General features: G+C 47.7%; 52 protein-coding genes and 2 tRNA genes (1 of these 54 running past the window's edge). 9 read left to right on the forward strand and 45 right to left on the reverse strand.

What is annotated here, in order from left to right:
* The 10 genes from A3GK_RS0101045 to A3GK_RS0101090 all read right to left on the reverse strand — a co-directional run.
* Positions 1-308: helix-turn-helix domain-containing protein (locus tag A3GK_RS0101045; protein WP_018027675.1), on the reverse strand; the 308-nt coding region annotated here is incomplete at its 3' end.
* 298 nt (positions 309-606) lie between these two features.
* The gene (locus tag A3GK_RS0101050) at positions 607-2,100 is read right to left on the reverse strand and encodes a Do family serine endopeptidase (RefSeq protein ID WP_026161629.1); all 1,494 of its coding nucleotides are present in this window, start codon (positions 2,098-2,100) and stop codon (positions 607-609) included.
* A gap of 184 nt (positions 2,101-2,284) precedes the next feature.
* Positions 2,285-4,156 carry a YgiQ family radical SAM protein gene (locus A3GK_RS0101055; protein ID WP_018027677.1) on the reverse strand — a complete coding sequence of 624 codons (1,872 nt, stop codon included), beginning with the start codon at positions 4,154-4,156 and terminating at the stop codon, positions 2,285-2,287.
* Between the two features lie 187 nt (positions 4,157-4,343).
* Complete coding sequence (locus A3GK_RS11125) at positions 4,344-4,496, reverse strand: DUF4295 domain-containing protein (RefSeq protein ID WP_021903514.1); 153 nt, start codon at positions 4,494-4,496, stop codon at positions 4,344-4,346.
* A gap of 49 nt (positions 4,497-4,545) precedes the next feature.
* Complete coding sequence (gene rpmG, locus A3GK_RS0101065) at positions 4,546-4,734, reverse strand: 50S ribosomal protein L33 (RefSeq protein ID WP_018027679.1); 189 nt, start codon at positions 4,732-4,734, stop codon at positions 4,546-4,548.
* Between the two features lie 32 nt (positions 4,735-4,766).
* On the reverse strand, positions 4,767-5,024 hold the full coding sequence (rpmB, locus tag A3GK_RS0101070) for a 50S ribosomal protein L28 (protein WP_018027680.1): 258 nt from the start codon (positions 5,022-5,024) through the stop codon (positions 4,767-4,769).
* Between the two features lie 124 nt (positions 5,025-5,148).
* Positions 5,149-5,523, reverse strand: coding sequence for a preprotein translocase subunit SecG (secG, locus tag A3GK_RS0101075; RefSeq protein ID WP_018027681.1), 375 nt, complete (start codon positions 5,521-5,523; stop codon positions 5,149-5,151).
* Positions 5,524-5,613: 90 nt separating this feature from the next.
* Positions 5,614-6,336 (reverse strand): hypothetical protein, encoded by a 723-nt coding sequence (locus A3GK_RS0101080; RefSeq protein ID WP_018027682.1) that lies wholly within the window; start codon positions 6,334-6,336, stop codon positions 5,614-5,616.
* 17 nt (positions 6,337-6,353) lie between these two features.
* A complete protein-coding gene (locus tag A3GK_RS0101085; protein WP_018027683.1) occupies positions 6,354-6,869 on the reverse strand; it encodes an LptE family protein in 516 nt (171 codons plus the stop codon).
* A gap of 4 nt (positions 6,870-6,873) precedes the next feature.
* Positions 6,874-8,148, reverse strand: a complete 1,275-nt coding sequence (locus A3GK_RS0101090) for a sigma-54 interaction domain-containing protein (RefSeq protein WP_018027684.1) — start codon at positions 8,146-8,148, stop codon at positions 6,874-6,876.
* Between the two features lie 539 nt (positions 8,149-8,687).
* On the opposite strand from A3GK_RS0101090, the gene A3GK_RS0101095 reads away from it, so the two are divergent.
* The 6 genes from A3GK_RS0101095 (at position 8,688) to rbr (ending at position 12,556) form a co-directional block, all read left to right on the forward strand.
* Positions 8,688-9,338, forward strand: coding sequence for a redox-sensing transcriptional repressor Rex (locus A3GK_RS0101095; protein WP_018027685.1), 651 nt, complete (start codon positions 8,688-8,690; stop codon positions 9,336-9,338).
* The gene (locus A3GK_RS0101100; RefSeq protein ID WP_018027686.1) at positions 9,335-9,910 is read left to right on the forward strand and encodes a hypothetical protein; all 576 of its coding nucleotides are present in this window, start codon (positions 9,335-9,337) and stop codon (positions 9,908-9,910) included. Before A3GK_RS0101095 ends, A3GK_RS0101100 begins: the two co-directional genes overlap by 4 nt.
* Positions 9,911-9,912: 2 nt before the next feature.
* Positions 9,913-11,070 carry a type IX secretion system outer membrane channel protein PorV gene (gene porV, locus A3GK_RS0101105; RefSeq protein ID WP_018027687.1) on the forward strand — a complete coding sequence of 386 codons (1,158 nt, stop codon included), beginning with the start codon at positions 9,913-9,915 and terminating at the stop codon, positions 11,068-11,070.
* A gap of 4 nt (positions 11,071-11,074) precedes the next feature.
* Positions 11,075-11,557, forward strand: a complete 483-nt coding sequence (gene ispF / locus A3GK_RS0101110) for a 2-C-methyl-D-erythritol 2,4-cyclodiphosphate synthase (protein ID WP_018027688.1) — start codon at positions 11,075-11,077, stop codon at positions 11,555-11,557.
* Positions 11,558-11,684: 127 nt separating this feature from the next.
* A tRNA-Gly gene (locus tag A3GK_RS0101120) sits at positions 11,685-11,757 on the forward strand.
* Between the two features lie 196 nt (positions 11,758-11,953).
* A complete protein-coding gene (gene rbr, locus A3GK_RS0101125) occupies positions 11,954-12,556 on the forward strand; it encodes a rubrerythrin (protein ID WP_018027689.1) in 603 nt (200 codons plus the stop codon).
* Between the two features lie 122 nt (positions 12,557-12,678).
* Here rbr and A3GK_RS0101130 read toward each other — a convergent pair whose 3' ends face one another.
* The 10 genes from A3GK_RS0101130 to A3GK_RS0101175 all read right to left on the reverse strand — a co-directional run bounded on the left by A3GK_RS0101130 (position 12,679) and on the right by A3GK_RS0101175 (position 23,403).
* Positions 12,679-16,485 (reverse strand): DEAD/DEAH box helicase, encoded by a 3,807-nt coding sequence (locus tag A3GK_RS0101130; RefSeq protein WP_018027690.1) that lies wholly within the window; start codon positions 16,483-16,485, stop codon positions 12,679-12,681.
* A gap of 121 nt (positions 16,486-16,606) precedes the next feature.
* On the reverse strand, positions 16,607-17,284 hold the full coding sequence (locus tag A3GK_RS0101135; RefSeq protein WP_018027691.1) for an OmpA family protein: 678 nt from the start codon (positions 17,282-17,284) through the stop codon (positions 16,607-16,609).
* A gap of 20 nt (positions 17,285-17,304) precedes the next feature.
* Positions 17,305-17,667 carry a hypothetical protein gene (locus A3GK_RS0101140; RefSeq protein WP_018027692.1) on the reverse strand — a complete coding sequence of 121 codons (363 nt, stop codon included), beginning with the start codon at positions 17,665-17,667 and terminating at the stop codon, positions 17,305-17,307.
* Positions 17,668-17,775: 108 nt separating this feature from the next.
* Positions 17,776-18,435: a YggS family pyridoxal phosphate-dependent enzyme gene (locus tag A3GK_RS0101145; RefSeq protein ID WP_018027693.1), complete on the reverse strand. Its 660-nt coding sequence runs from the start codon at positions 18,433-18,435 to the stop codon at positions 17,776-17,778.
* Entirely contained in the window at positions 18,432-18,875 is a 444-nt protein-coding gene (locus tag A3GK_RS0101150; RefSeq protein WP_018027694.1) for a DUF4494 domain-containing protein, read from the reverse strand. The genes A3GK_RS0101145 and A3GK_RS0101150 overlap by 4 nt, the downstream gene beginning before the upstream one ends.
* 1 nt (position 18,876) lies before the next feature.
* Complete coding sequence (locus tag A3GK_RS0101155) at positions 18,877-19,434, reverse strand: isochorismatase family protein (protein WP_018027695.1); 558 nt, start codon at positions 19,432-19,434, stop codon at positions 18,877-18,879.
* 4 nt (positions 19,435-19,438) lie between these two features.
* Positions 19,439-20,617: a 1-acyl-sn-glycerol-3-phosphate acyltransferase gene (locus A3GK_RS0101160; RefSeq protein ID WP_018027696.1), complete on the reverse strand. Its 1,179-nt coding sequence runs from the start codon at positions 20,615-20,617 to the stop codon at positions 19,439-19,441.
* 2 nt (positions 20,618-20,619) lie between these two features.
* Positions 20,620-21,615, reverse strand: coding sequence for a D-alanine--D-alanine ligase (locus A3GK_RS0101165; RefSeq protein ID WP_018027697.1), 996 nt, complete (start codon positions 21,613-21,615; stop codon positions 20,620-20,622).
* Positions 21,612-22,703 (reverse strand): RluA family pseudouridine synthase, encoded by a 1,092-nt coding sequence (locus A3GK_RS0101170; protein ID WP_040575743.1) that lies wholly within the window; start codon positions 22,701-22,703, stop codon positions 21,612-21,614. The genes A3GK_RS0101165 and A3GK_RS0101170 overlap by 4 nt, the downstream gene beginning before the upstream one ends.
* A gap of 16 nt (positions 22,704-22,719) precedes the next feature.
* Complete coding sequence (locus A3GK_RS0101175) at positions 22,720-23,403, reverse strand: PASTA domain-containing protein (RefSeq protein ID WP_040575733.1); 684 nt, start codon at positions 23,401-23,403, stop codon at positions 22,720-22,722.
* Positions 23,404-24,042: 639 nt separating this feature from the next.
* Between A3GK_RS0101175 and A3GK_RS0101180 the strand changes: the two genes are divergently transcribed.
* On the forward strand, positions 24,043-24,672 hold the full coding sequence (locus A3GK_RS0101180) for a peroxiredoxin (protein ID WP_018027700.1): 630 nt from the start codon (positions 24,043-24,045) through the stop codon (positions 24,670-24,672).
* Positions 24,673-24,744: 72 nt separating this feature from the next.
* On the opposite strand, the gene A3GK_RS0101185 is transcribed toward A3GK_RS0101180, so the two are convergent.
* Both A3GK_RS0101185 and A3GK_RS0101190 read right to left on the reverse strand, forming a co-directional pair.
* Positions 24,745-25,827, reverse strand: a complete 1,083-nt coding sequence (locus A3GK_RS0101185) for an acyltransferase (RefSeq protein ID WP_018027701.1) — start codon at positions 25,825-25,827, stop codon at positions 24,745-24,747.
* 36 nt (positions 25,828-25,863) lie between these two features.
* Positions 25,864-27,102: an alkaline phosphatase family protein gene (locus A3GK_RS0101190; protein WP_018027702.1), complete on the reverse strand. Its 1,239-nt coding sequence runs from the start codon at positions 27,100-27,102 to the stop codon at positions 25,864-25,866.
* Between the two features lie 107 nt (positions 27,103-27,209).
* Here A3GK_RS0101190 and ruvC point away from each other — a divergent pair, with 107 nt between their 5' ends.
* On the forward strand, positions 27,210-27,767 hold the full coding sequence (ruvC, locus tag A3GK_RS0101195) for a crossover junction endodeoxyribonuclease RuvC (RefSeq protein ID WP_018027703.1): 558 nt from the start codon (positions 27,210-27,212) through the stop codon (positions 27,765-27,767).
* Positions 27,768-27,846: 79 nt separating this feature from the next.
* Positions 27,847-27,919 (forward strand) — tRNA-Lys (locus tag A3GK_RS0101200).
* Positions 27,920-28,450: 531 nt separating this feature from the next.
* Here the strand turns inward: A3GK_RS0101200 and A3GK_RS0101205 are convergent.
* The 23 genes from A3GK_RS0101205 to A3GK_RS0101315 form a co-directional block, all read right to left on the reverse strand.
* On the reverse strand, positions 28,451-29,281 hold the full coding sequence (locus tag A3GK_RS0101205; RefSeq protein WP_026161632.1) for a fimbrillin family protein: 831 nt from the start codon (positions 29,279-29,281) through the stop codon (positions 28,451-28,453).
* Positions 29,282-29,373: 92 nt separating this feature from the next.
* Entirely contained in the window at positions 29,374-30,540 is a 1,167-nt protein-coding gene (locus A3GK_RS10225; protein WP_081605294.1) for a fimbrillin family protein, read from the reverse strand.
* Between the two features lie 38 nt (positions 30,541-30,578).
* Positions 30,579-31,523: a DUF5119 domain-containing protein gene (locus A3GK_RS0101215; protein ID WP_018027706.1), complete on the reverse strand. Its 945-nt coding sequence runs from the start codon at positions 31,521-31,523 to the stop codon at positions 30,579-30,581.
* Entirely contained in the window at positions 31,517-32,152 is a 636-nt protein-coding gene (locus A3GK_RS10230; protein ID WP_018027707.1) for a DUF3575 domain-containing protein, read from the reverse strand. The genes A3GK_RS0101215 and A3GK_RS10230 overlap by 7 nt, the downstream gene beginning before the upstream one ends.
* Before the next feature lie 6 nt (positions 32,153-32,158).
* Positions 32,159-33,130, reverse strand: coding sequence for an alpha/beta hydrolase (locus A3GK_RS0101225; protein ID WP_155799399.1), 972 nt, complete (start codon positions 33,128-33,130; stop codon positions 32,159-32,161).
* A gap of 13 nt (positions 33,131-33,143) precedes the next feature.
* Positions 33,144-35,675, reverse strand: a complete 2,532-nt coding sequence (locus A3GK_RS0101230; protein WP_018027709.1) for an SUMF1/EgtB/PvdO family nonheme iron enzyme — start codon at positions 35,673-35,675, stop codon at positions 33,144-33,146.
* A gap of 634 nt (positions 35,676-36,309) precedes the next feature.
* Positions 36,310-37,485 carry a guanylate kinase gene (gene gmk / locus A3GK_RS0101235; RefSeq protein WP_018027710.1) on the reverse strand — a complete coding sequence of 392 codons (1,176 nt, stop codon included), beginning with the start codon at positions 37,483-37,485 and terminating at the stop codon, positions 36,310-36,312.
* Between the two features lie 30 nt (positions 37,486-37,515).
* Positions 37,516-38,400: a YicC/YloC family endoribonuclease gene (locus A3GK_RS0101240; RefSeq protein ID WP_026161633.1), complete on the reverse strand. Its 885-nt coding sequence runs from the start codon at positions 38,398-38,400 to the stop codon at positions 37,516-37,518.
* A 14-nt stretch (positions 38,401-38,414) separates the two neighbouring features.
* Positions 38,415-41,747 carry a preprotein translocase subunit SecA gene (gene secA / locus A3GK_RS0101245; protein ID WP_018027712.1) on the reverse strand — a complete coding sequence of 1,111 codons (3,333 nt, stop codon included), beginning with the start codon at positions 41,745-41,747 and terminating at the stop codon, positions 38,415-38,417.
* 43 nt (positions 41,748-41,790) lie between these two features.
* Complete coding sequence (locus A3GK_RS0101250) at positions 41,791-43,347, reverse strand: alkaline phosphatase family protein (RefSeq protein ID WP_018027713.1); 1,557 nt, start codon at positions 43,345-43,347, stop codon at positions 41,791-41,793.
* Positions 43,340-44,494 carry a lipoprotein N-acyltransferase Lnb domain-containing protein gene (locus tag A3GK_RS0101255; protein ID WP_018027714.1) on the reverse strand — a complete coding sequence of 385 codons (1,155 nt, stop codon included), beginning with the start codon at positions 44,492-44,494 and terminating at the stop codon, positions 43,340-43,342. Before A3GK_RS0101255 ends, A3GK_RS0101250 begins: the two co-directional genes overlap by 8 nt.
* On the reverse strand, positions 44,491-45,840 hold the full coding sequence (locus A3GK_RS0101260; RefSeq protein WP_018027715.1) for a methyltransferase RsmF C-terminal domain-like protein: 1,350 nt from the start codon (positions 45,838-45,840) through the stop codon (positions 44,491-44,493). The genes A3GK_RS0101255 and A3GK_RS0101260 overlap by 4 nt, the downstream gene beginning before the upstream one ends.
* An 11-nt stretch (positions 45,841-45,851) precedes the next feature.
* On the reverse strand, positions 45,852-47,279 hold the full coding sequence (locus tag A3GK_RS0101265; protein WP_018027716.1) for a DUF3078 domain-containing protein: 1,428 nt from the start codon (positions 47,277-47,279) through the stop codon (positions 45,852-45,854).
* 152 nt (positions 47,280-47,431) lie between these two features.
* Positions 47,432-48,088 carry a peptidylprolyl isomerase gene (locus A3GK_RS0101270; RefSeq protein WP_018027717.1) on the reverse strand — a complete coding sequence of 219 codons (657 nt, stop codon included), beginning with the start codon at positions 48,086-48,088 and terminating at the stop codon, positions 47,432-47,434.
* Positions 48,089-48,091: 3 nt separating this feature from the next.
* Complete coding sequence (locus tag A3GK_RS0101275) at positions 48,092-48,853, reverse strand: RNA methyltransferase (protein WP_018027718.1); 762 nt, start codon at positions 48,851-48,853, stop codon at positions 48,092-48,094.
* A complete protein-coding gene (locus tag A3GK_RS0101280; RefSeq protein ID WP_018027719.1) occupies positions 48,832-49,509 on the reverse strand; it encodes an HAD family hydrolase in 678 nt (225 codons plus the stop codon). Before A3GK_RS0101280 ends, A3GK_RS0101275 begins: the two co-directional genes overlap by 22 nt.
* The gene (locus A3GK_RS0101285) at positions 49,499-50,845 is read right to left on the reverse strand and encodes an ATP-dependent DNA helicase (RefSeq protein WP_018027720.1); all 1,347 of its coding nucleotides are present in this window, start codon (positions 50,843-50,845) and stop codon (positions 49,499-49,501) included. Before A3GK_RS0101285 ends, A3GK_RS0101280 begins: the two co-directional genes overlap by 11 nt.
* Before the next feature lie 6 nt (positions 50,846-50,851).
* Positions 50,852-51,457: a C40 family peptidase gene (locus A3GK_RS0101290; RefSeq protein ID WP_244400215.1), complete on the reverse strand. Its 606-nt coding sequence runs from the start codon at positions 51,455-51,457 to the stop codon at positions 50,852-50,854.
* 18 nt (positions 51,458-51,475) lie between these two features.
* Entirely contained in the window at positions 51,476-51,727 is a 252-nt protein-coding gene (gene rpmA, locus A3GK_RS0101295; protein ID WP_018027722.1) for a 50S ribosomal protein L27, read from the reverse strand.
* Positions 51,728-51,752: 25 nt separating this feature from the next.
* Positions 51,753-52,070, reverse strand: coding sequence for a 50S ribosomal protein L21 (rplU, locus tag A3GK_RS0101300; protein WP_018027723.1), 318 nt, complete (start codon positions 52,068-52,070; stop codon positions 51,753-51,755).
* A gap of 216 nt (positions 52,071-52,286) precedes the next feature.
* Entirely contained in the window at positions 52,287-53,543 is a 1,257-nt protein-coding gene (locus A3GK_RS0101305) for a GIY-YIG nuclease family protein (protein ID WP_018027724.1), read from the reverse strand.
* Entirely contained in the window at positions 53,540-55,990 is a 2,451-nt protein-coding gene (locus A3GK_RS0101310; RefSeq protein ID WP_018027725.1) for a DEAD/DEAH box helicase, read from the reverse strand. The genes A3GK_RS0101305 and A3GK_RS0101310 overlap by 4 nt, the downstream gene beginning before the upstream one ends.
* A gap of 67 nt (positions 55,991-56,057) precedes the next feature.
* Positions 56,058-57,671, reverse strand: partial view of a class I SAM-dependent DNA methyltransferase gene (locus tag A3GK_RS0101315; RefSeq protein ID WP_018027726.1) — the 3' portion only. The gene runs 1,125 nt beyond the window's last position; only the last 1,614 of its 2,739 coding nucleotides appear in the window; its start codon lies beyond the right edge, outside the window — the gene reads right to left on this strand; its stop codon occupies positions 56,058-56,060.

Raw genomic sequence — 57,671 nt, forward strand, 5'->3', positions numbered from 1 at the left:
TTTAGCCAACCAGAAATTTGCTGTGGAGACCAATCCTCTCTTAGCTTTTCGATCACTTTCTTCCACACACCTTTCCCTATCTTCTTGTTTCGCTTAACCCTTTCCTTATCCTCATTGGCCAGCATTTGGGCGTGCATTTGGGTATATCTTCCACTCTTGTTGGCATTCCTCTTAATCTCCCTAGTAATGGTAGATGGNGAGACTCCTACAAGCTCAGCGATCTCTTTTTTCAACAAACCCTTTTTTAGACCGCTCTCAATTATGTATCTTTGATCAAGGGTTAGATGTTTGTACTTTTTTTTGTTCATAAAACAAATATACTAATCCCATGGGAGGTTTCGGCCTCCCATTTTTGTTTTATGAATCCACACTCCCTTCTTTGCCCTTTTTCACGGCTTATTTGGTGGCCGTACGGCCACCAAATAAGCCGTGAAAAAGGCAGTCCCTAGTACCTCAAAAATTGCACTTCGGTTTAGAACTTAGGTGACCCCGATTCACTCTGAAAGTTCAAAGGTGGAGATAAAATAATAAGCCTCAGTGCTTACACAGCACTGAGGCTTATTCAGAATCACAAAAACAATAAACTATTCGATCACAAGTTTTATTTTATAGCTCTACTGCAATATATCTTATCCTACCGTTGGGGAGCATCCCTTTGATGAAGAGGACTTTGTCCTCGCCTCTATTAAGGATGGATTGGGTGATGCTCTCCACCTCTTTTTCTGAGCGAATAGGTTGGTTATTGACTTCAAGGATAATAAAGCCTTTGGCGATGCCTGCTTCGGCAAACTTGCCCTGGCGGTCTACCCCTGTCACAATCACTCCATTACTGATGCCTAGTTTGCGGGCGGTCTTCTCGTCCAATGCTTTGAAGGAGGCACCGAGTGAGCTAAAGGAGCTTTGCTCTACGATGCTGGTGGTCCCTTCGCTATTCTTTAGTACTACCTTGAAGGTATGTGACGTGCCTTTACGATCAACGGTTATTTTGACCTCATCTCCAGGGTTGTACTTACTTACCTGCTCTTGAAGCTCTGCCATACTGCGTATCTTTACGCCATTAAGGGAGGTGATAACGTCGCCTACTTTCAGACCTGCTTGCTTGGCAGCACTTGTGCCAGCGAAATCGGCTATAAAGGCACCTTCGGTGACCTTAAGATCGTACTCTTTACTTAATTGACTATTGATATTACCTCCCATCACTCCTAACTGAGCTCTCTGTACTACGCCATACTTCTTGAGGTCGGTGACGATCTTGCTGGCGATGCTCATTGGTACAGCAAATGAGTAGCCTGCATAGTTGCCAGTCTGTGAGTAGATCATGGTATTAATGCCTATGAGCTCTCCCTTGGTGTTGACTAGAGCACCACCTGAATTCCCTGGGTTGACAGCTGCATCGTGCTGAATAAATGAGGAGATTCGGAGGTCGCCTTGCTGCACAGCCTCACGCCCCTTGGCACTTACTATACCTGCGGTGACGGTACTCTGTAGGTTGAATGGATTGCCGATAGCAAGTACCCACTCTCCCACTCTTACGGCTTCGCTATCACCGAATGGTATTGGGTAGAGGTTGGTGGCATCAATCTTGAGGAGCGCGAGGTCAGTAGCGGGATCGGTACCGATGATTTTTGCTTCGTACTCCTTATTGTCATTGGTGCTTACCGTGAGCTTGGAAGCACCTGCTACTACGTGGTTATTGGTAATGATATATCCGTCGGTACTGATAATTACACCCGAGCCAAATGCTACTTGGGTAGGAGCTTCACCACTTTCGCCTTGTCCTCCAGGGATGCCAAAGAAAAACTCAAATGGATCGAAAAACCTTGAGGATTGTCTCCGGCTTATGGTTGCTTCACTACGAATATTGACCACTCCATTGATACTTTTCTCAGCGGCCTCTACAAAGTCGGGGGCTCCACTGGAAGATGAAAAAAGTGCGGGGGTCATCTTGGGTTGTTTGAATACCCCACCTGCTTCTGACGTCCTCGCTTCGTACGTTGCGTCTTCACTTTTTAGGCTATTAGAGTAAACGGCCGCCCCTCCCATTGCTCCTATCAAGGAGCAACTCAGTGCTATTCCAGCAATCATTAATCCTTTTTTCATTGTATTCTATGCTATTATTTATTACTTGACTAGTTGCAAATTAAAGGAATAAATGGAACATTTGCAACCGCTCTAAGCGGTTATTTAACAATAAGAAAGCATATCCCGCGGGGTATGCTTTGACGTTTATAAATGATTAACTTGAGAGAGGTATCATTTTGCAACATATAATCATTGAGGTGCTTTATGGCCGTCGTCCTCTCTTCTTAGACTGTCCTTTTCGAGTGGATACTCTATTACCCTTGGGTATTTCTTGATCGCCAAATAGACTCTTTATGAGGTCGTTTCGCCCTATCTTCTTAAGGGAGTTGATGATAGCATTTCGCTTCTCTCTTTGATACCAAAAGAAATATTGCCTCTGGGTCTCCTTGGCTTTCTTTCCTCTTGCTACAGGGATCTCTTGGAGCGTGTAGGGGTGTATACCGCTATAGTAGATGACGGTGGCAACGGTCATTGGAGTAGGGGTGAAGTCTTGCACTTGCTCTAGATGGAAGTTGAGTGACTTGGTGATGACCGCTAACTCTGCCATATCGGCTTCAGTGCAACCTGGGTGGCTACTGATGAAGTAGGGGACAAGCTGTTGCTTTAACTGGTACTTACTATTGATTTGGTCGAAGATGTTCTTGAACTTGTAGAAGGTGTCAAAGGAGGGTTTCCTGATGATATCTAATACTTTGGTAGAGGTATGTTCAGGTGCTATTTTGAGCCTTCCCGAAACGTGATTTTGGATCAATTCTTCGGTATACTGCCTTGCCGTTTCCTTAAGGTCGGGCGACTTGTAGTCGTGCACAAGCATATCGTACCTTACACCACTTCCGATGAAGCTTTTCTTAATGCCCGGGAGGGCGTCTACTGCCTTATATACATTGAGTAGAGGTCGGTGGTCGGCATTGAGATTGGGGCATATCTTGGGGTAGAGGCAGGAGGGACGTAGGCACTTTTGGCAGACATTCATATCCTTTCCATGCATCTGATACATATTGGCGCTTGGTCCACCAAGGTCGCTAATGTATCCTTTAAAGTCAGGCATTTTCGTCACCTTCTTTGCCTCTTCTACAATAGATTCTTGGCTTCTGGAGACGATAAACTTCCCTTGGTGTGCTGAGATGGTGCAGAAAGCGCAACCTCCGAAGCAGCCGCGGTGCATATTGATAGAGTGTCGAATCATCTCGTAAGCACGTATGGTCTTGCCCCTGTATCGAGGGTGTGGAAGTCGGGTGTAAGGGAGTGCGTAATAGCTATCGACCTCTGCCGTGGTGGGGAGAGGGTAGGGTGGATTGACTACGATGACCTCCTCTCCGATCTCTTGATAAAGCCTATGAGCATTGAGCGAGTTGCTCTGCTCCTCAATGTGGCGAAAGTTCTTGGCATACGCCATCTTGCTCTTAAGGCACTCCTCGTGGCTGTGTAGCTTGATATCATCTTCCTTTGGAGTGAACTGGGCAGCAGGTATGGTGTAGGCTACTTGGGGAAGTTGTTTGATATTGTCTAGCGATGCCCCCTTATCAAGTAGTGAGGCGATCTCTAGCACCGACTTTTCTCCCAGCCCATAGAGCACTAGGTCGGCATCACTCATATAGGGCATTCCTGGCAGTAGCTTATCCTGCCAATAGTCGTAGTGGGTAAGCCTCCTAAGTGATGCTTCGATGCCGCCCAATAGGATAGGCGTATCGGGGTATAGGTCCCTCAGTATACGGGTATAAACCAAGCTAGGATAGTCGGGACGCATATCGGAGCGCTCATCGGGAGTGTAGGCATCATCCGACCTGCGTCTTTTGGCAGCGGTATAATGATTGACCATGGAGTCCATATTTCCTGGAGATACACCAAAGAATAGTCGGGGCTTACCGAGCTTCTTGAAGTCCCTAAGGTCGTCACGCCAATTGGGTTGTGGCACGATGGCCACCCTGTAGCCTGCACTTTCGAGTACCCTACCAATAACGGCATTGGCAAAAGAGGGATGATCCACGTAGGCATCACCACTCATGATGATGACGTCCAGCTCGCTCCATCCTCTTTGCTCTACTTCCTTTTTAGAAATTGGTAACCACTCCATCTACTAATTACTTGCCACTCTTGATTATTGCATAAAAGTAAAAAGCTTAAAAGGTTGCATCAAGTCCTTTTAAGCTCTTACCTATATCCAGCGAAGTGAGAAATAATTGATCTCACCAGTGTCGCTTTTTTTCCCCTTATGATTGTCAGCCCCCTCTAATGTTATTTTTGTGTCGAAAGCAGATAGATTACTTCTTCACGTACTCCTTAACCATCTCGTTAGGCACCATCTCCTCCTTGAAAATGTACGCCCCAGTCTTAGGTGACTTCACCATCTTGATAACCTTTGAGAAAGTACGTCCATCGCCTTTCTGCAGCTTCGACATCGCTTTCTTTGCCATAGCTTGCTCCTTCTATTTTATACGTTAATCTATTCCTTGCGTAGACCTATCACTTAATCTCCTTATGTATTGTCATACGTTTGAGGATAGGATTGTACTTCTTCAGCTCCAATCTACCAGTGGTATTCTTCTTGTTTTTGGTGGTAACATACCTTGAAGTCCCTGGCAAACCGCTCTCCTTATGCTCTGTGCACTCTAGTATTACTTGTACACGATCGCCTTTACCTTTCTTAGACATATCTTCCTTGCTTTATACGCTGTGTTTGTTAGTTACTTGTCCAGGACAATTATCTCCTTCAGGTGTCCTTGTGCGTTAGCCCTCTCAAGTGCTGCATTGAGGCCGATCTTATTGATAAGGCGTAGCCCTGCTGCAGACACACGGATTCTGATCCAGCAATCTTGCTCAGGCCAGTAAAAGTTTCTATCAAAAAGGTTTGGCTTAAACGTCCTCTTAGTTCTTCTTAGAGAGTGAGAAACGTTATTACCTGTAATAACCTTCTTGCCTGTGATTTGACAAATTCGTGACATCTCTTATTTATAAATGCTTATATATTATACTTACGATTGGCAAAGTAACCAAAAAAAGACGAGACTACCAAGTTTTTCAACTATTGAGTCTACAAAAACGATCTCTTTCAGCCTCTTAGCTCTGTTACTCAGTCACTGGCTCAGAGGGAGTTTGCTCTGCAGGAGCCTCGGTAGCGGCAGACGTGTCGCCAAATGGTGTTGCTGCCTCTGGTGCTACTGGCAGGGTAGCCTGGTCAACGTAGTCAGAGATTACACTCTCTGATTGGGTGCTTGTGCTACGTGGTGCCCACTTCACAGAAATAATTGCGAGTACGGCTATAGCAATTGCCAGTCCCCAAGTGATCTTCTCTATCAGGTCGGTGGTCCTCCTCACTCCCATAACGTTGTTGCTTGCTGCAAAACCAGAAGCTAGTCCACCACCTTTAGAGTTTTGGATGGTGATGACGAAGACAATCGCTATGGAAGCCAATACGATCAGTATTGAAAGAAATACATACATACGCTCTTTTTTCTATACTTTTATGCTGTTCTATATACTTCGGATATCCGAGGTGCGTGCCTATAATTGAGCATCCCTTTATGGCTTTTGCTACCTATTTTCCGAATTGTTTTCAATTAATTTCTTGAGAAAGTTTAATTGTTCGGCAAAGTAACCACTTTTTTTGGGAAATTCCAAATTTATTTGTGTTAATATGCGTTCGGCTCGTTGGTACTTTCCCTGTCGAATGTACATACGAGCTAGGGTTTCGGTGAATAGTTCTTCCTCTGTTTCGATAGGGTGGTCTGCGGAAGTACTTTTTGCTGGGAAATTAGATTGCTCGGAGGTTTGTGGAGTGTCGGGTGTTACTCCTATCACCTCTGCTTTCTCGCCCAGGTCTAGGAACTCCGATATTATTTCCTCTGTATTTTGTTGCTCAACTACTGTCTGCGTTGCTGGTGGCGTAGCAGGGGTGGCATCGAGTAGCTCCTCTATGTCCGAGCTATCTTCTGGGTGCTGCTCCAAAAAGGCATCAATGAGTCCGAAGCTGCTGTCTTTGCTTTCGCTTAAAGGGGTTTTATCGTTTTGAATAAGAGAAGTAGGGTTGGCATTGAGCTGGTTATAGAGCCTCCGAAGATTTGGTAGTGCTAGTGCTCTTTCGTGGAGCTCGCTGGCATACCTCAGGTCGTTCACCTTGTGTAGGAGCAGCAGTATCAGTGTCTGCAGTGGTGCCGAGTAGGGGTACTGCCTGCTCAGCTCCAGTAGCTCTGGTAGGTGGTGTTTATCGGCGGTATGCGGTTGCTCGATGATTGATTTAAGCTCGTCTTTGGTCATATCTATGGGGCATCAATTTACCAATTCTCTACGGTGGCATTAAAGATCTGATTGATAATATCCTTCGTGAGGTCCTCTATCAATTGGTCTTGCACGTCATTAAACATCTGCGAGCTATCAAAGACGGTAAAAGAGGTGAATTCTCGCTCAAAGCTCTCCTCCTCATTTACCGTGTTGGTATATCTGATATTCACCCTCATCGTCAGTTTGGTCTTAGCAGCATAGGCATCGGCCTGAACCGCTTCTGCCGTAAGGTCATATCCTACGATCTCCCCTTCTATGTTGAGGTCGCCTATCTGATTGGTTTGCGAAAGCCGTGTCTGCTTTTGAAACCTATCCTTAAGGTCCTCAGAAAGTTTTTGGGCCAAAGGAGGGTAGACGATGGGGGCTAGGTTTTGGAAGTCAGAAATATGGATGGTCTTTACCTTGGTGTAGTCGATACTGGCTCCATTAAGACTATATGAAACCTTGCATCCCGCCAATATGATTGCCAAGATGGTGCCTACTCCTATAAAGTGAATACTGCTCTTCATTATTTTAGCCCTCTCTATTTAGTTTACGGTATAACGTTCGCTCTGATATATCCAGATCTTCAGCTGTTTGTCGCCTAGCACCGTGATTTTTCTTCAGTACATAGTCAATGTACCTCTCCTCCATCTCCTTGAGCGTTATTACTTTGCCATCTTCTAGCAGGTCGTGGAAGTCCTCCGCATGAGTTAGCTCGCTCTCCTCCTCCTGTATCCCTAGGTCGGTAATGGGGTTGTGAGCTGGAGCGGCTAGACTTTGGATAGGCTGGGTAGCCATGTGCTGGCTTTGTAGCAGTCTGTAGAGGAGCTGAGTCAATTCCCCTACATTGCCCTGCACATCTCGCAGCATCGTATAGAGTGCTCCTAGAGTGGCATTGTTTTCAAGTGTATCCCCTCCGGATCTATTGTCGAAGTTTTGACCATTTGGCTGGTGTGGAGCGTCTCCTCCCCTATAGTAATCAGAGATGATGGCTGGGTGGCGAACAAGCGCATTGGTAGGTAGGTGTGCAAGCAGCACTTCGGAGGTTACCACTCTATCCTCCACCAAAACACTTAGTCGCTCCACAAGATTGCGCAATTCACGAATATTGCCAGGCCATGAGTAGGTCTCTAGTAGCTCCCTCCCATCCTCACTAAGGCGGATAGGTGGCATCTGGTACTTATCTCCAAAGTCGCCAGCAAACTTTCGGAAGAGTAGAGAGATGTCATCGCCCCGCTCCCTTAGCGGTGGCAACTCTATCGTGACCGTATTGAGACGATAGAGGAGGTCTTGCCTAAATCGACCACGTTTTACGGCTTCTGCTAGGTCCACATTGGTGGCAGCAACCACTCGGATGTCGGTACGCTGAACTTCCGAAGAGCCTACCTTCATAAATTCTCCCGACTCCAGCACGCGCAATAGCCTTGCCTGAGTGGCCAAAGGGAGCTCACCTACTTCGTCCAAAAAAATAGTCCCTCCATTAGCCACCTCAAAGTAGCCTCGACGCTCGGTGACGGCATCGGTAAAGGATCCCTTCTTGTGACCAAATAGCTCGGAATCAATCGTACCCTCAGGGATAGCACCGCAGTTGACCGCTACATACGGGCCATGCTTGCGAATGCTATTTTGATGTATGAGTTGCGGGAAAGCCTCCTTTCCCACGCCACTCTCTCCAGTAACCAAGACGCTTACATCGGTAGGGGCGATGAGCAAAGCCACTTCTATCGCACGAGTGAGCCCTGCCGAGTGCCCCACAATCCCAAGCCGGCGCTTGGCTTCTCCTACTTTGTCGCTGTATTTATTCATATATATATTATACCAGTCCTCTCTTATTTAGTATTCCTCAAAGGTACCTCTTTTTAGTTAATATCTAAAATGTGTGGCATCAAAAGCGAGGGTTATGCATTAGAGATGTCAATCGTGGGGATCCCCATTCACCCAGAGTTTCAAATGGCTAAATAAGGCGGAAAAACTAACTAAAAGAGGGCCGTGAAACCCCATTTTATAACTAGCTGTAATTCAATGTCATACGGAATCGTTTGCCGAGATGCAACTAAGCGATCGGCGAGATGCAACTAAGCAAAAGCTTTCTTGCAACTCGGCAAATGCTTAGTTGCAACTCGCCGATTGCTTAGATGCAAGAAGGATTTTATCTGATTATATTGAAGTAAATATCTTGTTGCAACGTTCCATTTCCCGACCTTGTATTAGGCGTAAAAATAGCACCTTTATCCTATCTATAGCCATCTTAGGATGAGCCAAGAAGGGAGCTTTTAGGTCTGCTGGGGTATTAATCTCAAAATTTATTTATAAGTTTGCAATACGTACAGAGAATATATTAGTATATGAAGAGAAAAATAAGTGGTGGTAGTATTGTGCCAGAGCCAGCATTGAGGCGACTCCCTTGGTACTTAGCGTATGTCAAACTATTAGAGGCTCAAGGTGAGAAGGTGGTTTCTTCTACTCATATTGCCAAGAGTACAGGGGTGGATTCGGCACTCGTGGCTAAAGACCTCTCCTATGTTTCGATCGTGGGAAAAACGCGTGTGGGATATGATGTGGCTGAGATGGTGGAGGTACTGGAGAGCTTCTTGGGCTTCAATCTATCGCACAAAGCTTATATATTTGGAGTGGGCAATCTAGGTGCTGCCTTGATGCACGATAGAGGGCTCTCTCAGTTTGGTATGGATATTGTTGGGGGCTTTGATATCCGAGATGAAGTGGTAGGTGAGGTGATAGGTGGGTCGCCTGTTTATCACTTATCGGAGCTTAAGGAGCGGCGAGATAAGGAGGTATCCATAGGGATATTGACCGTGCCAGTGGATGTAGCCCAGGAGGTGACCGATAAATTGGTGGAGTGTGGAATCAGTGCTATTTGGAATTTTACCCCATTTAGGATTATGGTGCCAGACCATGTGGTGGTGCAGAATACCTCTATTTACTCACACCTTGCTGTGATGTTTCATAGAATTGATGAGGCTATTAGTGGGTTATGAAACTCTTTAGCTCGTGGGTGTCTGGAGCTGCGGAGATAAGGCACTTTGTGGCACGACCCGACAATGTATTGAGTAATTCGGGTAAGGATTTTTACCAACCCGATTGGATGCACGGATTGGAAGCCAAGGCTATGTGGCTTGTCCGTATCAGCAAGGTAGCTAAGTGCATAGACCCAGCTTTTGCCAGTAGATATTACGAAAATCTGTCGGTGGGGGTCTCTCTGAGAGCCAAGGAATTGGATGGTAGCTTGCCTGAGAGCATGAAGGAGGATTTCGATTGCTCCCTCTTTCGGTGGAGTGAATGGCTAACGTATGACGAGATGAGCCGGCACTCTATGAAAGGTGTGAAGATGCTAACTACTGATCACCTCGAGGAGGCGCGTCAATTGATGCTCCCTGAGAGGACTTTGATAGAGGCCGTCATCACTGAACTCAGTCGGTACTACCTCCTCAAGATAGGCGATCTAGTGGCTATACCAGCTATGGAGCAGGTATGGGAGATGGAGCGAGAGCAGGGCCTATTTATTTGTAATGAGCAAAATGAAGAATTGGTATTCTTAAGGATTAAGTGAGTATGAGACAATTACTGATTTGGGGCAAAAGTCTACTGGTGAGTACCGCCCTACTATTATGGGTGTGGGGAAATAATGCCAGTGCTCAAGAAACTGGAAGTGCCAAGACCTATAGCCCTGTGCTAACTGGAGCACCTATCTTATCGATTACTCCCGATGCCAGGAGTGCCGGAATGGGAGAGGTGGGGCTGACGACAACAGCCGATGCGCACTCTATATATCACAATATCTCTAAGCTTGCCTATATAGATAAGGAGTGGGGCGTCTCATTTGTCTATACCCCTTGGCTCTCTGAGGTGGCTAAGGATATCAATCTCTCCACCCTCACTGGGTATTACTCTTGGGGTAATACAGGCGAGATCAATCATGCGGTGTCGGCCTCTCTCAGATATTTCCATATCGGAGAGGCGATGGCTTTTCAGCGTGAATTGATGATCCCGACGACTATTGTCCCATACGAATTGGCTGTGGATCTGGGTTACTCGATTGCCCTTAATCAGCACTGGGCATTAGGGGCTTCTATGCGTTATTTGAGGAGTGACTATAACTACTCAGTGGGCGAGGTCAAAGGGTTGATCAATAACTTCCTCGTAGATATTTCGGCCACCTATCAGACAGGTCTTACGTTCTCAAATGATATGAAGGGGGCACTTAGAGCTGCTGTGGCCCTCAATAATGTGGGTGGTAAGATGAGCTATGATGGTGGTCGCTCTTCTCTTTTCGCTCCCGCCAAGATGAGAGTGGGGGTTGGGCTCGATCTCGATGTCGCACCACAGCATCAGGTAGGGCTACATCTGGAGGCCAATAAATTATTAGCTCCTACCTTCAATCCTAGTGATCGGAAAGCTCCTGACGCCTACAATAAGATGAATATGTGGCGAGCTATGGGGAGCTCATTTGGTGATGCTACTGGTGGCGCCTCGGAGGAGTTCAATGAGGTAATGTGGTTGGTGGGTGCAGAATATACCTATGACAGCCGCTTCTTTGTTCGCTCTGGCTATCATTACCAGCACCCTACCAAGGGAACTAATAGTGGTTTTACTTTGGGGTTAGGATTTATTTATGAGTGGGCAAAGGTGGACCTTTCCTATTTCCTAGCTACTCAGACCAATTCACCTCTTAATAATACATTCAGACTAGGTGTAGGAGTTAATTTTTAGTTCTATGGTACCATTTAGAGTAGGCCAAGGGTATGATGTCCATCGTTTTGAGTCGGGACGAGAGCTATGGCTTGGAGGGGTGAAGATCGAATACCCTTTGGGACTGAAGGGGCACTCCGATGCCGACGTGCTACTGCATGCGATTAGTGATGCATTGCTTGGAGCATTGGCACTGAGGGATATCGGCTATCACTTTCCCGATAATGACCCTAAGTATAAGGGAGCTGATTCGAAGCAGCTGCTGAAGGAGGTGGCGAGGCTTGTGCTCCAAAAAGGTTATAAGGTGGGGAATATTGATGCCACGATTGTGGCCGAGCAGCCCAAGATAAATCCGTATGTGCCCGCAATGCAGGAGGTAATTGCACAGCTGCTCTCAGTAGACGTTGATCAGGTATCTATCAAAGCAACGACTAATGAGCAGATGGGGTTTACAGGACGTCAGGAGGGGATCTTGGCACTTGCTACCGCTTTAGTCTATAGGGATTGAAGCGCTTGAGCCCATACTGGATGAGCAAAACTATTTTTTTCTTGGCTAGATATTTGGTGGTTTGAAATAATTGTCGTACCTTTGCAAAGCAAAAGAGGAGAAATGCTCCTAACATTGCAAAACATCTGCGGAAATAGCTCAGTTGGTAGAGCACAACCTTGCCAAGGTTGGGGTCGCGGGTTCGAGTCCCGTTTTCCGCTCTTTTGTCTAAAAGCTTCTTTGTAGTTTTACAAGGAAGCTTTTCTTCTTTTGGAGAGCTTCTTACGAGCATATACCTACTTGTAGGTACTTTTATGCTTTTATTGCTTGTTTATTTCCCTAATTATGATTAGCTTTGTAACGAATGAGGGGCTAAGTGCTCCAAAGGAATAACTAATCATAAATAAAAGGTAAAGTATGGCAACAAAAAGTTTGAAGGGTACACAGACCGAGAAGAACCTAATCTTTTCTTTTGCTAATGAGAGCCAAGCACACGCTCGTTACAGCTTCTTTGCAAGCCAGGCGAAGAAAGATGGTTTCGTAGAGGTGCAAGCTTTCTTTGAGCAAACTGCAGACCAAGAGAAGGCACACGCTAAGAGATTCTTTAAGTTCCTTGAGGGTGGAATGGTCAATGTAAATGCAGAGTTCCCAGCAGGTACTATTGGTACTACTCTTGAAAATCTAGAGACTTCTGCTAAGCTAGAGCATGAGGAGATGGAGAGCGTATATCCTGGATTTGCTGAGACTGCAGAGAAGGAGGGCTTCCCAGTTATTGCTGCTGCTTATAGAGCTATTGCTGTTGCAGAGGGCGAGCACTCTAGAGTGTACAGTGAGTTTGCTAAGCGTATCCGCGAGGATAAGATGTTTGAGAGCGATAAGGAAGTGGTATGGCAGTGCCGTAAGTGTGGTTTCCTTATGAAGGGACTTAAAGCACCAGCTAAGTGCCCTGCATGTGAGCATCCAAGGGATCACTTCCAGAGACATAGCGATGCACCTATTGCACCTATCTCAACCCTTTAATTGGGTGGTTCAATAGATTGCTATTGACATGAATAAAGGCGGGTAACCTATGGGTTATCCGCCTTTATTCGTAGTTAGTCGAAAGTCGCAACTCTCTCTTCGTGGGTCTGTACTTATTCAGATTACTTGAAGAGGTCGGCGATGTCGTCGCGGGAGAAGCTCTTTTGGATCTTATCGGTTTGGATAATATCTTCGGAGAGGGAGCGTTTGCTCTCTTGTAGCTGTAGGATCTTTTCCTCGATGGTCTCTTTGCAGACAAGGCGATAGGCATTGACGTGCTTCTCCTGCCCGATGCGGTAGCTTCGGTCGATGGCTTGGTTTTCTACTGCAGGGTTCCACCAAGGGTCGATGAGAAAGACGTAGTCGGCAGCGGTGAGGTTGAGCCCTGTGCCACCGGCCTTAAGGGAGATGAGGAAGACCCGTATCTCATCATCCTCTTGAAATTGCTGGACCACCGCCTCACGATTGGTAGTGGATCCATCGAGGTAGACGTAGGGGATGTCCTCTAGCTCTAGTCGCTTCTTGACGAGGGCGAGCATGGAGGTGAATTGTGAAAAGACGAGGGCTTTGTGCTCCGACTCGATTTCACGGAGGTTGCGCATCAATATATCTAGTTTGATGGACTGTGTACCGTAGTCCTCGCTCTCTGTGGAGATAAGGGCTGGGGAGTTGCAGATCTGTCGTAGCTTGGTGAGGGCTTGAAGTACCATCATCTGTGCCTCTCCTTCGCTAGATTTCTCCATTTCGCTAAGCAGTTGCTCGCGGAAGTGCTCCTTGTGACTATCGTAAACCTTTCGCTGCTCCTCTTTCATCTCGCAATAGAGGACTGTCTCTGTCTTATCGGGCAGTTCGGTGGCTACTTGCTTCTTTGTCCTACGAAGGAGGAAGGGCTGTGTCATATCCCGAAGTAGATGAGTGCTTCGCTCGTCGCGTTGCTTATCAATCGCATTGGCAAAGTTTTGGCGGAAATGGTCCATGCTGCCAAAGATACCTGGATTGAGAAAGTTCATCTGGGCGTAGAGGTCGAAGGTATTGTTTTCAATCGGAGTACCTGTGAGGGCAAGGCGGTGGTTCGCTTGAAGAAGACGCGCTGCCTTGTATCGCTTGGAGAGTGGATTCTTAATCGCTTGGCTTTCGTCGAGTATAGCATATTCAAAGGTGATTTGAGAGAGCTCCTCAATGTCGTTGGAGACCACTCCATAGGTGGAGAGGATGATGTCGTACTGTGAGAATAGCTCTCTTAGGGAGGCTCTATCGCCTCCTCGGTAGACTAGATAGGTGAGGGAGGGGGCAAACTTATCTAGCTCTTTTTGCCAATTGAATAGCAGTGAGGTGGGTAGCACGATGAGGTGTGGGGGTAGGGGCTTTTTGCCACTTTGCTCCTTGAGGTGCTGTAGTAGGGTGATCACTTGTAGGGTTTTTCCTAGTCCCATATCGTCGGCAAGGCAGCCTCCTAGTTGGTTTTGGTTGAGGAATAGTAGCCAATCAAAGCCACTCTGCTGATAGCTTCTCAGCTCTGCATTGATCCCTTTGGGGATCGGGTGGGGAGTGAGCTTGGTGAGGTTTTGAAGTCGGCGACGGAGCTCCATCATCTCCTCTATGTATTTGGGTCGCTTGGGGAGGTCGTCGTAGAGCTGATCAATAATATTGAATTGGTAATTTGAGATCTCTATCTTGTCTTTGCGTAGTCGGCCAACTTGGAAGTATCGAGCATACCGTTCTAGCCACTCCTCGGGAAGGATTCCGACGGTACCATCGGAGAGCTGTATGTATTGGCTCTTATTCATCACACTCTTCCGTACCTCTTGTAGCGAAGCTGTCTGTTTGCCAAACTTGATATTGATCTTGAGGTCAAACCAATCTATCCCACTCGAGGTGGAGATAGAGATGGTGGGGGTGTGGAGGTTGTAACGGAAGTTCTTTAGGCTCTCAGAGCCATAAATCTGTACCCCTTTATTGCGTAGCTTTTCGCTAGAATTGAGGAGCCAGTTATCCTCCATCAGTTGCTCTCCTGTAAGGGTGAATTCGATAGCTGCGTCATCGAAAGAGGGATGCAGACTGCGGAGGTACTCTAGGTACTGGTTCTCGAAGTCGGCATCACGCTCTAGTAGTGTATTGGTCTCACGGTCGTAAAGAGGGGCTCTATCAGTTAGAGGTATAGAGTCTTCGCCGTACTGTATTGCTGGGGTGAGGCGGATAGTCCCCTCATCAGTATCGGTGAGGAAGAGTTGGGCTGTGGCTTGCTCTGCTTGCAGTTGTTGCTTATTATGTACTTCTGAATTGATTTCAAAGAGCTTGCCGAGGGGTTTGATGACCGTATCGTAGAGCTTTGGTAGATCCTTTGGTTGGTAGAGGATCATCGGCTTTTCTCTATTGAGTACCTGTAGGTGGTAGTTGAGCATCTGATAGTCTGCTGCCGACCTGAAGATGTAGACCTCCTTGTAGTCAACGATCACAAAAGCTTGATGGATCATCATAGTGTCAGGGTTGATCTCTATCTCTTGGTCGCCTGCATGTAGGGTGGGGCGAAGCTTTATCAATTGCTGATTAAAGTCGGTCTGGATAAGGTCAAGGCGAACCTCTGCCAGTTCGTCGTGAAGCTCCAGCTGAGTCAGTCGCTCAAGCCCCTTTTGTTCGAATTTCTGAATATCGAACTTGTCAATGTATAGATAGAGGGGGTGTTGTTTTAGGATACCTCTGAGTTGATGTATGGTAGCCACAGACTCTACGGAGGGCTTGTATTCCCACGAGCGCTCGTCTATCGTATTGCTAAGCTGTAGGTAAGAAGTGGCGTGAAGAGCCTCCTCGTCGGTGAGGTTGGAGAGCTGGAGGGTGAGCTTCTCAATATTTTGGAGGGTGACGAAATTGAGATTGAGCCTACCCGATGCAGCTAGTTTGCCACGAGCTGGTAGGGGTAGCCAGCACCGATTGATATTGCTATTAAAGCGATATGAGATAGGAGAGATATAGAAGAATAGTTGAAACCTATTCTGTGCCAACTTTCGAGAGAGCTCGGGGTCTGCTTTGGGTGTGGTACTCTTAAAGTTGAGACCCAGTGCCTTTAGGGTATCTGCGGGGTCTGAGATGCAAAGGTCATCGGGTTGCATCAGCATATAATGCCCATCCTGGTCGTAGGCAAGTTGTCCCTCAGTGCGGAGTGGATCCTCCTCAGGAAGCTTGGCTTGTAGGTCGGCAATGAGTTGGTCTCTTCCGTAGTCTGGATTGAAGAAGAGCTCGGGAAGGGTCTCCTTGATGCTGGTCAATGCTACTTCAATATGCCTGCAGGGGGACCACTCCTCATAAGATTTACATTCCGTGCAGGTGCAGGTGGCTGTAATGAAGTGGGCTGGGATATCGACCTCAAAGTCCTGCTGATATAGTTGAATAGAGTCGTGGACAGTAGTCTTTACTTTGCCGTTATCTATATCTATCTTTTTGTAGCTTATTGTATCCGATCTTTTATGGGTGCAGACTAGATCCATCGTCAGTTCATCGATTTGGTAGCTCTCTGTTAGTGGAATGTGCAGACCTTGAGATACGGGTGACTTCTTGTTCTTAAGCAATGGAGAGTCGTGATAGGTGCCATGCTCTGAAGGGATCATAAAATAGAGAGCCCGTAGGATAGACATTATTATTGTCTTTTGGTCGAATCCAAATAGGTTCTTAGGAAGGTCCTCAAATTGGATGGTTTTATTGGTGAAATTGACGGTGGCGGCTACCATTCTTTCACCCAGCTCAGCACTAGAATAACCAGTCAGTGTAATTGAAAGAATAAAAGACACTACGGATTTATCATTGGGCAAAGGAATTGCATAGCTAGGGAGAGCTGTAAGGTTGAAACTCCTGGAGATAGTCTTTTCTCCAATCTTATTATCTGCAATGTACTTGGTAATTATTTCTTGAAGTGGGTGAATTGCTCTATCTGCCATACGAACTCATTAAACCTATTCTTATATATTCTGTAAAGGTACCCAATTCTACCGTAATAGATGCAAAAAGGGGTAGACGACACTTCGTCTACCCCTCGGGACATATTGTCTTTACGACTACTTACTTACCGGCTGCCTCTTTTGCCTCCTTGATCATCTTGGCATTAGGCAGAATGAATATCTCTACTCGGCGATTCTTAGCTCTATTCTCTGGGGTTGAGTTGTCCACTACAGGTTGGTCTGGTCCTACCCCTTCGCTAGTCATACGAGCGACATCTACATTGTATCCACGTAGGAAGTTGCGAACACTCATCGCACGCTCCTCAGAGAGTTTCATATTGTACTCATACCTACCGGTAGCATCAGTGTGGCCAATAATCTTGATATCGGTATCAGGATTGGCATTCATATTCTCTGCAAACTTGCGGAGAGCGTCACGCGATGCTTGGTTGAGGGTGCTAGAGCTAGTAGCGAATAGGATGCCACTATCAAAGGTAACACGGATTGCTTCACCGTTATTCACTGTCTCTACAGTGGCCTCTGGTATCTGTTGCTCTAGCTCCTTGGCTTGCTTATCCATCTGATTGCCGATGATACCACCCGCGGCACCACCAAGAGCAGTACCTATTGCGGCACCCATAGCTGTATTGCCAGCTACCTTGCCGATACCTGCTCCGATAGCTGCACCAGCGGCAGCACCAATGCCGAGACCCTTTACTGAATTAGAAGCCCCGCATCCGCTCAGTAGCAGACCTAATGATACTGTAGTTACTCCTAAAATAGATTGAAACTTTGTCATAATTCTCTTCTGTTAAATGGTTAATCCTCTTCCCCCAATGATTCATCAAATTCTTGCTGTAGCTGTAGCAGCAGTACCAAGTCCTCCTGACTGATATCTATGTCTTGCTCATCTTCAGCAGCTGTCTTTTGTACGAATTGATAGAGGTCGTCAATATCTATCTCCACCTCATCTTCATCACCCTCAATGCCCTCGGTGTACTCATCCCATAGCTCAAAGAGATATAGGAGGTCTTGGTCTAGGAGGTCATTGATACGCTCCATATCCTTAGTCTCTTCTCGAACGTAGTCCAGTAGCTCTTCATCGTACCAATCGAGCTCGTCATCATCCTCGTAGTCCTCTAAGTCGAGGTCTTTCTCTGAGTCATAATCTTGCTCCTTCATAGCCCTTTATCTCTATAGAATTAGTCATTACCTAGCGGGGTGCTTCCCCTTTACATTCTTACACAAAAGTAGGTAAATAAATGATACAAGACACTTATTTCCTTTGATTTAACTAAAAATACCACTTCCTACTCTGATGAAGGTAGCTCCGTGCTTCAGTGCCAAAGGGTAGTCGTGAGTCATCCCCATAGAGAGCTCAGAGAAGTGTGGACTCCCCTTAAATGCTCCCTCCTTGAGGGATTGGAATAACTCCTGTAGGTGTGCGAACTGCCCCTCCACCACACTCATATTATCGGTGAGGGCGGCCATACCCATCAGCCCACAAATCTGGGCATGCTGCAACCCCTCTATCTCGCCACTCTGGAGGAACTCTTGAAGCTCATCCTCGGTAAAGCCGTGCTTAGTCTCTTCGCCTGAGATGTGTATCTGTAGAAGTACTGGCAACGTCTCACGCCCTAGTCTCACACACTGCTTCTCCACCTCCTGTAGTAGTCGAAGGCTATCGATGCTGTGTATCATAGAGACAAAGGGCACCACGTACTTGACCTTATTCCTCTGTAGCGTACCGATGAGGTGCCACTCTATATCCTTGGGTAAGTGCTCTTCCTTAGGGAGTATCTCCTGAACACGGTTCTCACCAAAAAGTCGTTGACCCGCATCGTATGCTTCCATCACCTCTGCCTCGGTGTGGTACTTAGATACCGCAATGAGCTTTGTACCCTCTGGGAGCTCTTGTCGGAGTGCCTCTAGCCGCTCTTTGATACTCACTTTGCTTCCTCCCCAGTATTTATTTGGTACTTAAATACGTCCATGTAGGTGGTCTCTGTGATACTTGCCACCTCGTAGTCTCCGAGCGTATCCTTCATCCCTTTGTGGAGGTTCTCAAGTGCCTCATCAAGGTCATCGGCTTGTACGATTATCTGCACAAACTTCCGCTTCTCCACCCCTGCCTTTTCGTCGAGGGTGATGAAGCCAACCTTGCTCTTGTAATATCGCTCGCTCTTATCATCAAGGAAAAGCTCGTATAGGCGTACCTTACGGACGCTGTCTACAATGTAGCTTCCTCGGCTGTGCATCTCCTCAGAGATACGGGTCTCTGCCTCTGTAAAGGACTCTGCATCTACCAGGTAAGACTCACTTACCTTACGCATCTTTCCCGATTGATTAATCTCCTTTTCGTATGTTATTTTGCAGTCAAACCAACTCATATTATTTATCTAGATTCTCTAATGTTACAGATTTTACTTTGGTCTCTCTTATGATTCCATTGAGGGCTGTGCCATCGTCAAGGCTAGGGGAGGCATCCGTGAGCACTGTGATCTTACTCGCCAGTCTGTGGCGGACTAGATCCTTTAAACTATTAAGCACACAGACATTCCCCGCTAGACCGCAGAGTAGAATCTCCTCGGCACTCTCTAGCTCCTTAGGGTAGCTATCCTCAAAAGCGCTGTACTGATCGCGGTCTAGATCGCACCCTTTCTCTATAAAATTGATTGGGCAGGGAAGTGCAATGAGTGCCTCCATTAGAGGCTCCCAAATGGCAGCTCCCGTGCTATACTTTACGCAGTGGGTAGGCCAGATGCCACCATTGGGCTCAAAGCTACAATGCTTGATAGGGTGGGCGTCCATGGTCACAAAGACTTGGTCGGCTGCGATCTTTGGCAGTGCTGTAGCCAAACGATCCATTGCTTCCGAGGCACCTCCTACTGGGAGGGTACCTGTGATGAAGTCCAATTGAGGGTCTACTATAATTAAAGCTCTTTTCATAATGCTATCTATATTGCTTGGTGGTAATCAAGTGATTCTTTAGTGGTGTAGCGTACATCTCCAGTATCTTCTCTTTCAAAAACTGGTGATGCTCCGGCGCTGCCTCTACCTTAGCTATCTGCTGGGCTAGGTACTTCTCAAAGGTTGCCTTCTCCTTCTCGCTATACATTTTGGCAAACTGCTCACCGCCATGGAGTGCATCAAAAGCAACGTAATTATTGGGGTAGAAGCGGTAAAGGGTGAATATCTGTCGGTCAATCTCCTCGGCTACTAGCTTCAGAACCTCCTGCTTCGTCTCAGCTGCTTGTGTGATAGTAGAAAGGTCGTAGAGGGTCTCGCCGATGGCAAAGTGTACTCTCCCCTTCTGCCCTTCTAGCCCAGTCTGCATATTGATGAGGTCGTCTAGTGGCGCCTTTTTCCACGAAGGATCCAGCTTCTTAGCCAGCATCTCCTTGGCTTTGAGATAGTCACAAGGATCGTACTCGTAAGTGATCGCCACAGGCGTAATGTGCAGTTTGCTGAGGAGCTCTGCTTCACTCTCTCCTCGCTCGGCACTGAGGGTAAGCATCTTGAGTACCGCTGTCTGCGTACGGTCATCGGAGTTTTTGCGTCGCCCTTCACTCTGTGCCAGCCATACAGAAGCCTCACCGCCAGCCACTGAGCTTAGGATATAATTGGAGAGTCGCTTGCTCTCTATCAGCATCTCACGCATGGAGGGGCTTCGCTTTACGATAAAGGCATCGGCCAATCGTACCACTACCCTTATCCATTCGCTAATGAGTAGATTGTCCCCAATAGCGATGCGTGGAAAGCCTAGCCCCGAGCTGTAGAGTAGGTAGTTGAGAAAGGCAGAGTCGAGAATGATATCTCTATGATTCGAGATAAAGAGTTGCTTCTCCTCACCACGCTTTACCAACTTGCTCTTGCCTGAGATAGTAAGCGAAAAGGTAGAGTCCTTGAGGATTGCTTCAATCACTGGCTTGAGGAAAGTCTCCTTGAAGTTGTAGATGGAGGTCGATCTCTCCACCATCTTATCTAATTGCTCCCTACTGATATCCCCATAGAAGTGATGGAGGATACCCTGAACCTCCTCTTGCTGGACTAGGTGTGCTACCACCTCCTGTACCTCGCTATCAATATAAGGGCGAATGCTCTCAAAATATATGTCGTCGGTCTTCATCATGGCTATTTATCTCTCTTATGGTTTTCTAAATGATACTGGATAATACTCATCAATACGTCGCCCACCTTCTTGCCATCGGCATGTACCTGCTGAGGGATAAAGCTGGTGGCTGTCATGCCGGGAGTGGTATTGACCTCGAGGAGCACTGGTACCCCCTCCTCAATGATAAAGTCTACTCTAATAATTCCCGACGCCCCGAGATATCCATAGATCTCACGTGTGAGTTGCTGAATCTCAGCCGTCATCTCGGGTGAAATGCGGGCGGGAGTAATCTCCTCCACTGCACCATTGTACTTCGCATCGTAGTCGAAGAATTGATTCTTCGGCACCACCTCAGTCACGGGAAGGATATGCAGTCCCTCACCATCTTTGTAGGCGCCACAGGTAACCTCTGTACCGGTAATCAAACCCTCGATCAGCACCTCATCGGCTTCGCTAAAGGCTAGTTCCACCGCCGGTAGTAGCTCATTCACTTCGTCCACTCGGGTAGTAGCTACGCTGCTCCCTCCAGCATTAGGCTTTACAAAGGCGGGCAAGCCGGGCTCTACCGCAAGGATAATAGGACGAATAGGATCGCCCTTCTGCAACCTTACACTTGGTGCAATCTTGATGCCGAAGCTATGGAGAAAGTGCTTACAGAGGTACTTATTAAAGGTGAGTGCACCGATGGCTGTGGGGCAACAGCTATAGGGTATCCGCAGCATATCTAGGTAGCCGGTGAAGAGCCCATCCTCCCCAGGTGTGCCGTGGATGGTAATATAGGCGTAGTCAAAGGTTACCTTGGTGCCATCAATCTGAACGGAGAAGTCGTTGCGGTCAATGGGGTACTCCTTTCCCTCTAGCTGTACCACCCATTTTTCGTGAGTGATGAGCACGGGGTAAATCTCCAGTGGTGCCCCTTCCAAAAAGTGGAGGATGCCCTCTCTACTCTTGAGGGAGACCTCATATTCATTGCTGTAGCCACCTGCTACAAGAGCTATCTTAGGGTGTTGATTCATACCTCTATAGGTTCAATGGAGCCAGCCTCTACATATCGTCTCCACTTCTCTAGGAGTGCCGACATATCCTCTGGCAAAGGTGAAGTAAAATCCATCTGCTCCTTCCTCACAGGGTGATAAAAGCCAAGTGTCTGGGCATGTAGTGCCTGTCGGGGGCAGAGAGCAAAACAATTCTCAATGTATTTCTTGTAATTGGCAAAGCGATTGCCTCTAAGTATTTCATTTCCGCCATACCGCTCGTCATTGAAGATCGGGTGCCCAATACTCTTCATATGGGCACGGATCTGATGAGTTCGACCAGTCTCTAGCTGGCACCTAATGAGTGAGACATATCCCAGCTCTTCCTCCACCTTGTAGTGGGTGACGGCTGTTTTTCCGACCTCTCCCTCGTAGGGAAAGGTGGTCATAATCATCCTATCCCGAGGATCACGTGCTAGGTTGGTGCGGATCGTCCCCTCCCGCTCCTTTGGACGCCCCCAAATGATTGCTTGGTACTCCCTACGAGTACTCTTCTCAAAGAATTGCCGTGCAAGAGCTGTCCGAACCGTAGGCTCCTTGGCGATTAGTAGCAGACCACTCGTGTCCTTATCAATGCGATGGACGAGGCCCACATTGGGGTCGTTGGGGTCGTACTTAGGGTCGTCCTTTAGATAATAGGCAAGGGCATTGAGGAGGGTGCCCGTATAATTGCCGTGACCTGGGTGAACCACCAAACCTGCTGGCTTATTGACCACCATCAGGTAAGGGTCTTCGTAGAGAATGTTGAGAGGGATATCCTCGGGGATAATCTCTAGTTCGTAGGGAGGTCGCTTTAACCGCAGTGAGACCACTTCGCCAGGGCGTACCTTGTAATTGGATTTTACAGCCCTATCATCCACAAAGAGGGCACCCGCCTCAGCGGCTTGCTGAATGCGATTGCGACTAACCTTGGGCATACGATCTACCAAGAAGCGGTCAATGCGTAGGGGCGTCTGCCCTTTATCTACCACGCAAGAGAAGTGCTCGTAGAGCTGCTCCTCTAGGGTCGGCTCCTCCTCTTCTAGAAGGTCCTCCTCTTCCGTTGCTTCGTAGTCTATGTACTTATCTATCGCCATGGGGCTTTACTCAAAACCAGTTTTCTCCAGAGGGTTCCTCAATTGGGGTGTCAAGCGGAAGGTCTAGCGAACTATTCTGAAGGCTATCCATCATCGCTGTCTCGTACTCTTCGGCCGAGGAGACCTCCATAATCAAGTGGGTGTTGTAGGGGATACGCTCGCCTGCACTGAGGTACCTGCCAGTGCTATCCTTGAGATGCAACACCAGTAGATGGTGTGGCCCTGGTACATATTCTATCGTGACATTCTTAAAACCAGCACCCTTTAGCATCATCTCCACTGAGCGCTCCGATAGCTCTTCAAACTCAGGGATCTTGATGCTCTTGACGTTCATCGTATTGACCGTCACAAAGATCGTGCGGTGGGGCTTGATGCGTGAGCCCGCCTTGGGAGTAGTATCTAGTATGATGCCAGGGGTCTGACCCTCTACATAGACGGAGTCAACCACCTCCATATTTAGGTGCGACCGCCCCAGCATCTCAGAGGCTTCGACTTGCGAAAGCCCAATGATATCGGGTGTCTCTATGGCTTTGCCGTGACGGGTGTATATTTTGAGGAAAAACATTGACCCCCAAAGAAGCAATAATCCAGCTAATACAATCAGTCCTATATGTATCAAAAGCCTAAGCCACCATGGTTGTTTATTGCTCCATGGTAGTTTTAGCTCTTTTTCGTCGGTTTCTTTGTTACTCATTTGCTATGTGATAAGGTAGTATTATTGGCACTTCCATACGTAAGGTATGGTGCCGCCACGTTGTCAATTACCATTCAAAATTACCACAATTCCACGATAGTAGCAAAGATGTACCCTTAGCCCTGTGTATTGAGGAGTCTGTTATTTAGTTTTTATTCAACCACAATTGCTGAGTGTTTCGTGCGGGGTAATAGGCTTATTGTACTTCTTTTGACTTGGAGATTGGGGTGTTTTTTTGCCTCATTTTAGGGCGGTGAAAGTGATTTTATAACCCATTGTTTTTCAGATTGATATGAGGGCGTCAATTGAGTTGCAACTAAGCAACCGGTTAGTTGCATCTCGGCAATTGCTTAGTTGCAACTCGCCGATCGCTTAGTTGCAACTCAACTTTTGGCTACTTGCACTATGGGGTAATAGTCAATGGAAAAAATGGTATAGGAGTGTCGTGGCGAGTGTTTTTTTGCAGGCGATAATAATTTTCCGATGTCAAGATTTGTTTTCTAAACATTTCGGGGGTGATGAATGTTATTGGTAATAGAGGAGGAGAAGATTTTCCTTCTTTAGAAAGTTGTTTTTTTATTCACCCCGTCACAAAGCTCTTTCTGTAGGTGCGTGATGGATTAAGATTTACAAATAGATATGTTTACATTAGTAGGAAAGAAAGCACCTGATTTTAGTGCAACGGCTGTGAAAGGTAGTCAGTTTATTGAGAACTTTACCCTATCGCAATTTGAGGGAAAGAAGTATGTAGTCCTTTTCTTCTACCCTATGGACTTTACCTTTGTGTGTCCTACGGAGCTACACGCATTCCAGGCAAAGCTCGCGGAGTTTGAGAAGCGTGATGTGCAGCTGATTGGTTGCTCAGTGGATAGCCAATTCTCGCACTTTGCTTGGCTTTCTCAGGATCGTAAGGAGGGTGGTATCAAGGGAGTAGAGTATCCAATTGTTGCCGACTTCTCAAAGGTGATCTCTCAGAACTTCGGCGTTTTGGCTGGTGAGGAGGATTATGATGAGGAGGGTAACCTGATCTTTGAGGGTAATCCTGTAGCTTACCGTGGTCTATTCCTGATTGATAAGGAGGGTATTGTACGCCATATGCTGGTGAATGACCTGCCACTCGGACGTAATGTGGATGAGGTGCTTCGTATGGTAGATGCCCTGAAGCACTATGAGGAGTATGGTGAGGTGTGCCCTGCCAACTGGAATGATGGCCAGGAGGCGATCAAGGAGAGCCACGATAGCGTAGCTAACTATCTATCTCACCACTAATCGTTAATAATTTAGTAGGTAAAAGTAGGCGGCTAGTGATTAGTGTTGGACACTGTTCACTAGCCACTTTTTTTATACTCTCCTTGAAATATAATTCCAAGCAACGATACGAATCTGATCAATCAGAGTGGAAGCAAGGTATATGCCAAGAATCATCAGTCCAGTGTATAATATAGCCACTGGAAGGCTGTAGGTGGCATAGAAGTAAAGAACAGCGGTGGTATAGTAGGGAGTGATATTGGGGTTTGCGTGAGTTAAGTAGGCAGAGAAGGAGGAGGCTGCACTCCAATTAATCAGCTTGGATTGAATATTTAGTTTTGAAAAGAATAGCAGTAAAGCAACTGATGAGATAATGACAGTTGGAGCTAAGTAGTCAAAAAGGTAGTGGTGTCTATTATAGATGGCTTTAGCAACCCTTGCTAAATTGCCCCATCCCTCCCCAATAATGGGCAAAGAGACGATAAGGGTGGTGACGATGAGTGAAATGCCAATGTAAGTAAGGAGGTCTATGCTTTTGGGTAACTGAGAAAATCGAGGCTTATAGATACGAATGTACCTAGCGAGTAGGTAGAGACCTATAAATGAGTGTGTTGAATAACCTTCATTAAAGAAGTAAGCATTGCCTAACCAACCATAAGTGGATTGGAATATGAAGAATACGATCAGTACTATTTCATAAACCCGTTTAGAGCTATGCTCAATAAAGAGATTAAGAACTGGAGATAAGATATAGAGCCCAATATAGGCTTTAATAAACCAACCAAGTTTGGTGGCATATAATACCTGTGCAATTCCTTTGAAAGTAAGATCGGAAAACCCACATAAGAGAGCCGTTATATAGATGGCTGTGGAGTAAAAGAGGCACTGAAAGATAAAGTTGAAGAACCCTTTTAGCCTGGGTTTGATCCCAAACCATCCAGATATAAGTACAAAGAGATTGACGCATACAATGGATAGGCTTTGACAGAGCACCATCCAAATGGAATAATAGGTGTTCTGTGTGAAGCATTCCCACTGTGGGGACCCCTGACTAAAGTAATTAGCGTGGACTACGAGGATCAATAGGGTAGCTACAATACGTAGTAGCTCCATATTGGAATCTCGGGTGGTGATTCTTTCCTTTATGGTGTGACTGCTGTGTTGGGTATTATCCATTTCTTTCTTTTGTGGTGCAAATAGTTGATGAGATACTTAGTGGCCTAGGAGCTTCTGCACATCCGCTTCGGTGCCATCGTTGGAGGCTGGTGTTAGCTGGAGTAGGTGGCAGAGGAGTGGGTAGATGGCTACGTTGGGGACTTGACTCACCTTTTTGCCTTTGGCAAATGAGGGACCTACACCAAAGAATATGGCTTGCATCTCGGGCACTGAATTATCAAACCCGTGACCGGCAGCAAGCTTGAGCTCTGGCTCTTCTCTGAAGAAGATATAGCCACCGAGTTCGGGCATTACGACGATGTCTCCGAGTCGCTCTCCTTCGCTAAAGTGGAAGCGTGCAGGTACATCGGCCCTTCGATAGGCGGTGATATTTGGAATCTTTTCAAGCACCGACATGGCCTCGTCAATATACTCTGGGCGCTTGGTGTAGAGGAGGGTGGGGGTGCCATCAACGATATAGCTGAAGCTATCTGCTGGTAGGTAGTCCCATAGGTTGACGAGTTTTTCGGGCTCATAATCTTTCATCCCGTGGTCGGAGACTATAATAAAATCAACTTGTGAAGCGATGGGAAGCTTGGCTAGCTCACTCCTAAAATAGCCTACCACACTATCCACCTTGGCAACCATCGCCTTGAGTTCGTCGCTCTCGGTACCACAAGTGTGACCAGTGTGATCGGGCTCTTGGAGATACCAGGTGATAAGGCGAGGACGCTCTTCAATCGGCTTTTGTAACCACGCGATCACGGAGTCGGCACGAGCTGTAAAGGAGGTGTCGGCATCATACTTTTTCCAATAGCTAGGGTGCATATTTTGCACAGCTGTCTCAGAGCCTACCCAGAAGTAGGAGCCTGCTTTTATCCCTTGTTTCTCGGTGGTATTCCAGATGGGTTCACCCCCATAAAAGGCAGGATTATATACTCGAGTGCTATCACCGAGACGGTAATAGTCATTGAGCTCATTGACCCAAAAACGGTTGTTGACAATGCCGTGGTTTTGGGGATAAAGTCCTGTGGCCATGCTATAGTGGTTGGGGAAGGTATTGCTGGGGTAGGAGGGTTGTAGAGAGCCTGATACCCCTTCTGCTGCCATGGCGTCAAGGAAGGGGGTGGGTATCTCGTTGAGGTACATATACCTAAAGCCGTCGAGCGAGAGGATCACTGCGTATCTCTCTTGTGTCTTTGCTTTTGAAGACTGTTGGTACAGCTTTATCCCTACAAAGATGGCGGAGAGAGTGAGGATTAGAAGTGCCCAAAATGTTGTTTTGCGTCGCGTCATATCTTTTATTAATCTAATAGGTGTCAATTAAATATGGGCAAAGTTACTAAAACCCTTTGAGGTAGATTGCTCATTTATACTTAACTTTGTAGGAGAACAATTAGATAATGGATCAACAAGTAATCATAGGCATCGACCCTGGTACGATCGTGATGGGCTACGGGGTGCTAAGAGTGTCGGGCAATAAGCCAGCGCTAGAGGCGATGGGAATCCTTCGGCTTGACCGATATAAGTCGCACTACTCTCGTCTCCTGAAGATACAAGAGGCAGTAGAAGCACTGATCACGAGGTATGCTCCCTCGGCGATGGCATTAGAGGCCCCTTTTTATGGGGTTAATATACAGACAACCTTGAAGCTAGGACGTGCACAAGGAGCGGCGATGGTGGCTGCCCTTAAGGCGGGTATCCCGGTTACGGAGTATGCACCAAGTACTATTAAGCGTATGGTTACGGGTAAAGGAAATGCAAGCAAGGAGCAGGTGGCGGCTCTGCTACAGTATATGCTGAAGATACCGGAGGAGGCGATGATGGAGAAAAATGATGCTACAGATGCGGTGGCGGTGGCATTGACCCATCATCTGCAGCAACTGCGTCCGCATAAAAGCTCTGGAAGTAGCTCTTGGAGCGAATATATTAAGCGAAATCCGGATAAAGTGAAAAAATAAGTCCAATATTTTGGTCAAATAAATATTTTGTGTTACCTTTGCAATCGCAAACGAGAGGTAACGACCTCCCAAAGCAAATGACTTCGTAGCTCAGTTGGTAGAGCAATTGACTCTTAATCAATGGGTCGAGGGTTCGAGCCCCTCCGAGGTCACAGGCGTGGTGAAGTGCTAGCACTTCACCACGCTTTCTTTTCCTTGTATACCTCTAGTATTAATACTGTTGTGCGAAGGGTTAGATGTGGCTATTATGAATAATGGAGAGGCGTTTTGACTCCTCATTTTTACAACATTATATTAGTTAAACTACTGATAGATTGGCAAGACCTCTACCTCTGCCGAGGTTCATATTAAATAAAATAGTCACAGGTCTAGGTCCATAGTGCCGAACCTTAACACAAGTTTGACCTCTGGATTAACCCTACCAAAACGAGCGTGTTAGGAGAGTTACCCTCCGTTATCTGACACTAAGTCACCTCCTTATCTTAGAGCAGATTTTACTCTATTCTCATTTGGCTTGCCACTGTAGAAGAGGGGAGTAGGGGGTGTGGGTGATGAAAAAAAGGATGCCCACCGCAAGGAGTTGCAGGGGGGCATCTCTTGGAATTACTTAGTTAACTGAGTTATTGGATTGGTTCGCCAAAGCGATTGGCAGTAGTATAAAAATCCATGATGAGATGCTTCTTTTATTCAGTAAGCTGGAGACGGAGGACATAATGCTCTCCTATCTCAAGGTGCTGATTAGTGAGAGGGAGTTCTTTTAGTTCCGTGTCGTTGCTGCCTGGTCGCTTGAGTTTAACGATTATCTTGGTTTCGTCCGATAGTGTTTGTGGGATTAGAAAGAAAGGGGTGATGGTGATGGGGGTATCTACCGAAGTGCTAGCCGTATGATCCACCTCACCCGTCCAGGTATAGGTCCGAGGATCGGAGTAGTGGGCCCACTGCTGTTGCTTAATAGAGTAGGTCGCTGTGGAGAGGATGCCACGTAGCTCTACCGAGGTGATGATCATATTGGGGGTCTCCTCATGAACGACAAAGCTCACCCCTGAGAGTAGGTGCTGGAAATGAAGTGGCACGGGCTTGCCATAGTGGGCTGGCACTACCTTTTGAGCCGCTACAATATCTACCTCCCCACTATTACCTGTGAGGGTGTAGCTCCCTTGTTGCCACGCTGGTATGAGTGCACCATACGGAGCAAAGGCAAAGAAGCTGAGCTGTCGACCCGCCTCACTCCCGAGCCACGGATAGCTGGTACGCCAGCCTGATGCCTTAGTAGCTCGAAGGTCTTGAAAGAGAGTGCCGAGGGGGTTTCCCGCTTGGGTTTGTAGAAAAGCAGTCACCTGCATATCGTCGTGGAAGTTATCTTGATCTTCCACCACTCCGCTCCTCATCTCTAGCCAGTTGGTCTCAAAAGTAATCATCTGGCGCTCATCGGGACGATCGCCCCTAGCACAGCTGCCTAGGAGTGGCAAGAGTGCCACGAGAGACCAGCCTAAGTACCTCTTTATTCTCTCCACTTTTTTACTTGTGATTAAATGGGAGCTGGCAGTGCCAAGCCTTCAGATAATGGAGGCTGGCACAGCCCAATCCCTAATTATTCTATGTGTTGTTATGCGTTGGGCATATTAATAGTATTCGCATCACTATCTTGCCAATCCTCTATCTGTACTGTGAACTTAATGTGTTGATTAGTGAGGATAGGGGTGCCTGGCTTTGGCATTGCAGGCTTCACTGGGTCGCTAGAAATCTCCACTCCAGTCGCTGTGGTAAAGCCTGCCGGCTTATTGGTCTCTGGATCTTGGTAGCCTGCACCATCCTTAAAGTCAAGTGTGATCACATACTTTTTCCCTGCTTCAAGACCTCCTGCGATCTCCAAAGGAGTAGCTGCCCAAGCATACTTGCCATCGGTTGGGTAGATAGCTACGCCCTCTTTATTCGTAATGTTGAGGAGTACTGAGAGATAGACGCCATTATTATCGGTGCCACTCCCTTGGTGCGTTGTGGCATCCCACTTGGTCATCGTTTGTGGAATCAGCATAAAGTTACCATCCTTACCCATCAGAGAAACTGCGGTAGCAGATAATTCCTTAGCTTCTGTCATGGCATCGGCAAAGGTCTCTTTTTCGGTGCCAAGGGTATAGCCACTTAGTGTGGTTGAGCTCTTGGTATCTGCAGGATAGGCAAAGGTGGCTTTCTTCACGATGCGACCAATCTTCACTCCAGCCACCTTGATCTTGTAGTCTGAATTGGCATTACTATTCACCGCCTTTACCTCTATTTGTGAGAGCACGTGCTTGAAATTGAGTGGCACGCCAGTCGTTGCGTGATCGGCACCATTGCCTTTGGCACGAGCCACGATGACGTCCACCTGCTTTGCGACCTCCGTTGGGGTGGTCAATTCTAGCTTCGAGCCAGTCTGGGCGATGGTTGCTGTTGCGTACTCACCAAGGTTGGCATAAGCGATAAAATCGAGTTCAAAGCTTGGCCAAGGGATATCTCCTCCTTGGGGTGCCCAAAGGTCGCCAGTGATCTCAGGCTTCACCGTCTTTCCTTCGAAATAAGCTGCTCCATTACCAAAAGCCGATACGGTAAAACCTGTACCCTTGAGAGTAGCTATATCCATCTCCGCAGCACGGAGACTATTCGCGATAAAGGGAGTAAACCCAATCTGCCCCTGCTCTCTTGCTGGCTCTGCGATGTCTGTTACTTTGCTACAGGAAGCCAAAGCCATCGCTGAGGCTATTGCCAGTGCTGCCCATGTCGTTACTTTTTTCATCTTTTCTTTCTCCTTATGTAGTTATTATTTTATTGCCTTTACATCTTGATATTCAGGTAGACTTTCCTCCAACTTTCCACAGTAATGCTTAGACCGCTGCGGGCCGATTCGTCTATGCGAGGTAGTACTAACTCCTTGTCTATCTTTATATCAACCAATGCCTTCCCCTTTTGCTTCTCCACTTGCTCGGTGACATCAAAGGTATAAGTATAGCCCTTGCCATCAGCCATCACCACATAGAGAATGAGCTCTTGTCGCCCGCCCTTTGCTTTTGGGAGCAATCCATAGGTGATCATATTGCCTTCTACCTCCTGCCCCTTCCACTTCATAGCTATTGGGTGGTAGGCACTTCCTTCGTGCCACTTATCCAAACCAATGAAGTAGCTTGGTGCCACGCCTCCAAAGCCTGCCGAGATACCCTGAACCGCCTGCAAGCCCTGTACATTGGTGAGCCGAATCTGCACCTCTCGATAGCATGGCTCCATCACTATCGTCACCACTTGCCTTAAGGTGGCATCGGCTTGTGGTACAATCTTTGTCTCCTTTACTCGTCCTGCATAGAAAGGCTCAGGCTGTAATCGGAAGTCCTTCCCCGCATCCCACGATGGTGCCCTCAGGGAGAGAAGGGCACCCGAAAGTGGGCTACAATTACGAGTGAAGCTCTCTATCGTCTCATAGTGATCTTCGCCTCTATGCTGTAGGATGCTAGAGGTGTTGTTGAAACCGACCACTCTATAGCGCCCGTCACGCAAGGTAGCGGTTCCTCCCGCCTTATCTTTAAAGTCTCGTCGCACTGGTGCACTCCCATTATCCAGAGGATAGAAATAGGTGGTCATACCTGCCACATGTGGCTCGGGTACTTGTGACCAATCGAAGCGGACTTCTACCTCAACCGCCTGGGAGTAGCAGAGCTCCTTGTGCTGGCATTGGACAAAGAGAAGTGGTAGTAAGAGCAAGAAGATATATTTTAGTCCTTTTACCATAACCTGTAGACGATTGAGAGTGAAAGCTTAGTAGGGCCTACGAAGTCCAGCTGCTTCGTTGTCACCCACGGAAAGCAACCATTTGTCTGCTTTCCATACTGCTTGAAAGTACCATGCAGATAGCCTATGCCTATGGTCCCTTCTAGGGTCCACTGCTTGCCGAGACTCCAAGCATAGCCATACGCCACACCTAGACCAAAGTGCGTGCGATCGCCGAGCACTCCTCTTCCTCCCATTTGGAAGTCGTAATCAAAGAGCTGAGTATAGAGCCCAATGTGATGTCCTTTGCCCCCTTGCTCCCTCTGCCCAAGCCAATACTTGACCTCGCTCTCCAAGCCTTTCAACCGCCAGCAGAAGTTGGCTTTGGGCTTTGACCACCACGCTCCGTAGCCAGAGAGCTCCCAGCTCCAGTGCTCCCCTATAAATGCCTCTAAGCCCAAATTGGGTACCATTGCTATATCGGCCAAAGTATTGCTCCGCACAGATAGCCAGCTTCGTCGCACCTCAGAGGGAGCCCGTTGTGGCTCTACTCCCTGTGCCTGCTGTGCCATAAGTGGCTTTGCACACAGCAGTAGCATTGCCAGCCATAGGTACTGCACTACACTATGATGTCTCCTATTTTTCTTCATCTCTTTTTAAGGTTCCTTTATCTCAAACGCTGGGAATTCTCCTCTACCTACTTTTACATTTCCTTTGAGGGTGGGGCGTATCCACTTCTCAAAGTAAAGCCCTCCCTCTTTGAAGAAGCTTTCATATTGCCTTTCCCCACAGAGGTAGGCAAGCATCCATGAGGAGACTACAGGCATCACGATATGGTAATTCTCATATTCTTTGCCCTCTTTATTTCGCCAATCATTGTGGTGTGTCCCCTTCATAGAAAAGAAGACCCGTTTATTTTTCTTAAGTGTCTGATAAAACTCATAGCCACCAATGGGCTCATTGACTTCATCTACTTCTCCAGAGATGATGAGTGTAGCATTGGGAGTAGCAGAAACGTCGCAACCTAGCTTATCCTTTCCTCCAGCCACCGCATCGGATATGAAGTTGGTGGTGCCGTGATAGGGCATCAAGCTCACTACGGTCTTGATCTTACCCCGCAGTCCATTAGGCTTCTCCATCGCTGCCGAAAAGAGTACCCCCGTGCCACCCATTGAGTGCCCGAGTAGTCCAATTCTCTGGAAGTCGACCCTATTATGTATCTTGGAACCAGGGCGCCGATTCTCTCCTTCGAGTAGCGTGTAGGCTGCGATGATGCCGTCCAACCATTGAAAAGGCTGATTCTGATCCATGGCGGTATAAACGAGTACCAGCATGCCGTGCGAGGCGAGTAATTGTGCAGTGTCGTGCATCTGCTCTTTGTATGCTGCCCAACCATGTACCACTATGACTACGGGGAGCTTGCCCATTTTGCCTATCGGTAGATAGATGTTGGGGACATCTTTCATATATTCTTCGTCAAAGGAGTAGACTGGATCGGCGACATCCTCTATTGCATACTTGCCATTGCTCCACCAATTCTCCTGTAGCTCCTGCCCATATAGAGGCCTGGAGCCTCCTATCATTAGGAGTGTAAAGAGGAGTAGGGTTGTTATTATATTGGGTCTCATAGGTTTCGCTTACTTAGTTGGTTGTCTTTACATTACGGACGATTCGGAAGCCGATCAATTTATTGGTCCGATCAGGTAGGTGCTTCTTACGGTAATCCACTTTTAGGAATTCCTTCCTAGCGTGGAAGCTTCCGCCCTTCAATACCTTATAGGTACCACTCGCTGGACCATTGTCACGCTCGTAGGTGCGCTCTCCGTACCAGTCTTCCACCCATTCCCATACATTGCCACTCATGTCGTAGATGCCCAGCTCATTAGGCTTCTTGCCTCCTACAGGTTTAGTGCCATATTCAGGATTGGTAAATGCTTGCCAAACCTTAGGATTGAGGTTGGCCTGAGCTCCCAGCATCGCATTATCTCTAAACCAAGCATAGTTGCCAAAGAGAATAGGACCGATGTTGCTCTTTTGGGCTATATTTGTGTCGTTGGCTCCACTTGCTACTGTGGCTATCCATATCCACTCTGCCTCGGTGGGGAGGCGGTAGCCATTGGCATTGGGGTCGCGTGTCACCTGCTCGGGGGTGTCACCTGTGATGGTGTAGACGGGGGTTAGACCATCCTTTTCGCTCAGTTGATTGCAGAAACGTATGGCGTCCATCCAAGTGATCGATTCTACAGGTCTTTCACCAGCATTGGCACGAATGACTCCCTTAAAGTTATTGCCAGCGAACCGAGATTGGTCTGGGTCGGAAAAGTAGGAGGGGTTACTGCCCATCACCTTCTGATACTCAGCCTGAGTAATTGGGTGCTTTGCTACGTAGAGATTTTGTATCTTGATCCCCTCTGGCGTTGATCTCAGAGTGCTTCGTGCGGTGCTGACGCCTCCTTTGAAGGTAAAGTACTCTGGGCGAGTTCCACCGGTACCAGGGACATAGAATAGTTCACTGCCAGTAGTACTAGAGAATACTCCTGAGGTAAGAATGGCATACAGCTCTACATTGCTATCAAAAACAGTCTCCATGGATACCACTTCCGAGTTGATGGTCGGAGGGGTATCCTTAGTCCACCCTACAAAGCCCCGAGGGTCTTGAGGCTTAAAGATAGTACCTTTCACTGGCTCTAATTCAGGTAGCTCTGGCAAGCAACCCTCTTCGGTCAGCTCTAATACCTTATTAATGTTCCATTGATCGCTCTTGAATTGGAAGTTTCGTGGCACCACTAGCGTCGCATAGTACGACTCCAATTTGGCCGTGAGGACAAAGTCATTGGTTAGAGGGTAGGGGAATGTTATCGCCTGTCCCTTGCCGTCTTCCCATCTGATGAGCTTACGTCCAGGCATTTTCACCTCTGGAATATCGCTCTCCTTTAGTTCGGTAGCCTCCTTTGGGATGGAGAATTCCATCCGTTTGCTACCATACTGCATTGTGATAGGCTTTCGCTGATCAGCTTCCAGTTGAAGGTCAATGCCCTTCTCTTTCCAAGGCTCCAGTGATATCTCAAATCCAATCGCTCCACCTAGTATCGGTTCGCCTGGCTTCTCCATTCCGCCCCACGGCTGAGTGCTTACCACTACGCCTGCAGGCAAGTCGGTAGGAACACCCTTGTCCAGCTGTGGCTCCTGATAGCCTGCTCCCTGACTAAAGTCCAGTGTCGCCATATAGTGCATCCCAGGCTTCAACCCTTCAGGCAGGGAGAGAGGTACCGTAGCATAGGCATACTTTCCCTCCTCGAGTGGATAGTACTGAGCTCCTGCAGGCGTGGTGATCCTAAGCAATAGTCCGAGATAGGTCCCTTCGTTGTCTGTCGCTTCCCCAGCTTGCTCTGCTCTATTCCATGGCGTAATCGGCTGCGGAATGAGCATAAAGTTGCCCTTGGCACTATTGCCAATCCACTGAGGAGTCTCCCCAAGTGTAATCACCTCGGGAGTAGCTAGTCCGAAGCTCTTAGGAGTGCTTAAATCTGTGTAGTTAGTGAGCTCCTCGCTGAGCTTTATCTCGGTAGGAAGAGTCAAAGTAGCTTGAGATCGTATGCGTGCGATCTTTACGCCAGCTACCTCGACCTTGTAGGCTTCATTGCTATTCTTCGCCTGCACAGAGAGCTGTGAGAGAAGGTGCTTAAAGTAAAGCGGTACCCCCTCTGTACCGTGCTCAGCTACTCGCCCCTTGGTACGTGCTACGAGGAGATCTACCTGCTTCTCCACCTGCTCAGGGGTGATTAGCTTAATGCTCTTGTTTGTAGCTTCTAGGTCGAGTGTGCCATAGTCGCCTAAGCCATTGTACCCAATAAAGTCCAGTTCATAGCTTGGCCACATATGGGTGCTCGCAGTATTCCAAACGCCACTGCTAGCACTAGCATCGGTGGCGGTCACTCGATCTTTGAAGTAGAGCTGCCCCTGTCCGTAAGCTCGGATATTAAAGCCACTCTTGGCTAATGTGGAGGGGGTTTCGTCAGCTCCTTTCAATTGCTGATTGACAAAGGCATGAAACTGTATCTCACTACGAGCCTCAGGCTCATCTATTTCCCTCTGTCGCTGACACCCCACCCACGATAGCACCGATAGGAGTCCTACCACGAGATAAGTGCGAATGGCGATGATTCTGTACATTGACTTCTATTTATGTTGATATTTAAGCACCCCTCTCTCTCTAAGGGAGAGCATTATGTATATGAATGGTGAGCATAGTGGCAAATCGCTAGCTTACTATTCCAATAAAGGCAAGGATTAGGGGCACAACTTTACCAAATGCTCTACAAACTTACCAAATAACCACCGAATTTACAAGCTTTTAACGCATCGTGGGCAGGCTAACATATTAAAATAACCATTTCTCCCTCTCTGAAATTTCAAGCTGTGAGATATGGTGAAAAGCTGTCTAAAAAAGGTCACGGTACCCCCTTTTATAACCGATTAGAGTTCAGTGCTATATAAAGGCATCAGCCGAGATGCAACTAAGCATTTGCTTTGTTGCATCTCGGCAAATGCTTAGTTGCAACTCGCCGATTGCTTAGTTGCATCTCAGCTTTTACCCTACTAGCATGGAGGTTTTTTTGAGGACTTAGAGAGGGGTATTATCTCTGATTGGCTGGGTGATCGTGAAAGCCATTCCCACAAGCCTAGGAACCTTTGTGAGACGGATAAATCTATACTGCCATCAACAGTAGAGTAGATCGCCTTCTCGTAATGGCCTCATAAAAAAAGAGTCCCCAGCCACACTTCAATGGCTGGGGACTCTTTTAACTTAATGCTGTAGCTGGAGGAGCTGGAAGTGGAGCTCTCGGTAGAGGGGGTGGGTGAGTTCTGTAGCGAGGAGGTAGGGGAGTGCCTTGCCCTCTAGTAGCATCCGACGGATTCGGGTGCTGGAGATATGAAAGGTCGGAACCTCTTTGAGGACTTCTACTTTTTCACTCACCTCCCGAGGAGCCTCTTCTACGCTGTATCCTGGGCGTGGGTAGGCGATGATGGGGATCTCTTGGAGGAGTTCATCCGCTTTGTGCCACTTGGGAAGGGTAAGGAGGCTATCGCCACCGATTAGGAGGGTAAAGGAGGTCTTTGGATACTTTTCCTTGAGATGCCGTATGGTATTGATGGTGTAGTAGGGTGGGGTGAGCTCTTCCTCTTCTTGTGACAAGCGTAGCTTGGGGTAGTGTTGGATCAGGTGCTGAATCCACTCTGCCCTAAATGGAGTGGGGAGCTGTGTGCGATCTTCCTTAAAGGGGCTGGCGGGTGTGAGGAGTAACCACACTTCATCGAAGCGATCGGAGTACTTCTCTACCAAATAATTGGCGAGTGAGAGGTGCCCGACGTGCATAGGATTGAATGATCCGGGGAAAAGCAGTACCCGCCTCTGCTCCTCAATAAACCGCTGAATGATCTCTGCTGCTTCGTGGCATGCCACGTCGAGCTGGTCATTAATGATTTTGCGATCAAAGAGTGGGGCATAGCTCAGTTCGGTCTCTGCCTTGGCTAGTCGCTCTGCTATCTTCTCAGGAGAGTCGGTGCCACGCGATTCCAATCGTTGCCGAAGGGTATCCATACTTGGTGGCTGTATGAATAGGGTGAGTGCTTGGTCACCGTAAGCTTTCTTAATATTGAGTGCCCCCTTAACATCGATATCCAGTAGTGCGGTCTCGCCTCGTGCGAGGGTATCATCTATCTCGCTTCTAAGCGTTCCGTAGAAGCAACCTTCGTAGACCTCCTCGTACTCGAGGAAGTCTCCTAGGTCGATGCGTTGCTTAAATTCCTCTGTGGAGAGGAAGTGGTAGTGAATACCATCTTGCTCCTCTCCACGAGGGGCTCTGGAGGTAGCTGATATGGAGAAGTGTCCACGGAGACCGTGTTTGCTGGTCAATTGGTCGATGATGGTACTCTTCCCTGAGCCACTAGGGGCGGAGAATATGATCAGTTTACCAGGCATAGTGCTATGTAATAGGTATAGTGTCGATTGTTAGAGTACATTGAGGACTTGTTCCTTGATCTGCTCTAATTCATCTTTCATCTTAACCACAATCTGTTGGAGCGTGGCGTGGTTGCTCTTGGAGCCTAGGGTATTGATCTCTCGGCCCATCTCTTGTGCGATAAAGCCGAGCTTGCGTCCCTGACCTACCTCCTCGTGATCGAGGGTCTCGATGAAGTACTTGATGTGGTTGCGAAGCCTATTTTTCTCCTCATTCACATCTAGCTTCTCAATGTAGTAGATCATCTCTTGCTCCAAGCGAGAGCGGTCGTACTCAATATCAACATACTTGCTTAGCCCCTCTTCGATCCTTTGCCGAATCTCGGTAATTCGCTCAGCTTCGTATGGATCTACACTATCAAGGAGCTCTGCAATGGTCTTGGCATTCTTCACGAAGCCATCGTAGAGCGACTTGCCCTCTTGTAGTCTAAATTCATTGAGCTTATCACACGCTTCCTCAACCGCCTGCATGGTGATATTCTCGAGGTCTTCAGTCTCTTTTTCGGAGGTGGAGCTCTCGGTGTTCATTACCCCTGGGATATTGAGTACCATACGCAAGGGGTCGGTAGGCAGTGGAATGGTGGTCTCCTCGCTGAACTCCTTAAGTAGTTGCCAATACTTCTGACCCAACTCGCTATTGAGCTGTAGGCTGGGCTCCGTATGTAGCTGCTCAAGGCTGATGAAGATATCAATCTTGCCACGCTGTAGCTTTTGGATAACTCTCTTGCGAGCTGCTAGCTCTATATGGCGTATCTCCTGAGGAAAGCGGAGACTGATATCGGCCTGCTTGCTATTAATAGATCTAATCTCTACGACGATCTTCTGATTGGAGGTGGAGGCTTCGGCCTTTCCGAAGCCTGTCATGGAATGTATCATAGCTTATCTATCTATTAAAGGTTGCGGCCGTGACAATTCTTGAACTTCTTACCACTTCCACAAGGGCATGGATCGTTGCGACCAATCTTTTGCTCCGCAATATATGGCTGCTGCTTTTGAGGTTGTTGGCTTGCGGCTTGGCCAGCCTCATAGCGTGCTTGCTGTGCTGCCTCGTAGTCGTCCTTTTGCTCTTGATAGCGTCTGCGTCTATTGGCTAGTGGGTCTTCACGCTGTTCACGCACTTCTACTCTACGCTGCTCATCCTCTTGCTGCGGAGCGATATTGACGTGACCACGCATGATGATCTCAGAGGCCTTTTGATTCATCTCTATTACCATAGAGCGGAATAGTTCGTAAGCCTCTACCTTGAAGATAACTAGTGGGTCTTTATTTTCGTAAGAAACGTTGCGGACCGCATTCTGTAGCTCGTCCATGGCGAGTAGGTGACGCTCCCATGCCTCATCAATGGTGTAGAGAAGAATGGTCTTTTGGAATGCTTTGGCAACACTCTTGCCCTCGGTCTCTACTGCCTCCTTGAGGTTGGTAACTACGTTGTAGCCTAGTCGGCCGTCGGTCACTGGTATCGCGATGCGCTCTACATTATCACCGTGCTGATCGTAGAAGGCTTTGAGTACAGGATAGGTCACTTCGGCCATACGTTCCGAGCGACGCTTGAGGTTGGCAATCACCTCCTCCATGATGGCATCTACCAACTGGTCTGGATTACTACGCCTATACTGCTCCTCGGTGATAGGTAGCTCGGTGGAGAAGGCCTTGAAGACACTTTGCTTGAACTCCTCAAAAGGTATATCTGGAGCACCATCGGTAAGGCTTTCTGCCGTCTGGGTAAGGGTGTTGAGCACGTCTAGGCCAATACGCTCGCCCATCAGAGCGTGATTACGACGGGTGTAGATGACCTTACGCTGTGCATTCTTTACGTCGTCGTAGTCAAGCAGATGCTTACGGACTCCGTAGTTATTCTCCTCTACTTTCTTCTGTGCGTTCTCTACCTGCTTGGATAGTTGCTTGCTCTCGAGCATATCGTCATCCTTTAGTCCCATAGTAGAAAGGATTCTAGCCATTCTATCAGAACCAAATAGACGCATCAACTTATCCTCAAAGGAGATGAAGAAAACTGACGAACCAGGGTCGCCCTGACGACCAGCACGACCACGTAGCTGTCTATCTACACGACGACTCTCGTGACGCTCGGTGCCGATAATGGCGAGACCACCAGCCTCTTTCACCTCAGGGGAGAGCTTGATATCGGTACCACGACCCGCCATGTTGGTGGCGATGGTGACGGTACTCTTCTTACCTGCCTCTGCCACAATCTCTGCCTCCTTTTGGTGGAGCTTGGCATTGAGGACTTGGTGAGGAATCTTACGGAGTGTGAGCATCTTGCTGAGCAACTCGGAGGTCTCTACCGAGGTGGTACCAACAAGGACTGGGCGTCCCTCGCCGATTAGTCGCTCAATCTCATCGATAATAGCGGCATACTTTGCTCGAGCGGTCTTGTAGATACGGTCGTTCTCATCGATACGAGCAATAGGTCTATTGGTTGGAATCACCACCACATCTAGTTTGTAGATATCCCAAAACTCCTTAGCCTCAGTCTCGGCGGTACCTGTCATACCTGCCAGCTTGTGGTACATACGGAAGTAGTTTTGGAGTGTGATGGTTGCCTTGGTCTGAGAGGCTGCCTCCACCTTTACATGCTCCTTTGCCTCAATAGCTTGATGGAGCCCATCGGAGTAGCGACGGCCATCCATGATACGGCCTGTCTGCTCATCCACAATCATCACCTTATTATCCATCACCACATATTGGTCGTCACGCTCGAAGAGGGTGTAGGCCTTAAGTAGCTGCTGCACGGTGTGTACACGCTCACTCTTGATAGAGTAATCGGTGAGGAGCTGATCTTTCTTCTCACTCTTTTCAGCCTCTGTGAGGGATTCATTCTCTAGAGCCGATAATTGAGAAGCGATATCTGGTAGGACGAAGAAGGTTGGGTCTTCGTTTTTACCCGAAAGAAGATCAATACCCTTATCAGTGAGCTCTATCTGATTATTTTTCTCATCAATCACGAAGTAAAGGTCGTCGGTGACGATATGCATTTGGCGGTTGTTGTCGGCCATATAGATCGCCTCGGTATCTAGCATACCTGCCTTGATGCCCTCCTCGCTGAGGTACTTGATGAGGGCTTTGTTTTTGGGCAGTCCCTTAAAGCTACGGTAGAGCTTGAGAAATCCCTCTTCGCGCTCTTTCTTATCTTCGCTAGCAATTTGCTTGCGTGCCTCGGTAAGCAGACGGCTAGCAAGGGTTTTCTGTGCATTGACTACCAACTCCACATCGCCTCTGAACTCCTCAAACATCTGATCGCCCTTGCTCTCTACTGGACCAGAGATGATAAGTGGGGTACGAGCATCGTCAATAAGCACTGAGTCGACCTCGTCGACAATGGCGTAATTGTGCTTCCGCTGCACGAGATCGGCAGGGGTGCGAGCCATATTATCACGAAGGTAGTCGAAGCCAAATTCATTGTTGGTACCGAAGGTGATATCACAATTGTAAGCACGAAGGCGCTCCGGTGAATTGGGCTGATACTTATCGATACAATCTACGCTGATGCCATGGAACATATAGATAGGTCCCATCCACTCGGCGTCACGCTTGGAGAGGTAGTCGTTGACGGTCACCACGTGAACTCCGTTGCCAGTAAGGGCATTGAGGAATACAGGAAGAGTGGCCACTAAGGTCTTTCCCTCTCCAGTTGCCATCTCGGCAATCTTACCTTGGTGCAACACCACACCTCCTATGAGCTGCACATCGTAGTGAACCATATCCCACTTGGTGAGGTTACCTCCTGCCATCCACTCATTCTTGTAGATCGCCTTATCGCCTTCTATGTGTACGAAGTCATGATTGACGGAGAGGTCGCGGTCAAACTGTGTCGCGGTGACCGTCATCTCCTCGTTGTCGGCAAAACGCTGTGCCGTACTCTTGACAATGGCAAAGACCTCGGGGAGCACCTCATTGAGCTTACCTTCCATCTTGTCGAGGATTGTCTCCTCTAGCTTATCAATTTGCTCCCAAGCAGCTTCACGCTCCGATAGGTCCAGCTCGTCAATCCCTTTTTTAAGCTCTTGGATCTGCTGACGCTCTGGCTTCACCTCATCTTGAATGCTTTGGCGAATTTGTGCTGTACGCTCACGAAGTTGATCGTGAGAAAGTGCTTTCACCTGCTCGTACTGCTCCTTAATTTTATCTACAATCGGAGTAATCTCTTTGAGGTCTCGCTGTGATTTGTTGCCAAATATCTTGGTAATAAAGTCTAAAAATCCCATATATATCGTTGTTGTCTATTATCTTTAATTCTGTCGGTTATCGCTATCTCAAAATAGAGCGTGGCGTGGGTGGTCTGATTCGGAGAATCCACGCAATCTTGGTAGAGACTTCTCTGAGATCGAGCGGGGTATCTATCTTTTCAGCCTCGACGCTGGGGTACATAATTACAGTAGTGGTAGGGGTCGCCGTCATTCGGTACTTCGCGACTCCTTTTTCGGTAGAGAGGTCTTGGGCTGTCCAACTGGGAAGCAGACCGAAGATCACATCGGGCCGATTGGCATTGGTGGCACTATTGAGTGCCGTGAGCCAAGTAGCATTGTCGCTATTGGCAATCGCTTGATCTCGCAACCGATGCTCTTCAATGGCATAAGAGATGCCACTAAACTCTAGTAGAAAGTCACTAACGGCACTCTGAATCTCCTTAAGATGAAGCTTTGGATTGCTTTTGATGGTCTCTCTATTGAGATAGACCGCCCCAGTAGGGGTGATCTCCTCCACTAGTCCTTGCACCCCATACTCTGCATGCAGGTACATATTGACTAGTGCTAGGCAACGATCGGGCTTGAATAGCCTGCGATCGTCTATAACTGTAGAAGGATATTCCCTCGACATGCCATTCCCTGTTAGGATAACAAGGGTGGACTTGTCATCAACTAATTGTAGCAACGAAGCTATCGTCCGATCCAGTCGGAAGTAGCTCTCAATAGTCTCTCTTGAAAAACCTTGAGCTGCTTTATTGGCATTGCCTACCGTGAGGTGTAGCGAAAGAAGGTCGGGCGTCTCGTCTTTGCCTAGCTGAGTGCTTTCAAAGAGTTTGCGGGCAAGGGAAACCACTTCGTCATTGACGAGTGGGCTATCCTTAAAGTCCGTAATATCGCTTGTCGTCTTGCGGAAGCTATGGTTAAAGGAACTGGTGGTGGGAATACGGGATTGGGTCGATAGAGGTTGCCACGTTATCCCACTGCTAAGCCGTGTTGGCAGAGATGAAGTGCCAGAGTTGGTTTTATCAATATACCAAGGGAACTCCCTTGAGTAGTAGGTGCTACTGGCCCATCTTGCAGAGTACCCATCAATCCAGTAAGCGGCATCGCCATAGACCCCAGCCCCGATAATTGCCTCCTCTGCTCGAGGAGCGATGCTATAGACGAGCGATTTAGAGCCATAGGCGCTTTTGAGATTATCCCCGAGGGTAGGTGAGGTGAGGGCCAAGGGCGAATAGTTGCCAGAAGTGGCATACCCCAGGTAGTTCTTGTCTTGAAGGATTGAGTTCGTTGGGACTCTCCTCCCACTTCGCTCCTTCAGGGTTGGCTGTCGCTCAGAAATACCAGAAGCCGAAGCAAGAGCTCCAGTGTGGATGATAGCTTCGGAGGCAGTTGCATCAGCACTCAGTAGAGGGGATTGAACTTCGCTGTAGACTCTTCCCTTAGAAAGCAAGCGATTAACCCCATCATGGGGCATCTCCTTAGAGAGCTCCTCCAGTAGATCGCTTCGGAGCTCCTCCACGGTGATGAGTAGCACCAATCGGGGGGTCTGTGCTTGTAGCACACCCACCTGACAAAGGGTAAAGAGCGAGACCAGCCCTGTAAGTAACTTATTCATCTGTACGTGCCTCATTTCTGCAGGCTCTCCATCTATCTATCTGATTCCACGCCACTACCAATGCAAGTACTGGAAGGTCTATTGGTAGCCTTTGGAAGGTACTTGATAGGAGGTAGAGAGCTATGGCTACAAAGTTACAAAAATAGAGCCACTTATTGGAACTATGACATTTTTTCCTGCCATGGGTGAATACCAACCATAGCCAAAAGGGATGCAGGAATAGCATATTGGCATTGGGCCAAGTGTGTGGGTGCTCAGAAAAGATGGCTAAAAACCAAACGGTCACTCCACCAATAGTCAGTAGCGCATATAGCACCTTCTCGCTGACGACGCGTGCTTTATCCCATTTGCCCCACTTGAGTAGGTAGAGGTAGAGCCCAATTAAAAGAAAGACAATGAGCGGGAAATGGCACTTCTCCACTGGGTTATTGATGACCCGCGTCTGTGGCACCCAAGTAGTCTTTTTGGTTACCAAAAGTTCGCCAGTGTCAACACGCCGTGCGGTGTCCATCTCTTGGGCCAATAACTCTGGTAAAAAGCCGGCATCCCTAAGGCTCATCTGTCGGTCGCTCTTCCAGCCAAGGCAGATATCGGCTCCTAGAGTGTACCAAATGGCAGTGTGGCTTTTGCCCCTAATCGCCTCTCTAAATGTAGGAAGCTGATCTAAGGGGAAGTCGTACCTTAGTCCACCTACCGCCTCTTCTATCATATCCCTAGGGCGCGTGGCACAATTATCAAAGTAGAAATTGTACTGATAGTCTCTATTCTCCGGCAGTGCATTCCAATTGAGCTTGTCCGAAAGCAATGTTGCTTCCTCATCTGTGAGGGCAAGCTCTTGCTCTACTACTTCTCTTCCTTGTGCCGAGTACTCCCAAAGAAAGTCTTGGAACGTGGTCACCCCTAGTGAGTACATCGGCTTACCAATCATAAAGTTGATAAGGAAGTTTTTCTGCTCTAACGAGAAGTAACCATAATTATATACCAAGTCGGCATCTCCATACTGCACGCGTAGAGCAGTGTGTCCATAGAGATAAAACACATACTCGTCGGTAGGTCCGCAAGTGAGCAGACTTATTCGAGGGGCTTCTGCATAGGCATTAGACAAGCCCAGGAATAGAGTGATGAGTAGTAGGTATTTCTTTATCATAAGGTTATCCAATTGGGAATGTCTTTTGTGGTTAATGAGCTATTGCGGAGAGCCAAGTGCCGTGGATAAAGGTTATTAGCTCTATTCCCCACCTGCTTGATAAAGCCAAGTGGTATACCTTGATAGGTGAGGAGATTGATGCCACGCTCACTCTCAATATTGAGTACCTCCCGCTTTAGAAATTGAAGCACCTCCACATCGGTCGCTTCATATCTTGGAAAGGGGGCTTTAGTTGCCAATGGTGCACTGCTCGCCCAGCCGTGTGCTGGGAGAAAGTCTTTGCCCTTTTGCGTACCAAGTGGCACGCCTGCCGTGAGTACTTGTACCCCTTTGAGCAATGATAATACCTCTTGCCCAGCTTTACTCAGATAATACCACGTACCGCGGTGCTCATATAGATTTTCTCTCTCAAATAGCGAGGCAAGCAATGGAGGAGTAGTAGAGGTTGTTTGAGGTTTACCTGCTTTTGGGGTGGTATCCCCTCCGCACTTCTCTACGGCAAAAATAGTTAGCCCTTCCCCCTCGACACGATGTGGCATCAGGCTATAAACGCCCTCCTCTCGCTCCCAAATACCCCATTCCGTTGGAAGGTCAATGCGTAGCAACTTGAGTGGATATTTGCTTTGGAGGTAGTGGAGTTGCTCCTCATTTTCTTCCCTGTTGTAGGTGCAGGTGCTATATATCAGGTGGCCTCCCTCTTCCAGCATCATCCACGCCTCGTCTAGGATCTCTCGTTGCCTAAGCGTGCATAGCGAGATATTGGCTTCTGACCAATTCTCAAGAGCTGCTGGCTCCTTTCTAAACATTCCCTCACCCGAGCAAGGGGCATCCACCAATATCAGATCGGCCGTTAGCCCCGTAGCTCTCAGCTTTTGTGGAGAAGCCGAGGTGACGAGGGTCTCCTCCAGGCCATAGCGGGTAAGGTTTTCAAGAAGTATCTGAGCACGCTTGGCCTCTAACTCATTCGAAATGAGTAGCGTGTCGGTAGGGAGGTAGCTCCTCAGTAGGCTACTTTTGCCCCCAGGTGCAGCACACAAGTCAATAGCCCGTGATGGGGCAAGGCGAAGTTGCTGGATGAACTGAGCCAAAACCATCGACGAAGCTTCCTGTACATAGTACGCTCCGGCATGCCAAAGTGGGTCAGCTCCAAAAAGGACGGCAGCATCAACATACCGGCCCAACGAACACCAAGGCACAGTACGCAAGCTACTCCGAAAGCTCTTAGCAGGGTGGAGCCGGATAGAGGATGCCAATGGAGTAGTTAGTGCTTGGCTCAATTGGGAAAGTACCTCCGCACCAAACTGTTTGGTAAAACGCTTTTCAAAGCCCTCCGGTAGCGTAAGCATAGAGAGTTGGCTTAGATCTTGTAAGCAAATCCTATGCTGAGTAGCTCATTGTACTGCAGAAGGTTTTTGAAGTTCTTTACATCACCGGCTGGTAGTATCACGCTATCATCAAAGCGCGTATTGAGGGTCATCCTTAGGCTAAAGAACTGATTGAATGAGTAGCTAAGGGTGTTGTCAAACTCCATTTCCACGTGCTTGTAGGATGTGTTGTAGAATAGCCGTGACGTCCAATTAAGCGATGACGAAAAGTCCCAATTGAGGTCCAATCGTACTGAGGAGCCGTAGCGGAAACGATACTTTTGGTCGGGCTGGAGACCGATACGACCCTTGTCAATATCATCGCTGTAAGTGTAAACAAAGTCCATACCGACTGGAGCGATGTTGGCACTAAATCTAAACCTTGCGAAGGGGTTCCCTCTAAACTTCTTTAGGTCTAGATCGTACTTCATACCGAGACCACCATCAATGCTAAGCGGAGCAAATGGACGTGTAATCACCTTCCCCTCTGCATCGGTGTTCTTAAGAGCCTGGCTACGAAGCTGAGCCGATACCGTATAGTACCAGTGGTCAAAAGCTTTAACACCGAGGTTGGTATAGGCTCGGAATATATCCTCCCCTATTTTAAGCTGAAGTTTCTCGCCCGTATCTATGTCATTTGTAAAGAGACCAATGCGGTATTCAAGCTCATTGACCCACTTTACAATGTTCTTTTCGTAGGTGGCTTTGTAGTAAAGCCTAGCATTCACATTGAGACTATTGTGCCCACCCTTATGCCAGTTTTTAGAGACTTGGTTTTGGGCAAATTGAGCACTCCCTTCAAAGTTGTGCCACCAATACTTTCGTGCCACCTTTTCAGTGATGATATTATTATTTTCTACATTGATTTGAGGAGCTTCATTGTAGGCGAGCTGACCTTGGTAACCATCCGTTTGGATCTCCGTTGCCTTTATCGCTTCAGGAAGGTCATTGATAGACAACTGTATCAGCCTTGGGTTTCTAAGCATCGCTTGCTCCTTCAGCATCTGAGCCTGTTGCCAGTTTTGCGAGAGCTTGTAGAAGCGACTATTCTCTGCCTGCTGGCTAAAGTTATCTTTAATGATATTATCCCAGATACCCCCCTTGCCCATAGATATGTCAAGTGGCTTTGGCCAATTGATCGATAGTGAACTAAAGGAGTGTGCGTCCATCACCCGTGGAGCATTCAGAAAAGCCATCAGTCGTCGCTGCTCAGGAGATATAGTCTGCTTCTCCGGAGCAAATGGGCGACCAATAATTCTCTTCGCTTCAGAACTAAGTTGTCCCCCTAAAGTGTCATTAAGTAGGATATTAGTAAGAAAGTCGGGCGTGGTTGCAAAGTTCTGTGCCGAGAGCTGTGATGCACCCAATACTCCCACTCCTATAAATGTTGCGGCTCTAAAGAGCTTCCTTAGAATCTTCATATATAATATCTGCTTGTACTGATTGATAATGTAACTATCACAAAGATACCAAGCTCTACTCAGTCCACAAAATAAATCAACGCGAAGAATGCCGTAGGGTTGATGGGGGACAATGAGTGAACTGTTTTTCAGAGAATAAATGTTATGTGGAACTACAGGATTTTGGCGGAGATGATGTAGACCTCCTTAAGGGGGCGATTATTCTCTCCAGTCTCTCTATTTTGTATTTTATCAATAGTCTTAAAGCCGTCCACCAGTTCGCCGAAGACCGTATATTCATTGTCCAGATGCGGGGTGCCCCCTTCCGTCATATATCGTTGCTTCACCTCAGCTGGCATCTCGCCACGCTCCTCCGTTTCGTAAGCCTTCAGTTCCTTCTCGAGGTAAAATTCACCAATCACGATATAAAACTCTATCGGATCGCTCGCCTTGTCGGGATTCTCCTCATCCCCGATTCGAGCGGCTGCAAGTGCTCCCCTCTTGTGGTAGAGCTGAGGGTATCTTATCTCCGCCGGTATCATCTCCGAGTGCCTTGCCTTGAGTGCTTCATATCTCTTTTTGTAGGGCTCCCGAGCATCCCCACCAGCTTGCACCATAAAGTTTTTAATCACTCTATGGAAAAGGAGGTTATCATAGGCCCCCTCCCTCACCAGAGCAAGGAAGTTGTCTCGATGGCGAGGCGTTTCATTGTAGAGTTTTACGGTGAACTTACCCACATTGGTCTTGAATTCCACTTGATGCTCCTGCTCCTGTGCCATGGCACCGAGCGAAAAGAGTAGCGTGGTCAATAATAGAAGTCGACGAAACATGGTCTATGGTTTTATAAGATTGGAAAGTAAAATAGCTGCACTAATAGATACATTGAGCGAGTCACTCACAGCAGAGGGAGCACTCGGTATGGTGAGACAAGTGGTGGCAATCTGTAGCAAATCCTCCGATAGCCCTCGCCCCTCATTGCCCAGAAGTAGCACCGCCCGATCACTCTTCCCCACCGAGGCCTTGCGATAGTCCACCCCCTTCATTGCCGTTGCCATAATTATATCAAAGTGGTGGGGCAGATAGTGGAGCAAATCCACCTCCTCGTGAATGGTCACATTCCCTAGAGCCCCCATACTAGCCTGCACCGTCTTAGCATTAAACGGGTCGGCACACCCCTTGCTGCAAAAGAGGTGCTGAATGCCCAGCCAGTCGCAAAGACGAATGATGGTACCGAGATTGCCTGGATCCTGAACCTCCTCAAGCGCCACTGCCAAACCTCGAACCTCCTCAGGGAGCACAGGCACTTCCGGGCGGTGGAATACCGCCATCAGCTCTTGCCTACTTTGGAGTGTCGATAGCTTCTTTAGTTCTTGTGGTGTGCAGAGCCGACAGCACTCTTCAGGGGCGTCAAAGGGTACCTCCTCGCCACAAAATAGCAACCACTTTAGCCTAAATTGTGGCAAAAGTAGCTCTACACTCTTCATCCCCTCCGCCACGAAAAGCCCCTCCTCCGCTCTGTACTTAGCATACTTGAGAGAGGCGATCACCTTCCGCTCACGCTCCGAGAGCCTTTTTACAGATTGGCACGACACCATACCAGTAGTGCTTTCATATCACAGAAGACCCGATCTGCCCCCTGCTCTCTCATGATGTACTCCCCAATCGGACCCGTCGTCACTGCCAGTACATAGGCACCTGCATCATGGCCACTCTTCACCCCGAGAGGGGCATTTTCAATCACGATAGTATGCTCAGGCTTCGCGCCAAATAGCTCCATTCCCATCAGATAAGGGTCGGGGTGGGGCTTCCCATTTTGCACACTCTCCGCCGTGATGATGTGGTCTTGATGGATATACTCCGCATAGTTTTTAGCGATCCGAGGGTAAGCATTCCCTTGCGTGCTCCCTGTTACCACTGCCATTTCCACCCCCTTCTCCTGAAAGTATTGCATTATCTCCCGTGTGTGCGGAATCAGTTTTAGCTCAAAGTCCTCTCCATTAAAGAGGGCCGTCTTACGCTGATAGATCTCCTGAATTAGTTCAGGGCTGGCCGATTTTTGGAACGTCCTCCGGTAGATCTTATCGATCGTATCTACCCCACGCATCCCCTCATAGAGGTAAAACTCGTCCTGCTCCGCCTCCATCCCATACTCGTCCGAAACCTGCTTCCAGCTTCGCACGTGATAGGGCATTGTATCAAACAACACCCCATCCATATCAAATAGCACCAGTTTTATCTCCCTACCTTCCATCTCTTAGCCTTGAAGTCCAAATAGTGAGATGCTTTGATGCTCTAGTAATCGCTGTATATAATAGCTTTTCTCGCTCCAAAATACTATTGTTGCGCATCATGTCATCATAATCTAGAAAAACCTCCCTGTAAGTAGAGCCCTGCGCCTTGTGAACCGTAAGGGCGTACCGATGCTTGAAGGCGACAAAGGCATTCCTTATCGCATAGAGGTCGCGCCAGTAAAAATCTTTGTTGATAGCCTTTCGGCGCAATGTCTCCATTAGGTCGGCAAATACAAATTCACTCTCCTCATGCAGAATCGGAAAGCTATCATTCACCACATAGTACTTTAGGCGAACCTTTTGTTTGCCTCCATTCTTATCCCACGGGATATCCATCTCCTCGTCGCATACCTCTATATTTTCCACCAACACCTCTTGATTATTGGTATAGACGTATTTATAGGGATCTCCGAAGTCGTCCGTTTCCACCACCTCATAAGGGCGGTCAAAAATAATCGTTTCGCCTATTTCTATCTTACTAGGTTGGTGAAATATCTCTCTCCTCACCTCCTCATTAAAGGCGTTGACGCAAGCATTGGTGTACCCTAGATAGCGTATTCCCAAGTCGTCACGATGCCTCGCAAAGTGGCGGATAATCGCCGACCGATCCTTGGTATAAGAATAACCCAGCCCCTCCGCATTCACATGATCCTGAAAGTTATTTAGCTGGTAGATATCGTTGGAAAGAGGAATAATTGGGTTTTCAGCTGCCTGGCGTATGATCTCCTTCAGAGAGAGCCGGAAATAACCTTTGGTGAAAACTGGAGAGGTATCCTCATTCACAGGCGGTAGCTGCTTGATATCCCCTATGAAGATCACTTTGAGGTGGCGCTCCTCTTCAATTCGCTCCTCTACATATTGGAGTAGGTCAGCCCCGATCATTGATGCCTCATCCACCACCAAGATAGTGGCACCACCAAGCTTATTCTCCCTATTGCTTTTATCAGGAGTAAAGATCTCCGCACCACTCTTCTCGTCGATAGAATAACGAAGGCGAAGTGCCGAGTGGAGTGTGCAGTAGTCTGTGTAGGTCGCTTTGCTAGTAGCTCCCTTCTCCCTAAGCACCTCCACCGCTTTATTGGTCGGGGCAGTCATGATCGCCTTGTAGCTTTTTCCCGTTGCCGCTTTAAGCTTCGATTGAAGTGCTTCGACGATCCAGGCAATCAAAGTGGTCTTACCAGTACCTGCCGATCCTTCAAGCAAAAGAGTGCTATGGTCTGAAGCCGATAGATAGCTCACCGCTTCGGTAAGTACTTCACTCTGCTCCCCTGTCGGCTTCTTTGCACTCTCCCTCATAGCTGGTTACAGCACCCGGCCTCCCCCAATATAGGTGCGTCTGTAGTATGGTTCGTTGAGACTGCTGATGATCACACCCTGCTTGGTAGTCGCGTGCACAAATAGATCATTCTTTAGGTAGACCCCCACATGGCTAGCTCTACCACCGCGACGGTTATTGATATTGAAAAAGACCAAGTCCCCCTCATTCAAGTGACGCTTATCCACCCTCCGACTATTGGCCATCAGTGTGGCAGAAGAGTGACGCCCAAGATCTTTATTATAGACCGCCTTATAGAGTTGCCAGACAAAGCCACTGCAGTCGGTCCCTTTCCTCGTGGTGCCTCCAAAGCGGTAGGGAGTCCCCTTCCACTCATCGGCAAAGCTGTAGAGCTCCAAATTATCCTCTGGTAGCTCAATGTTGATCTTTAGGTCTTTAGATAGTTCCGAGGCGAGCTCCTGTGTCTCCATTGGGTAGATCTCCCTCGAAATGGTGCCAGAGGGAAGAAGCACCCTCCTCACTGGCTCTCTATAAGTACGGCAGGAGGTGCTTCCCATCGCCATGATGAGAAGCACCGCCAACCATATTCTTAGCCACTTATGGCCTATGTGGTGATTCAAGATCACCCTCACACTCTGAGTTAAAGGGGGTTAAGCCTCAATAGAGACTTTAGACCTATCTCCCTTGTGAGTAGTAAAGACCACCTTGCCATCTACAAGAGCATAAAGTGTGTGGTCCTTACCCATTCCTACGTTAGTACCTGGGTGATGCTTTGTGCCACGCTGGCGAACGATGATATTGCCAGCCTTTACAAACTCACCGCCAAACTTCTTCACGCCAAGTCGTTTGCTTTCCGACTCGCGTCCGTTCTTAGAGCTACCTACACCTTTTTTATGTGCCATTTCTCTTTCCTTTCTTCCTTTTTGATTATCCTACAATCTCCTTCACGCTAAGCTGGGTAAACTGCTGTCTGTGACCGTTCAGCTTGCGATACCCTTTCCTACGCTTCTTGTGGAAAACAAGTACCTTCTTACCCTTTACTAGTGGGCGAATCACTTCGCAAACTACCTTAGCACCCTCCACTGTTGGAGCACCTACACGCACCTCACCATCTTGGTCGAGGAGCAGTACCTTTTCAAATTCTAGAGAATCACCCTCGGCAACATCCTTAATGTGATGCACAAATAGCCTCTGATCCTTCTCTACCTTGAATTGCTGTCCTTGAATCTCTACGATCCCGTACATAATCTAAAATCCGATTTCTATATGATACCCAGTGGGTGTGTGCCACCTTTCAGCACCGCTTACAAGACCCAACACGGAATAACTCCCGCAAAGATACCAAAAAATAATTCCCCACACAAATATTTCTCGTCCCACACATTATATATATAGGTGTAATACCCGAGAGTGATCCACTCAGCTAGTGCCTATAGGAGGGCGTAGCCCATACGATAGGGGCTATTTACGGATGATCTTCTTACTCTCTTTGTCATACCTATACTGGGGAAGAGACCCATTCATCGCTAGCTGGATCGCTTGGTCTATTTCCTTAAGAGGGACTACAAACCATTCGCGGGGCTCTATCCGCTCCCCTCTAGGCCCACGCAACTCAACATCAAGGCAGGCCTCAGCAAAAAAACGGTGCAACAATCCCTCAAATTTATTGGCCACTAAATTGTAGCATTGATAAGTAGCCACTACCTCCACCTCGCTATAGAGATAGGTCGCTTCCTCTACTGCGTGTGCGATGCGATCCTCCACACTTTTTGTCGTCACACCAATCTTGTAGAGCGAAGGCATCTCCACCAACTTTGGGTGTTTTGTCCGTAGCACATAGATCCACCCAACGGCCCTATCCTCCTCGCTTACCACATTCGTTGCATCGCTATCCGTTTGATATACTCCTAGGGGTGTTGATGGACGCATCGCAGAGTCGGGTTCAGTCACGATTTTCCCATCTTGCAAGAGTATCTTCCCAAAGGAGCGAAAGAGCATGTTGGATTGTGTCGCATTTTCAAAAATTACCCGTAGTCGACCATCGACTCTCATACTAGATCCTGAAGGATTGTTTATTCGAATTTTTTCAGCATCGGATCGTTCCAAGTAACAGAGCAACCCACTAGATAGATAGAAGCACCCTTCTTGAATGTTTCTTTCAGCATCTCTAAATACAACTAGCTTCCTAGCCCCGCTCTTCAACTCCTTGTGTACCTGCTTAAAGAGCACTTCATAAGGTGCAAACTCCTCCTCTGGGATCGGTTCACGCTTAGCAATAAAGTCACTTTTCGCCCTACTCAGAATCGATTGATCTGGCAATTTGCTCACATCGAGGATAGAGGTATTGGTCTCACTCTCCTTAAGATCCAATAGACCCAAGTCGTCATCTTCAAGAAGGTCATCAAGCGAGACCTCTGGCTCCAATGGCTCTACATCACCCAGTAGATTGTGCCGATCCATCATCTTGAGTTGTCGCTTGCTTTGCTCATTAGCCCGTATGCCCTCCAATTGTGCAGCCAACCTCATGGCAGATATCTTACTTCCACCCTTAGCTTCTCCAGGTTCACACCCATTTTTATCTATATAGTCGTTGATCTCCAAAAAACTCTCTATGAGGCGGTCGTCATCCTGTCGAGGGGGTGCAGTAGGCTCCGGCTTTTTATCCAAAAGCCCTTGGACGTCGTCCTCAAATATTTCATCAAGTGTCCATCTTTTCATTGTGCCCCCCTCTTTCTTTTAGCTTTAGCATTGCGGAGAAATAGGAGCGCCTCTGCCAACCTCTTTTCATACGCATCCTCCGAGCGGATACTTGGTTCCTCTCCCGTATTTTTCACCCATGCCTTCACTTTCGGCCACAATATAGTCGCCTCCCCCTCAGTCATCTCAATGCGTGACAGATCTATCACATCTTGCACCGTCTTCAATACCTTCTTATCCACCGCAGTAGATAAGATGGCGAAAGCCTTTTGGAAAGGATTAATTTGGTCAATTAAGTCAATAGAGATATCATTGATATTTACAAAGCTACCCGCCATTTTGAGAAACTTCTTGCCCCCTTGCTCTACCTGCTCTCCATTCTTAACCACCATATCTACCACCACATGTTGGCGAACCGACTCCACCTCTTCGTCATCCAGGTCGGGGTACACCTCACGTATCACTTTAGGTATGAGTACTTGGTTGATCACCTCGGGGTCTAGAGTGCGTGAGGGCATAGCTACTAGCATGGTCTCATCCTGCAAGATACGAGCCTTCAGATCATTGAGGTCGGAGTCAATAATCTCCTTGGCTCTCTGTGAGGTAGGTAGCTTAAAGCCCTCTATCCTCAGCGTATTAGCACCATCGGGCTTCTCGCTGCTCTCCTCATCGTCCTTATCTAGCTCTTTAGGCTTAAAGTCATAATCAGGTGCCAGTACTTGCTCCATGAGCAAGGAGGCGGTAATGGCTTTCAGCATATTATTTACAGCCACTTTTACCTCATCATCACTAGCATCTGGTTGTGCAATAAGGTTGGTAAATTGTGCATGTGTCTTCCCCTCAGCATCTCTAGTGGTTCGACCTATTATCTGCACAATCTCGGTCAGTGACCCACGATATCCGATCGTGAGCGCCTGCTCACAGTAGGGCCAGTCAAATCCCTCCTTTGCCATTCCAAGAGCAATGATGATATCTAGGTCGTCTTTATCCTTTATCTGTCGGAGATAGGTGACCACTTTCTCGCGAATGGCTGGTGTATCCTCCACCAAATCTGCCACCTTCAGTAGACGTCCACTTCGTCGGCTTCTTACATAGTAGATCTTGCTCTCTTCATCCTGATACTCTATCTCCCCCAAGCAGTCGATTACATGGCTTACCTCCTCATGCTTTTGCTTTGATGATTCAGCCGAGTTGACGCTAGGAATGTGTACAATCGTTTTCTTGGACTCATCCAAGATCTCCTCTAGGGCAGATACTCCACTATCCTCTTGTCGCTTGTAGTACCTTCCTTGGTAGAAGTGGTAGCCAATTCCCAGTGACTTCAGGTACTCATACCCATTGAGCTGGTCGTAGTAGCTATAGGTGACTTTGGTAAATAGAGCTTCATCCTCAGGCATCAATACTGGCAAAGCATCTCCACGGAAGTAAGATCCGGTCATAGCTATAATATGCGCTGAGCTATCTTTGATGAGAGAGCGGACTACCTCTCCTAGCTTATTGTCGTTATCCGCAGAAACATGGTGAAACTCATCAATCGCCACCAGCATATTATCAAACACCTTGGGGTCGAGTCGCTCAAAAGCAAAGCGAAGGGTGGCGTGCGTGCAGAGAAGAATACGCTCCTTACTCTCTAGAAACTCCTTGAAAGTAGCTATCTTGCCAGAGTCGCCACCAGGGGTGCAGAGATTGTACCTTGGTGATAGATCCCAATCTGCTTCAAACCCATATTTAGCCAATTCAGTAGGCATGAAAGAGCTGGCAATAGAGCGCTCCGGCACAGCTACTATTGCTTTGGAGATCCCTTGGTGGATCAATTTGTCTAGAGCAATGAACATCAGAGCTCTCGACTTGCCCGAAGCTGGAGGCGCCTTGATCAGTAGATACTTAGCTCTTCGCTCTTCATAAGCTCTCGCCTGCATCTCACGCATGCCGAGCTCATTGGTCTGTTTGCTTTTCCCAGTTTGTTGATAGGTCACCTCTACTGTATTGATCGGTTGCTGGATAGGCTTTAGCTCTTTAGGGGCTGTGACCTCCATCTTCTCCACAGGCTTCTTCTCCCTTTTAGGAATAGCTATCGAAAAGCCTACACTATCATAGAGCTTCTCCCCTAGGACCAAATTAATCATATCAGGGTCTATATCTTCATGCCCTGTAAGCTCGAGATCTTTAGGGTAGCTTTGGCCATTGATCACCCATCCCTTTAGCCTCAGAAGCATACGCGGACTATTATGGCTATATCCGCCTTGTAACAGGAGGTACCGCTTTGGTTTCATTTCAGAGTAGCTCCCAACTTTACCCTTCTTGAAAAGCATACTGAAGTAATGATCTGTAAGATCGCGGTACTCCACATTTTTACCCTCCTCGCGGATCATGTGCATCCAATACTGGGAGATTGTAAGGAAGAGGATCTCTTCGTCGTTTATTCCAAGTTCAGTCACCTTGGCTTGTAGCTCAGGGCTTAGTCTCATACGCAGCAGTTGATTATCGGATTAGTTTGTAGTAAATATACTTAAATTAAAGGTAGGAGGAAAAGTACTATTGCTTTTTCTTGCGGGTGCGCTTGGACTTGGCAAAGAGCGTATGTCGCTTTGTTATCTCCTCATAAAGGTTGAAGAGTGTTTGTAACCGCTCACTATCACTATCGAATGGTGTAGAGCGGTAGCAGCGATCCACCACAAGGTCTAGCTCGTGGTGGGCATCTCGTAGCTCTTGAGGCATGGTGTCGGGGTCGTACATCCAAGCAATGCTCTTGCCTTGTCCCTCATAGAGTCCTCGTGCCGTCAGCACCTCCTGTACCTGTAGCCCGATCCGGTACTTATCTTTACTATTGAGCTCTGGCAGTGGAAATGTATTGTAGCAGAGCTTAGCTGAGTAGCGATATCGTGTTTCTAATTTGCCACCAACGGCATCTACCCAGACCATGTGCATCCGTGAGTGGAGCACTCCAAATAGCCAAACTGGTGGATCGTAAACAGCCATAGCTGAATCAGCAATGATATTGTCCTTATCTATGATTCCAAGTGGAATATAATCCCTTCTTTCAGAAGTGACACGTGGAATTAATATATAATCCTTATCTTCAGGTTGCGTAATCTGAGCAAACAGATGAGGTGTAGATGCTAGGTGTGGTCTGGCGGATTTCATTCGAACTTCCCTAACTAGATCAACACGTTTCTGGACAAATGGTAATAATTCCAGCTCATCCTTTGTTATTCCTACCAACCACAGGCAGTATCTGCTTTCTCCGCTTAAAAATTCTTTGGCAGAGATGAGTCTTTTCATCCACTTTTTTGCTGCTGGCTCGATTTTTAGAAACTCATCATATTGGCTTCTAGTAAAAAGTAGGTGCCCACCATCAGCAGGCATATTCCCAAAATTCATTATAGGAAATTCTGAAAGTGGTAGGTTTCGACTATCTACTATAATATCAGGAGCATCAATTAAGTATGCATTGATGTTTTTGGCTTCATGCCGTTCGTCACCAATGAATATATACTTTGGAGCATTGGACTTATTACGAAGTGCTACAATTATCACTGTTACACCAGCATTCCCAATCGCATTGTTGGTCCACTTGTAAGAGGTGTAAGCAAAACCTATCTCCAAGGTGTCATTCAGTACTCTAGGCCATGTGAGCCCCACCATAAGACCTTGGCATATTGAGTTTGTGGAGACGAATGCTAATGATATATTGGGGTACCCCTCAATGTATCTTGCCCCTTTATAAAACCAGATAGCTATGTAGTCCAAGCTCTTGTAATCCTTTCGGAATACCTGCTCTAAATCGGCTTTTTGCTCCTGACCTTGCTTGCGTGATCCGGAGTAGGGCGGATTGCCAATGAGGTAGATCTCATCATCGGGGGAGGTTCGAGGGCATACACTTTCCCAAGAGATCTGAGCAGCATTACCTACTACGATATGTCCAGCTTCGCGAAGGGGTAGGAAGGGATTGAGCTTGCCTTGCTCTGCCAATCGCTCCTTGAATATGCCATTCATTTGGTGCTCAGCGAGCCACAGTGAGAGCATCGCCACTTCGTGGGCGAAGTCTTTGATCTCAATGCCGTAGAATTGGTCCAGAGAGATGGCTGAGTAGTGAAACTGTGGCTCTCCCCGCTCCATCTCCCACTCCAATAGCGTAAGCAATATCTC

The organism is Porphyromonas somerae DSM 23386 (genome assembly GCF_000372405.1).
Lineage (GTDB): Bacteria > Bacteroidota > Bacteroidia > Bacteroidales > Porphyromonadaceae > Porphyromonas_A > Porphyromonas_A somerae.

Bases quoted from the DNA above. Each gene is read 5' to 3' on its own strand.
- A3GK_RS0101050 (WP_026161629.1), bottom strand. From the start codon at position 2,100: ATGAAAAAAGGATTAATGATTGCTGGAATAGCACTGAGTTGCTCCTTG.
- A3GK_RS0101055 (WP_018027677.1), bottom strand. From the start codon at position 4,156: ATGGAGTGGTTACCAATTTCTAAAAAGGAAGTAGAGCAAAGAGGATGG.
- A3GK_RS11125 (WP_021903514.1), bottom strand. From the start codon at position 4,496: ATGGCAAAGAAAGCGATGTCGAAGCTGCAGAAAGGCGATGGACGTACT.
- rpmG (WP_018027679.1), bottom strand. From the start codon at position 4,734: ATGTCTAAGAAAGGTAAAGGCGATCGTGTACAAGTAATACTAGAGTGC.
- rpmB (WP_018027680.1), bottom strand. From the start codon at position 5,024: ATGTCACGAATTTGTCAAATCACAGGCAAGAAGGTTATTACAGGTAAT.
- secG (WP_018027681.1), bottom strand. From the start codon at position 5,523: ATGTATGTATTTCTTTCAATACTGATCGTATTGGCTTCCATAGCGATT.
- A3GK_RS0101080 (WP_018027682.1), bottom strand. From the start codon at position 6,336: ATGACCAAAGACGAGCTTAAATCAATCATCGAGCAACCGCATACCGCC.
- A3GK_RS0101085 (WP_018027683.1), bottom strand. From the start codon at position 6,869: ATGAAGAGCAGTATTCACTTTATAGGAGTAGGCACCATCTTGGCAATC.
- A3GK_RS0101090 (WP_018027684.1), bottom strand. From the start codon at position 8,148: ATGAATAAATACAGCGACAAAGTAGGAGAAGCCAAGCGCCGGCTTGGG.
- A3GK_RS0101095 (WP_018027685.1), top strand. From the start codon at position 8,688: ATGAAGAGAAAAATAAGTGGTGGTAGTATTGTGCCAGAGCCAGCATTG.
- A3GK_RS0101100 (WP_018027686.1), top strand. From the start codon at position 9,335: ATGAAACTCTTTAGCTCGTGGGTGTCTGGAGCTGCGGAGATAAGGCAC.
- porV (WP_018027687.1), top strand. From the start codon at position 9,913: ATGAGACAATTACTGATTTGGGGCAAAAGTCTACTGGTGAGTACCGCC.
- ispF (WP_018027688.1), top strand. From the start codon at position 11,075: ATGGTACCATTTAGAGTAGGCCAAGGGTATGATGTCCATCGTTTTGAG.
- rbr (WP_018027689.1), top strand. From the start codon at position 11,954: ATGGCAACAAAAAGTTTGAAGGGTACACAGACCGAGAAGAACCTAATC.
- A3GK_RS0101130 (WP_018027690.1), bottom strand. From the start codon at position 16,485: ATGGCAGATAGAGCAATTCACCCACTTCAAGAAATAATTACCAAGTAC.
- A3GK_RS0101135 (WP_018027691.1), bottom strand. From the start codon at position 17,284: ATGACAAAGTTTCAATCTATTTTAGGAGTAACTACAGTATCATTAGGT.
- A3GK_RS0101140 (WP_018027692.1), bottom strand. From the start codon at position 17,667: ATGAAGGAGCAAGATTATGACTCAGAGAAAGACCTCGACTTAGAGGAC.
- A3GK_RS0101150 (WP_018027694.1), bottom strand. From the start codon at position 18,875: ATGAGTTGGTTTGACTGCAAAATAACATACGAAAAGGAGATTAATCAA.
- A3GK_RS0101155 (WP_018027695.1), bottom strand. From the start codon at position 19,434: ATGAAAAGAGCTTTAATTATAGTAGACCCTCAATTGGACTTCATCACA.
- A3GK_RS0101160 (WP_018027696.1), bottom strand. From the start codon at position 20,617: ATGATGAAGACCGACGACATATATTTTGAGAGCATTCGCCCTTATATT.
- A3GK_RS0101165 (WP_018027697.1), bottom strand. From the start codon at position 21,615: ATGAATCAACACCCTAAGATAGCTCTTGTAGCAGGTGGCTACAGCAAT.
- A3GK_RS0101175 (WP_040575733.1), bottom strand. From the start codon at position 23,403: ATGAGTAACAAAGAAACCGACGAAAAAGAGCTAAAACTACCATGGAGC.
- A3GK_RS0101180 (WP_018027700.1), top strand. From the start codon at position 24,043: ATGTTTACATTAGTAGGAAAGAAAGCACCTGATTTTAGTGCAACGGCT.
- A3GK_RS0101185 (WP_018027701.1), bottom strand. From the start codon at position 25,827: ATGGATAATACCCAACACAGCAGTCACACCATAAAGGAAAGAATCACC.
- A3GK_RS0101190 (WP_018027702.1), bottom strand. From the start codon at position 27,102: ATGACGCGACGCAAAACAACATTTTGGGCACTTCTAATCCTCACTCTC.
- ruvC (WP_018027703.1), top strand. From the start codon at position 27,210: ATGGATCAACAAGTAATCATAGGCATCGACCCTGGTACGATCGTGATG.
- A3GK_RS10225 (WP_081605294.1), bottom strand. From the start codon at position 30,540: ATGAAAAAAGTAACGACATGGGCAGCACTGGCAATAGCCTCAGCGATG.
- A3GK_RS0101215 (WP_018027706.1), bottom strand. From the start codon at position 31,523: ATGGTAAAAGGACTAAAATATATCTTCTTGCTCTTACTACCACTTCTC.
- A3GK_RS10230 (WP_018027707.1), bottom strand. From the start codon at position 32,152: ATGAAGAAAAATAGGAGACATCATAGTGTAGTGCAGTACCTATGGCTG.
- A3GK_RS0101225 (WP_155799399.1), bottom strand. From the start codon at position 33,130: ATGAGACCCAATATAATAACAACCCTACTCCTCTTTACACTCCTAATG.
- A3GK_RS0101230 (WP_018027709.1), bottom strand. From the start codon at position 35,675: ATGTACAGAATCATCGCCATTCGCACTTATCTCGTGGTAGGACTCCTA.
- gmk (WP_018027710.1), bottom strand. From the start codon at position 37,485: ATGCCTGGTAAACTGATCATATTCTCCGCCCCTAGTGGCTCAGGGAAG.
- A3GK_RS0101240 (WP_026161633.1), bottom strand. From the start codon at position 38,400: ATGATACATTCCATGACAGGCTTCGGAAAGGCCGAAGCCTCCACCTCC.
- secA (WP_018027712.1), bottom strand. From the start codon at position 41,747: ATGGGATTTTTAGACTTTATTACCAAGATATTTGGCAACAAATCACAG.
- A3GK_RS0101250 (WP_018027713.1), bottom strand. From the start codon at position 43,347: ATGAATAAGTTACTTACAGGGCTGGTCTCGCTCTTTACCCTTTGTCAG.
- A3GK_RS0101255 (WP_018027714.1), bottom strand. From the start codon at position 44,494: ATGATAAAGAAATACCTACTACTCATCACTCTATTCCTGGGCTTGTCT.
- A3GK_RS0101260 (WP_018027715.1), bottom strand. From the start codon at position 45,840: ATGCTTACGCTACCGGAGGGCTTTGAAAAGCGTTTTACCAAACAGTTT.
- A3GK_RS0101265 (WP_018027716.1), bottom strand. From the start codon at position 47,279: ATGAAGATTCTAAGGAAGCTCTTTAGAGCCGCAACATTTATAGGAGTG.
- A3GK_RS0101270 (WP_018027717.1), bottom strand. From the start codon at position 48,088: ATGTTTCGTCGACTTCTATTATTGACCACGCTACTCTTTTCGCTCGGT.
- A3GK_RS0101275 (WP_018027718.1), bottom strand. From the start codon at position 48,853: ATGGTGTCGTGCCAATCTGTAAAAAGGCTCTCGGAGCGTGAGCGGAAG.
- A3GK_RS0101280 (WP_018027719.1), bottom strand. From the start codon at position 49,509: ATGGAAGGTAGGGAGATAAAACTGGTGCTATTTGATATGGATGGGGTG.
- A3GK_RS0101285 (WP_018027720.1), bottom strand. From the start codon at position 50,845: ATGAGGGAGAGTGCAAAGAAGCCGACAGGGGAGCAGAGTGAAGTACTT.
- rpmA (WP_018027722.1), bottom strand. From the start codon at position 51,727: ATGGCACATAAAAAAGGTGTAGGTAGCTCTAAGAACGGACGCGAGTCG.
- rplU (WP_018027723.1), bottom strand. From the start codon at position 52,070: ATGTACGGGATCGTAGAGATTCAAGGACAGCAATTCAAGGTAGAGAAG.
- A3GK_RS0101305 (WP_018027724.1), bottom strand. From the start codon at position 53,543: ATGAAAAGATGGACACTTGATGAAATATTTGAGGACGACGTCCAAGGG.
- A3GK_RS0101310 (WP_018027725.1), bottom strand. From the start codon at position 55,990: ATGAGACTAAGCCCTGAGCTACAAGCCAAGGTGACTGAACTTGGAATA.